This is a genomic window from Phreatobacter stygius, from assembly GCF_005144885.1.
Classification (GTDB): domain Bacteria; phylum Pseudomonadota; class Alphaproteobacteria; order Rhizobiales; family Phreatobacteraceae; genus Phreatobacter; species Phreatobacter stygius.
This window is the reverse complement of the sequence record NZ_CP039690.1, coordinates 1,355,110-1,412,268: the sequence shown is the minus strand read 5'-3', so window position 1 is coordinate 1,412,268 and position 57,159 is coordinate 1,355,110. Positions and strand designations below refer to the sequence as shown.

Below are 57,159 nucleotides of genomic sequence, written 5' to 3'. Positions count from 1 at the left end.
CGGCTTCGATGCCGTAGAGCTCGCGGGCGGCCGCGCTGGTCAATTCGGCCGGCACGCCGTCGAAGACGACCCGGCCCTGGGCCATGCCGACCAGCCGGTCGCAATAGGTCTTGGCCAGGTCGAGCGAGTGAAGATTGCAGATCACCGTGATGCCGTAGTGACGGTTGATCCGCTGCAGCGCGTCCATCACGATGCGGGTGTTGCGCGGGTCGAGGGAGGCGATCGGCTCGTCGGCGAGAATGAATTTCGGTTCCTGGACCAGGGCGCGGGCGATCGCCACGCGCTGCTGCTGGCCGCCCGACAGGCTCTCGGCACGCTGGCTCGCCAGCGACCCGATGTCGAACTGTTCGAGCGCCGACAGGGCGATGGCCTTGTCCTCGGCTGTCCACAGTTTCAACAGGGCGCGAGCCTGGCCGACATGGTTGAGCCGGCCCATCAGCACATTGGTCAGCACATCGAGGCGGCCGACCAGGTTGAACTGCTGGAAGATCATGGCGCAGGACTGGCGCCAGGCGCGCAGATCGGCGCCATGAAGGCCGGTGACGTCGCGCCCGTCGCAGAGGATGCGGCCTTCGGACGGCTCCTGCAGGCGGTTGATCATCCGCAGCAATGTCGATTTTCCGGCACCCGAACGGCCAATCACACCAATGAAGGCGCCGTCGGCGATTTCGAGGGAGACGTCCGACACGGCGGCTTTCGCGCCAAATCGTCGGGTGACCTTGTCGATGGTGAGCATGGGTTGAGCCTTGGACCAAGACAACACGGCACGCGGCGAACAGATGCCGGCTTGTCTCCATGTCTCGGCTCTAGGGCAGGCGAATAACAGTTTTGTGACGATGTTGGTCGTCATGGGCAAAGCAAATGGCAGTCTCGATTACTTTTGGATTGTCATTCAAACGTCATCGATATGTCATTTGCGCCGGCAAGACCGTGGTTTTCCACCCAAGGCACGATCCGCGCAGAAGAAAGACCGCCCATGACCACGCTCGACCTCGCGCCATCGATCCACCCGGATGCGATCGTCCGCAACAGCCGCCTCGGTGCCTATACCGAGGTCGGCGCACGCACGGTGATCTCGGAGACCGGGATGGGCGACTATTCCTACATCGTCCAGGACGGCCAGATCGACATGTCCGAGATCGGCAAGTTCTGCTCGATCGCGTCGCACGTCCGGATCAATCCGGGCAATCACCCGACCGAACGGGCGAGCCAGAGCCACTTCCTGTATCGCGCTTCGCGCTATTTCGACGGCGAAGCGGACGAAGCCGGCTTTTTTGACTGGCGCCGGTCTCATGCCGTGGCCATTGGCCATGATGTCTGGATCGGCCATGGCGGGGTGGTGCTGGCCGGCCGCACGGTCGGCACCGGCGCTGTGGTGGCGGCCGGTGCCATCGTCACCAAGGATGTCGCGCCCTATACGATCGTCGGCGGCAATCCGGCCCGGGTGATCCGTCGCCGCTTCGACGAACCGACGGCCGAACGGCTTCAGGCTCTGGCCTGGTGGGACTGGAGCCATGAGCGGCTGAGGCTTGCCTTGCCGGATTTCCGGGCGCTCGGCATCGAGGCCTTCCTGGACAAATACGAGGGCAGGGACTGATCAGGAACGGATATCCCGCACTCCGACTTGCGCGTCACGGCGCCGCAGGCTTAACGCTGACGATCCGGTTGGCTTGATCCCGCGTCAGCCAGCCTCCAGCATCAGGCCAAGGTCCGGCTTCGCGCCGGGCATGCCGTCCGTCCGGGAGGTCTCATGTCTCTCTACCGGCTCGATCGCTATTTCACGCCGTCATCGGTGGCCATCGTCGGCGCGACCAACCGGCCGCGCTCGATGGGCATGGCGCTGCTGGCCAATATGCGGCGGGCCGGTTATGCCGGTGGCCTGTTTCCGGTCAATCCGCATCACCAGGAGCTCGAAGGGCTTACCTGCTACGCGTCGCTTGGCGCCCTGCCGGCCGTCCCGGATCTGGTCGTGCTGGCGACGCCCGGCCGGACCATTCCGGGGCTGGTCGCCGAGGCGGCAGCCCTCGGCGTGCCGGCGGCGGTGGTCATCTCGGCGCTCGAGCGAGACGGCTATGACAGCGCGGCGAAAAAGATCGCCAAGGCAGCGCGCGACCATGGCCTCAGGATCGTCGGGCCGAACTGCTTCGGCGTCATCGCGCCGCATGGCCAAGTCGATGCGAGCTTCGCCTCGCGTGGCGCCAAGCCCGGCTCGCTCGCCTTCGTGTCGCAATCCGGCGCGATCGCGGCGGCGCTGCTGGAATGGGCGCATATGCGCAATATCGGCTTTTCCGGCGTGGTCACGCTCGGCGACCAGCTGGATGTCGATATCGGCGACTGTCTCGACTATTTCGCCGCCGACTACCGCAGCCGCGCCATCCTGCTCTACATCGAGGCGGTCACCGACGTGCGCAAGTTCATGGCCTCGGCCCGGGCCGCGGCGCGGTCGAAGCCGGTGATCGTGCTCAAATCCGGTCGCCACCGGGCCGCCGCCAACGCGGCCCATTCGCATACCGGCGCGCTCGCCGGCTCCGACGACGTCTATGCCGCCGCCTTCGCCCGCGCCGGCCTGGTACGCGTGGCCGACCTCGACGAGCTGATCGCGGCCGCCGAAACGCTGTCGCGCTTCACCGCGTTCCACGGCGACCGTCTCGGCATCGTCACCAATGGCGGCGGTCTCGGCGTGCTGGCCGTCGACAGCCTGATGGATCGCGGCGGCAAGCTCGCCAACCTCGGCACCGCCACCCTGAACCGGCTCGAAGTGTCGATGCCGCCGATCTGGTCGCACGGCAATCCGATCGACATCATCGGCGATGCCGATGCCGCCCGTTACGACGAGGCCATGCAGGCCGCTCTCGACGATCCCAATATCGACGCGGTCCTGGTGATGAATTGCCCGACCGCCCTGCTGCCGAGCCATGAGGCGGCCTCGGCGGTCGCCCATGTCGTGACCTCCAGGCGCGCCAGGGGTGACCGGGTCAAGCCGGTCTTCCCGGTCTGGCTCGGCGACCAGGACGAAGCGACGACGATCTTCGCCGAGGCTGGCTTGCCGAGCTACCCGACCGAGTCGGAGGCCATTCGCGGCTTCATGCATGTGGTGGGTTATACGCGCGGCCAGGCGGCCTTGCTGGAGACGCCGGAGAGCGCCGAGATCGTGCCGCCGGCCGACCTTGCCAAGCTGCGCGCCGCGATATCGGAGACCGTCAGGGCCGGGCGGCGCTGGCTCGATCCGATCCTGGTCGATCGCATCCTGGCCGCCTATGGCATCGCCACCATCCCGATCCGCGCGGCGCGCACGGCTGAGGAGGCCGGCGCCCATGCCGTGGAATTCCTGAGCGAAGGCCATGCCTGCGCGGTGAAGATCCTGTCGCCCGACATCGTGCACAAGTCGGATGTCGGCGGCGTGCAACTGGGGCTTGCGACCCGCGAGGCGGTCGAAGCGGCGGCGGCCGACATGCTGACGCGGATCGCGCGCGACATGCCGAAAGCGACGATCGAGGGTGTCACGGTGCAGCCGATGATCCATCGGCCGGGCGCCATCGAGCTGATCGCCGGTCTCGCGGATGACCGCACCTTCGGTTCGGTCATGCTGTTCGGGCGCGGCGGCAAGGCCGTCGAACTGATCAAGGATCGCGCCCTGGCGCTGCCGCCGCTCGACATGCGGATCGCCCGCGACATGATCGCCCGCACGCGCATCGCCAAGCAGATGGCCGGCTATCGCGACGTCCCGCCGGTCGATGGCGCCAAGGTCGCCGAGGTGCTGGTGCGCCTGTCGCAGCTGGCCGCCGACCTCGCCGCTGTCGCCGAGATCGACATCAACCCGCTGCTGGCCGACGCGCAGGGCGTGCTGGCACTCGACGCGCGCATCGCGGTCGGCGCGCCGAAGGCAGCAAAGCTCGGTGCGGGCGGCCATCCGCGCTTCGCCATCCGGCCCTATCCGAAGGAATGGGAACGCCAGGTCGAGACCGAGAGCGGTTATCGCTTCCGCATCCGGCCGGTGCGGCCGGAGGACGAGGCGATCTTTCGGGATTTCCTCGAACGGGTCGATCCGGACGACCTGCGCCAGCGCTTCTTCGCGCCGATCAAGCAGTTCAGCCACGCCTTCATCGCCAAGCTCGCCCAGATCGACTATGCGCGATCGATGGTGCTGGTGGCGCTGGAAGAGGCGACCGGCGACCTCATCGGCACGGTACGCCTGCATGCCGATCCGGACAATGACAATGCCGAATATGCCGTGTTCATCCGCAGCGACATGCAGGGCAGGGGCCTCGGCATCACCATGATGCGGCTGATCATCGACTATGCGCGCGAACAACGCATCAAACGCATCTACGGTCAGGTGCTGAACGAGAACCACAAGATGCTGGCGCTGGCGCGGGATCTGGGATTCTCGGTCAGCACCGATCCCGACGACAGTTCGTTGCAGCGCGTCGTCCTGGAATTGACCTGAAGGGGGCTTTTCCAAGCCATTTTTGGCGCCCCGGTGCATGGCACCGGGACGCCAGCCCCAGCTCAGCGCGAGATGTGCAGCATCGTGCCGCAATCGGTGAAGCCGATCCGCTGGTAGGTTCGCCAGGCATCGTCGTCCTCGGCTGCCATCAGGAACGGGAAAGCGACGCCCTTGTCCATGGCGCGTCGCGCCAGCAAGGCTGTGACGCCGCCGCCGATGCCCCGTCGCCTGGCGGCCGGACGCACGCCGATCGCCGCGATCTCGGCGACACCGCCATGGGGCGGCGAATAGAGGCCGGAACCCAGAGGTTCGCCGTCGCCGGCCGCACGTGCGAGCGCGACCGCGCCACCCTTGGCGACGACATGACGCAGGCGCTCGACGTCGGCAGCGAGGGTCTCGACGAGGCCATAGGCTTCGTTCTGAACCCGCGCCGCGGCCGCGAGGTCGGCGACGTCGTCGACGATCAGCCAATCGACGCCGGCAAGATCAGGCGGCGGCAGGAGGCTTGTCGGCGAGCAGGTCATCAGGGGCAGGTAGCGCTCGACCCTGAAGCCCGCCGTTTCGAGACAAGGCAGAACGGCCGGCGCCAGGTCCGGGATATATTCGAGCCTGGGCGTGCGGTCTTTCGCCGCGAACAGGGCGACGAGGGCTGCAATGCCATCGGCATTCGGCTCGGCTCCGTCGTCCGGTATCGCGTAGCTGCGGAACGGATCGGCGCTCGCCTCATCGACCATGACGGTGAAGGGCGAGAGGCGAAAGACATTGCTTCCGCAGTTCATGGTGGCGCGAAGACAAGCAGAGACACGGCTCATGGCCGTGCGGTTGTCGATGGTCATGGTGGTTCTCGGCAGACGCCTGTGCGGCGCTTGGACGGGACTCGCAATCCGGCTGGTTCGAGTGCTGGAGGTCGCTGCCGAAATGGCCCAGGGGCGAGATTTCACGTCAGGACGCAAGGGTCCTCAGGACGACGCGACCTGAACGGCCATCGCGGCGGCGATGTACAAGTTGAGGACAATCACAGGCGTCTCCATGCGATGGGCGGCGTGTCATAGCGAAACCCTGAGCCGGCATCAAGCGGGCCAGCGACCATTCAATCCGCCTGTTGCCCGATGCACGTGCTACAGCGGTCAATGACGCGACCGCGCCGATGACGGCGGCCGTTTCGGCCGATGACCGAGCTTTCGCCGGCCGGGCTAGGAGTGCAGGTGTGATGGGACGAGAGACCGGCCACCTGATCGTCCGCCCGATGTCGCGGGCCGCGGCGGATTGCTCATGACCGCGTCCTGGTGGCAATCGGGGGTGATCTACCAGATCTATCCGCGCTCCTTTCAGGACAGCGACGGCGACGGCATCGGTGACCTCAAGGGCATTGCGCAGCGGCTCGGCTATCTCGCGGAGCTCGGCGTCGACGCTCTGTGGATCTCGCCCATCTACCCCTCGCCCATGGCCGATTTCGGTTATGACGTCGCCGACTATTGCGGCATCGACCCACGCTTCGGCACGCTCGCCGATTTCGACGACCTGCTGGCCAAGGCCCATGGGCTGGGGCTCAAGGTCGTGCTCGACTTCGTGCCCAATCATACGTCCGATCAACACCCCTGGTTCGTCGCCAGCCGCAGCTCGCGCACCGATCCGAAACGCGACTGGTACATCTGGCGCGATGCCGCAGCCGCCGGCGGCCCGCCCAACAACTGGATCAGCGATTTCGGCGGTTCGGCCTGGACCTTGGACGAGACCACCGGCCAGTATTATTACCACGCCTTCCTGAAGGAACAGGCCGACCTCAACTGGCGCAATCCGGCGGTCCGGTCGGTGATGGACGAAGCTTTGCGCTTCTGGTTCGACCGCGGCGTCGACGGCTTCCGCATCGACGTGCTGTGGCACATGGTCAAGGCGGCGGACTTCCCGGACAATCCAGTGAATCCCGACTATCGGCCCGGCATGGGCGAGATGCACCGGGTGCTGCAGCTTCATTCCACCGACCAGCCGGAGGTGCATCAGATCGCCGCCGGCATGCGCGCCGTCGCCGATGGTTATGGCGCGGCGGGGCAGGGCGAGCGTGTGCTGATCGGCGAGATCTATCTGCCGGTCGAGCGGCTGATGGATTATTACGGGCAGGACCGGCCGGAGGTGCATCTGCCATTCAATTTCCAGCTCGTCGACGCGCCGTGGCAGGCGCGTTCGCTTGGGGCCCTGATCGCCGGCTACGAGGCGGCGCTGCCGTCGGGCGGCTGGCCGAACTGGGTGCTCGGCAATCACGACCGGCCGCGCGTCGCCACCAGGCGTGGACAGGCCCAGGCGCGCGTCGCGGCCATGTTGCTGCTGACGCTGCGCGGCACGCCGACGCTCTATTATGGCGACGAGCTAGGTCTCAGCGACGTCGCGATCCCGCCGGACCGGGTTCAGGACCCGCGCGAAAAGCGCGAACCCGGGCTCGGCCTCGGCCGTGATCCGGTGCGCACGCCGATGCCATGGGACGCGAGCGCCCAGGCCGGCTTCACGGCGGGAAGGCCCTGGCTGCCGCTCCATGGCGACTGGCCGGCGCGCAATGTCGCCAGGATGATGCCGGAGCCCCAGTCGATCCTGACGCTTTATCGTCAACTGCTGGCGATCAGGCGCGAGCATCCGGCCCTGGCGGTGGGCAGCTTCGCGCTGCTGGAGGCTGACGGCGACGTGCTCGCCTATGTCCGCCAGCTCGGCGCGGAGCGGCTGGTCGTGGCGCTCAATCTCGGAGATCGGCCGCAATGCCTGGAGCTGCCGGCCTGGGCGTGCGACGGCCGGCCGCTGGTGTCCACGCTGGCCGGAGCAGCGCTCCCTCAGGGCGGCGCGCTGTCGTTGCGCGCCGACGAGGGCGTGGTTCTCCGGGTCTGACGACCACCAGGGAAGGGACGAGCCCATGCGGATTGCCATGCTGGCGCCGATCTCCTGGCGCACCCCACCGCGCCACTACGGCCCGTGGGAACTGGTGACCAGCCTGTTGACCGAGGCGCTGGTGGCCCGTGGCGTCGATGTCACCCTGTTCGCCACGATGGACAGCCGGACGGCCGGCAAGCTCGCCGGCGTGGCGCCGGCCGCCTATTCCGAGGATCCCGGCATCGACGCCAAGGTATGGGAGATGCTCCATGTCGCCCATGTCTTCGAGCGCGCCGATGAGTTCGATCTCATTCACAACCAGGCCGATTTCGTGCCGCTGGTGTTCTCGCGGCTGGTCGAGACGCCCGTGATGACGACCATCCACGGCTTCTCCTCGGAGCGCATCCTGCCGGCCTTCAAGGCCTATGACGATCGTGTCCATTATGTCGCGATCAGCGACGCCGATCGCCATCCGGACCTGCGTTATGCCGCAACCATCCATCACGGCATCCCGCTGGCGGATTTTCCCTTCGACCCGCGAGGCAGCGACGAACTCTTGTTCTTCGGACGCATCCATCCGGACAAGGGCGCGGCCGAGGCGATCCAGGCGTCGCGGCGTGCCGGCCGGCGGCTGGTGATGGCCGGCATCATCCAGGATCAGGCCTATCATGATGCCAAGGTCACGCCCGCGCTGGACGGGCAAACGGTGGTCTATCGCGGCGCGCTCGGCGGCGCAGCCCGCACCCAGGCGCTCGGTTCGGCCCGCGCGCTGCTGCACCTGATCAATTTCGACGAGCCGTTCGGGCTGTCGGTGGTCGAGGCGCTCGCCTGCGGCACGCCTGTCATCGCCACCAACCGCGGATCAATGCCCGAGCTGATCGACCATGGCGTGACCGGCTTTCTGGTCGACAGCATGGATGCCGCCGTGGCCGCAATCGGCCGCATCGGCGACATCGACCGCGCCGCCTGCCGGGCGGCGGTCGCCGCGCGTTTCACGGTCGACCACATGGCCGATCGCTATCTGGCCTTGTATCGCTCGCTGCTGGGCTGACTGCCCGCGCCCTAGCCGGTCGCCTTGACCGAACCGGGGACAGGCTTGAGCTCGGTCGAAACCGGCTGCGGCGCGCCGGCGCGCCTGTCGGTGACCACCACCCGGTTCCGGCCCTGGGCCTTGGCCCGGTAGAGCGCGATGTCGGCGGCCGCCAGCAATTCATCGCCGTTTTCGACATGCAGCGGCATGACCGCCAGTCCGATCGAGGCGGTGATGCCATCAAGCGTGCCGCCCGACCAGGTGACGCGCATCCGGCGCACGGCGTCCAGCACCTGGTTGGCGCGCTGCTCGGCGGCGCCGAGACCGACGCCCGGCAGCAGCAGCAGGAACTCCTCGCCGCCGTAGCGGCCGACGATATCGGTCTTGCGGACCGTCTCGTAGAGAATCCTGCCGATGTCGCGCAGCACCGCGTCGCCGGCCTCGTGGCTGTGGCTGTCATTGACACGCTTGAAGTGGTCGATGTCGAGAATGGCGAGCGACAGCGGTTTGCCGCTGCGGCTGCTGCGGCCGATCTCGCGGGTCAGGGCCTCCTGGAGAAAGCGCCGATTGTGCAGGCCGGTCAGCGGGTCGCGGATCGCCTGGCTGCGCAATTGCTCGCGCAGCTCGAGATTGGCGATCGCCAGCGACACCTGCTCGGCGAGCATGGTGGCGAGCTGGTTGGCGGAGGCGCCGGCGGCCGTCGCTCCGGCGGTTTCCGGCATTTCGCGATAAAGCAGGCCGAGCAGGTTGTTTTGCGCAATCAGCGGCTGGCAGACGAAAGCCGACCCCGGTGTCGCGCAACAGGCCGCGGCATGGCTGCAGGTCAGACCCTGGCTGGCCTCCGAGACAGGGAAGGTGCGGCCGCGCCGCAGTGCCCAGCAGGCCTCCGGATGGAAGGCGGCGACGTCGGCTTTCAGCGCGCCCCAATGGGCGCCGCGCTGAACCGCGTCGCGGGCGTCGTTGAACAGATAGAGCGCGCCGGCTTCGGCCGGGAAGAGATGACCGGCATAACTCTGCACCGCCGCGAAGATCTCGTCGAGGCGCTGGCAGGACTGCAGCAGGCTGCTGAGCTCGGTCAAAAGTGCGATCTCGCGGGTGCGGGTCTCGGAGGCATGCAAGGAGGCGGTGAGGCGCTGGTTGGCGTCCTGCAACTCGCGGGCATGGTCACGCCGCTCGGCCTCGACCAGCAGGGCATCGGTCTTGTCCTGGATGACCCACAAGATCTCGCCGGGGCCGTTGCGGCCGCCCGAGGTCAGCGGCTTGCCATAGGCGTCGACCAGGAGCGTCGCGCCGTCCTTGTGGCGGATATGCAATTCGACTTCTGCCGCCATCGCGGTGTCGCGGATCCGGGTCAACGCCGTGCCGAAGGCATCGCCATCGGCGGGGCTTGCGACCAGCGTGGCGATGTCGCTGCCCGGGAGGTCGTCGACGCCGCGGCCGCACAATTCGGCGATGCGCCGGTTGCCGCGCAGGATCCGGTGTCCCCTGGTGAAGAGAATGCCGGCCAGCGGATTGTCGACCAGGGCCCGTTGTTCGGCATTGAGCGCGCTGAGACTGCCGGACAGCCGCCGCGACCGCATGACGATGAGCGACAGCAGGGTGATCAGCAGGCTAATGACCAGGCCGCTGCCGAAGACGAGATTCGGCACTGCGTGATCGAGCTCGTAGGTCGAGCCGGGGCGGGCGGTGAACAGCACGCGCCAGACCCTTTCGCCGACCACCAGCGACCGTTCGGCGGCAATGCCGAGCGGCGACGAGGCGACCGGGGTGACCAGCCTGAGATTGGCTTCCAGGCTGTCATACATCAGGGTCGCCAGACCGCTTTCGTCCTCCGGCTCGCTGGTCATCACGCCTTCCGGCGTCGCCTTGGCATAACCGCGGTCGACGACGCGGATATGCATGTGCTGCAAGGTGCGGACATCCAGCACCCCGCGCATCAGTTCGTTCATGCGATAGACGGTGGCGACGAAGCCACGCAGCGCCGCGGTCCGCTGCAGGGCGGTCTGGGCCGGCTCGCCGACACGATAGATCGGCGCGCGCAGGATGAAACCCTGGCCGCCGGACGTGTCCTGCACCAGCCGGACCGGTGGTGTCGCGACGATCCGGCCAGTCTCTGCGGCCCGGCGCAGCGAGTCCAGCTGGACCGGATTGGCGCCGGCATCGAAACCGAACGCGTTCTCGTTGCCGCGCAGCGGTTCGACGAATTCGACGACGTTATAGCTGGAGCGCTGGCCCGGCGGCTGGACGGTGAAATCCGGCTGGCCGCGCGGATCGACGCTGGTGTCGCTCCTGACCTCGGCCATGAAGGCGTCCAGGTTGTCCGGCGTGACGTAGCGCAGCGACTGCAAGGCCTGGAAACCGGGATAGCGGCGCGCCAGGTCCAGCACGTCGACATAGCGGCGGAACTGGGCGCGATCGATACGGCCGATCGAGGCGTAGAGCCCCTGCATGCTGACCAGCACCTCGGCATGGGTCCGCAGCCGTTCGCCGATCGCCGCGCTGGTGTCGGCCGCATCGGCGGCGAAACGACGCTGCATGTCGGTGGCGATCCAGCGCTCGGCGATCGCCTGGGCGGCGAAGGTCGCGGCCAGACCGGCCAGAAGGATGGCGACTGCCGTCACCGTCATCCGCCGCCCCGGAGGCGCCAGCAGATCCTTCAACCCCATGGCCATGAGCCTCCGGTCCTGGACCCGCCCGCTCCAGGCCAGGTCATGCAAAGCGGCCGCATCATTCCCTGGGGGCATTGATAATGTGTTGCAGCGCGGGATGTCAGTATCGGGGCTCGTTCGGCAGGATGTCCAAATCCTTTACCCGGCGGGTTCGATCGCCGTTCTGAAGTCGGTCCGCAGCGGCTGCCAGGCCGCGACCTCGCGCGGCTCGCGCAAAAGCTCCGGCAAGCCTTGCCAACAGGCGGTGCGATAGGCGCGTCCCATCTGGACCTCCTCGAGATCTCGAGGGTTGGCCCAGGTTTCGTACAGCATGAAACGATCGGGGTCGCCGCCGTCCTGGTGCAGGACGGCGTTGATGAAGGTCGCCTCATGACGCATGGCGTCGAGCACCGGGGTCAGCAGCGCCATGAAGGCGGCCGCCGCGCCGGGCTTGAGCGTGATGACGGTGGTGTAGGTAACGGCCATGAGATTGCTCCGTGGCGGTGAGACGGAGCTTTTCACAGAGTTCATGACGCGAAGCGATGACCTCGGAGGTCATTGCTTTCGCGACCGCCGTGGTTCCCGTCTTGGCGCGGCGGGGAAGGGCCTCAGCGCCGCGGCCGTCGGCCGAGCCGCAAGGCAGCCTCGCGGCCGGCGGCGAGGAAGCGATCCGAGAGACCGGGGTCGGTCACCGCGCGCGCCAATTGCAGGGCGCCGACCATGGTCGAAAAGATCGCCATGGCTGCGGCGTCGGCTGCGTCGCCGGCGAACTCCTCCGGCAATGCGGCCTTGATGATCGTTATGATCGCGGCGACCTGATCGGTCAGGACGAGACGGGTCTCCGCCGGGTGGCGGGCAAGCTCCGCGGCGAGGCTCGCCACCGCGCAGCCGACGTCGGGACGGTCGCGATGAACCGGGCGCAGATAGGTCGCGACGATCGCTTCGAGGCCGTCGCCGCCAGCGGCGCGGGCAGTCTCGACTGCGTTCGTCAGATGGGCGCGGGTGGCGGTCAGGGCGGTCGCGACGGCGTCCTGGACCAGCGCTTCCTTCGAGGCGAAATGGGCATAGAAGCCGCCATGGGTGAGGCCGGCATCGGCCATCAGGCCGGCAACGCCAGCCGCCTCGATGCCGTCCTTGCGGAAGCGCCGGGAGGCCACGTCGAGCACGCGCTGGCGGGTCTCTTCGCGACGTCCCTTGGCATAACGCATGGCGGCTCCCCCGTTCGGCCGGCTCGTCCGGCCTTGATGGAATGAGGGTTATCATATTATATGTCAATGATCATATAAAGAGGAGCCCGACCATGTCCGCTTCAGATCCCGTGGTGATTGTTTCGGCTGTCCGTACTCCGCTCGGCCGGTTTCGCGGCGACCTCGCCGCCGTGCCGGCGCCGCAGCTCGGCGCGCGGGTCATTCAGGCCGCGGTCGAACGGGCGGGCATCGCGTCCGACCAGGTCGGCGAAGTGTTGATGGGCTGCGTGCTGCCCGCCGGCCAGGGCCAGGCTCCGGCCCGCCAGGCGGCGCGGCATGCCGGCCTGCCCGACGCGGTCGGCGCCACAACCATCAACAAGGTCTGCGGTTCCGGCATGAAGGCGCTGATGCTCGGCCGCGACCTGATCACGGCGGGTTCGGCCGACATCGTGGTGGCGGGCGGCATGGAGAGCATGTCGGGCGCGCCCTATCTGCTCGCCAAGGCGCGCGGCGGCTATGGCGCCGGCCATGACCGCCTGATCGATCACATGATGCTGGACGGACTGGAGGACGCCTATGAGGGCGGCCGGGCCATGGGCACTTTCGGTGAGGATACCGCCGAGCGTTATCAGTTCACTCGCGACGCCCAGGACGCCTATGCGATCGAGACCCTCAGGCGGGCCAAGGCGGCGGTCGAGACCGGTGCCTTCGACACGGAAACCGTCGCGGTGACGGTGCCGGGCGGCAAGACCGGCGACACGGTCTTTGCCCGGGACGAACATCCCCGCAAGCTCGACCCGGCGAAGATCCCGACGCTGAAGCCCGCCTTCCGGGCCGGCGGCACGGTGACCGCGGCAAGCTCCAGCGCCAATGCCGACGGGGCGGCGGCGCTCACCTTGATGCGTGCCTCCGAGGCCGAGCGGCGCGGCCTGGCGCCGGTCGCCCGCATTGTCGGCCATGCCACCCATTCGCAGGATCCGGCCTGGTTCACCACCGCGCCGATCGGCGCCATCGGAAAACTCCTGGAACGGATCGGCTGGTCGGGACGCGATGTCGACCTGTTCGAGATCAACGAGGCCTTCGCCGTGGTGGTGATGGCGGCGATGCGCGACCTCGACATCGGCCATGACCGGGTCAATGTGAACGGCGGCGCCTGCGCGCTCGGCCATCCGATCGGCGCTTCCGGCGCGCGCATCGTGGTGACGCTGCTGCATGCGCTGGAGCGCCAGGGCCTGAAGCGCGGCGTTGCCAGCCTGTGCATCGGCGGCGGCGAGGCCACCGCGCTCGCCGTCGAGCGGATGCACTGAGGGCGGCGCAGGGTATACCGGCCACGTCCGCTGTCGCGAAGGCCATGACGGCGGCGGCCCGCGGCGGGGGCAGCCGCTCTCCGCCTGTTCAGGTGAGGGTTTCCAGCGCGCGCGCGCCAACGGCTGTTTCCGGAACACTTTTGGCTTTCGTCTTCCCAGGGCCGGCGGCGATGGTTCGAACGGCGCCCTGGCTCGCGCTGGAAACCGTGGCCGCATAGGCCTCCAATGCACGGGAGACGAGGCGTATGCGCGCCCTGGGTCGCCAGCCCGCATCGCCCAAGTCTTCCATCGCCGCGTGGCGCTTCTCCAAGATCGCCGCGTCGACCTTCAGCGTGATGGAGCGCCCCGGGATGTCGATGGCGATCAGGTCGCCGTCCTCGACCAATCCGATCAGCCCACCACCTGCGGCCTCCGGCGAGACGTGGCCGATCGACAGGCCGCCCGAGCCGCCGGAGAAGCGACCGTCGGTGACCAGCGCGCAATGCCGGTCGAGCCGCATGGACTTGAGGAAGGTCGTCGGATGCAGCATTTCCTGCATGCCCGGCCCGCCACGCGGTCCCTCGTAGCGGATCACCACGACATCGCCGGCCTTGACGCGCCCGCCCAGGATGCCGTCCACCGCCGCCTCCTGGGATTCGAACACCCGGGCGGGACCTTCGAACGCCAGCATTTCCACCGAGACGGCCGCCGTCTTGATCACCGCGCCTTGCGCCGCGAGGTTGCCGTGCAAGACGGCCAGCCCGCCGTCGCGGCTATAGGCATGGGCCCCATCGCGAATGCAGCCACCTGCGCGGTCGCGGTCGAGATCGGCATAACGTTTGTCCTGGCCGAAGGGCACGATCGTCCTGACGCCGCCGGGCGCGGCGCGGTAGAAGTCGGAAACCGGCGCCGCGCTGGCTCCGAGGATGTCCCAGGCATCGATCGCCTCGCCCAGAGAGCTCGTGTGCACGGTCGCCGTGGTCCGGTCGAGCAGGCCGGCGCGGTCGAGTTCGGCAAGGATCGCCATGATGCCGCCAGCCCGGTGGACGTCCTCGATGAAGTAGCGATCGGTCGCCGGGGACACTTTGCAGAGATTGGGTACGCGGCGCGACAGCCGATCGATCGTCGCGAGATCGAAGGCGATGCCGCCCTCCTGCGCTGCGGCCAGCAAATGCAGGATCGTGTTGGTCGAACCACCCATGGCGATGTCCAGTGTCATCGCATTGGCGAAGGCTGCAGCGGTTGCGATGCCGCGCGGCAAGGCACGCTCGTCGTCGTGCTGATACCAGCGTCTGGCCAGAGCGACGATCGTGCGTCCGGCCTCGGTGAACAGGTCACGCCGCAACCTGTGCGTCGCGAGCAAGGTGCCGTTGCCGGGCAGCGCCAGGCCGAGCGCTTCGGTCAGGCAGTTCATCGAATTGGCGGTGAACATGCCGGAGCAGGAGCCGCAGGTCGGGCAGGCGGCGCGCTCGATCGCGGCGAGCGCCGCGTCCGAGGTCTGGGGATCGGCACCGTGTCGGATCGAGGCGATCAGATCGAGCCGCGGCGCCGCCGGCGCGTCGGACGTCCGCCCGGATTCCATCGGGCCGCCCGAGACGAAGATGGTCGGGATGTTCAGCCGCATGGCGGCGAGCAGCATGCCCGGCGTGATCTTGTCGCAGTTCGAGATGCAGACCAGTGCGTCGGCGCAATGGGCATTGACCATATATTCGATGCTGTCCGCGATGATCTCGCGCGACGGCAGGCTGTAGAGCATGCCGCCGTGACCATTGGCGATGCCGTCATCGACCGCGATGGTGTGGAACTCGCGCGGCACGCCGCCGGCGGCCCAGATTTCGGCTGCGACGATGTCGCCGACATCCTTCAGATGGACGTGGCCGGGAACGAACTGGGTGTAAGAATTGGCGATCGCGACGATCGGCTTGCCGAAATCGTCGTCCTTGAGCCCTGTGGCGCGCCACAGGGCGCGCGCCCCGGCGCGCTCGCGGCCCTGCGTGGTGGTATTGGATCTCAAGGGCGGCATCGGATCGGTCCTTTTCGACGGGCCAGGCGTCGCGGCAATGGCTGGCGGCGACGCTAGGGCCGGCCGGGTCCGCCACGAAATCGAAAGTCATCATCACGATCATCCATGGAATCGATCATGGCGCGATCGGGTCTTGACGCTGGGGATCCGGGGCTTGCGGCGCCGCCTGCTTGGCTCGATCCTGGCGGCGGCGCGGCCGCTCGCGGGAGGCGGCCTGCCGTTACGGGCGGGCGACCATGCTGCGCAACATCGATATCGATCTCTTGAGATGTTTTGTCACCATTGCCGAATTGCGCAGCTTCACGCGCGCGGCCGCGGCGCTGTTCAGAACCCAGTCGACGATCAGCACGCAGATCCGGCGGCTCGAGGAGCTGGCCGGGCAGACCTTGCTGCAACGCTCGCCCCATGAGGTGCAGCTGACGCGCATCGGCGAAGACTTCCTGGCCTATGCCCGGCGTATCGTCGCACTCCATGACGAGGCGCTGGACGTGGTCAACGCCAAGCGCGTCAGCGGCACCGTGCGCCTCGCGGTCATGGACGATTACGCGACGATCGTGCTGCCGGACACCTTGGCGCGGTTCGTGCGCTCGCATCCCGAGGTCGAACTGGAAGTGACCACCGGCTTCACCCGCGATCTGCTCAATGATCTCGGCAGCGGCTTCGATCTCGTGCTGGCGACACAGAAGGCCGGCGACGGTCGCGGCGACGTGTTGCGGACCGAACGCACCTCATGGGCCTGTTCCGATCGGCACGACACGCCGACCATCGCGCCGCTGCCGCTCGCCCTGCTCAAGGCTCCGAACATGTATCGGGAATGGGCGCTCGACGCGCTCAACGCCGCCGGCCTGCCCTGGCGCATCCTGTTCAGCAGCTCGAGCATCGGCGCGGTCGAGGCGATGGCCGTCTCGGGCGTGGCCGTGACTGTGGTCAAGGCCGGCACCGCCCGCCCGGGATTGCGCCTGATCGGCCCCGAGGCCGGCCTGCCGTCGCTGCCGGCCTCGGAGATCGCCCTGCATCTGGCCCCCGGCCGGCCGAGCGCCGCCGCGCGTGCGCTCAACGACCATCTGCAGGCGTCCCTGACATCGAACGGGGCGACCGGCGCCGGCATCGACTAGGTCGATGCTGGCTATCGGCCGAATTCATTTCGACGGAGCCAGCCGTCCTCCTACGGTTCTGCCGCGGGCGCCGTGACAGGGTTGGTCCGCCCGCCGGGCAGCCGCGACGATTAGGCAGTTCAACGGGGACGACGATCGGGATAGGTTCCGCCCTTTCGTGGCGGCGCCCGTGCCGGTCCGGCCTGACGGCCGGCAAGGCGCCGGCGCCACCACAAGAATTCGCCAAGAGGAACTCCCATGGACCGCCGCAAATTCATCAAGGCTTCCGGTCTCGCCACCGGTGCCGTCGCAGCCGTCGCGACGCCGGCCATCGCCCAGTCGCTGCCGAAGGTCACCTGGCGCCTGACCTCCAGCTATCCGAAGAGCCTCGACACGCTCTATGGCCTGAGCACGCATCTGGCCAAGCGCGTCGCCGAGGCGACCGACAACCAGTTCCAGATCCAGACCTTCGCGGCCGGCGAAATCGTGCCGGCGCTGCAGGCGCTGGATGCCGTGCAGAACGGCACGGTGGAGTGCAGCCACACGCTGTCGAGCTTCTATATCGGCAAGGACCCGGCCTTTGCCTTCGACACCTCGATGCCTTTTGGCCTGAACACCCGCCAGCAGAATGCCTGGCTGCATCAGGGCGGCGGCCTCGAACTCGTCCGCGACTTCATGAAGTCCTACAATGTGCACGTCATCCCGTCGGGCAATACCGGCGCGCAGATGGGTGGCTGGTTCCGCAAGGAGATCAAGTCGGTCGCCGATCTCCGCGGCTTGAAGTTCCGCATCGCCGGCCTCGGCGGCACCATCCTGGCGCGGCTCGGCGTTGTGCCGCAGCAGATCGGCGGCGGCGACATCTATCCGGCGCTGGAGCGCGGCACGATCGACGCGGCCGAGTTCTCCGGCCCGCATGACGACGAGAAGCTCGGCTTCCAGAAGGTGGCGAAATATTACTATTACCCCGGCTGGTGGGAAGGCTGCGCCAACGTCTCGTTCTTCATCAACATGGAGAAGTGGAACGGGCTGCCGGCGGCCTATAAGGCGGTGCTGGAGGCGGCCTGCGCCGAGACCCTGCTGCTGAGCATCGCCAAATATGACAACCAGAACCCGGACGCGCTGTTCCGGCTGGTCGCCAATGGCGCGGAACTGCGCGGCTTCCCGCAGGACGTGATGCAGGCAGCCTTCAAGGAGGCCCAGGCGCTCTATGGCGAGCTCGCCGCCTCGAACCCGAACTTCAAGAAGTTCTACGATTCCTGGCTGCCCTATTGGAAGAAGGAACAGGTCTGGTTCCGTGTCGCCGAACTGCCGTTCGACGCCTTCGTGTCGCAGCAGGCGCAAAGCCGCTAAGGCCCAGGCGCGATATTGTCCCGGTGGCGCCATTGCCTGGCGCCACCGTTTGCCCTGACGCATGCGATCCGCGCCGGCGTGTGGCGGTTGCACGGCAGGCCGGCATCTCGCGCAAGTTTCAACCCATGGTCGCCGTCGATTTTCCGTGGCAAACTTCTTGTCATCGAGAATGCGGAGAGACCGGCTATGCCCCGCCACGCGCCCGCAACCCACCTGATCACCCATGATGTGACCAATCAGCCACCGGAATTCGGTGGCCGAAACCTGTTCCTGTCGGATCCGGTGCTGCACGAAGCCACCCGCCGCGAGGGCGGCGACTGGGTCGAGCAGCCCTTGTCGGCTCTGGGCGCCGAGATGGGCTCGGAAGAGGTCCTGGCGCTCGGCGAGGAGGCCAATCGCTTTCCGCCCGAACTGACCGTGTTCGACCGTTATGGCCGCCGGCTCGACGAGGTGCGTTTCCATCCGGCCTATCACCGGCTGATGGAGATCGCGATGCGCCACCGCATCCATTCCATCGCCTGGGCCGAGGACCGGCCGGGCAGCCATGTCGCCCATGCCGCGTCGCTCGCACTCTTCACCGAGGCCGAGCAGGGCACGATGTGCCCGATCAGCATGACCTATGCGAGCGTGCCGGCGCTGCGCCACCAGCCCGACGTCACCGGGCCATGGCTGTCGAAGATCATCGACGGCCGCTATGACGCGCCGCTGAAGCCGATCGGCGAGAAGGCCGGCATCACGGTTGGCATGGCGATGACCGAAAAACAGGGCGGCAGCGACGTGCGCGCCAATACCACGCGGGCCAGCCGCGACGGCGAGGCCTATCGGCTGGTCGGCCACAAATGGTTCTGCTCGGCGCCGATGTGTGACGGCTTCCTGACGCTCGCCAATACCGAGCGTGGGCTGTCCTGCTTCCTGGTGCCGCGCATCCTGCCCGACGGCGAGCGCAATTCGCTGCATGTGATGCGGCTGAAGGACAAGCTCGGCAACAAGTCGAACGCGTCGAGCGAGATCGAATATCACGACACCTATGCCATGCTGCTGGGCGAGGAGGGGCGCGGCGTTCCCGTCATCATCGACATGGTGCATCACACCCGGCTGGACACCATGGCCGGCACGCTCGGCATCATGCGCATGGCGCTGGCCCAGGCCCAGCATCATGTCAGCCACCGCCGCGCCTTCCAGAAGACGCTGATCGATCAGCCGGTGATGCGGGCGGTGATCGCCGATCTCGCGCTGGAATATGAAGCAGCGGTGGCGCTGACCATGCGGGTGGCGCGGGCTTTTTCCGGCGAAACCGAGACCGAAAAGGCCTTTGCCCGGCTGGCCGTGGCGGTCGGCAAATATTGGCTGACCAAGCGCAATCCAAACTTCGTCTACGAGTGCATGGAGTGCCATGGCGGGGCCGGTTATGTCGAGGAAAGCCCGTTGCCGCGGCTCTACCGCGAGGCGCCGCTCAATGCGATCTGGGAGGGCTCGGGCAATGTCATCGCGCTCGACATCCTGCGGACGCTGATGAAGGAACCGGCGGCGCGCGAGGCCTATGCCCAGGAACTGGCCTTGTCGCGCGGCGTCGATTCGCGGCTCGACCGTTATGTCGACGAGCTCCAGGCCGGGCTGAAGGGCGTTCCCCAGGAGGCCCAGGCGCGCCACTATGCCGAGCGCATGGCGCTGGCGCTGCAGGCCTCGCTGCTGATGCGACACACACCGCGCGCGGTGGCCGATGCCTTCATCGCCACCCGCATTGCCCATGAGGGTGGGCGTTCCTACGGCATCCTGCCGCAAGGCGCCGACATCGACGCGATCCTGCAGCGGGTAGCGGTGCATTAGCGCCGGGTGCTGGTGCCGCCAAACGCCGCAGCGCTTCAACCATCTGGCGATACCGGCCTTGTATCGTGTATTGACACATCGCTGACATCAGCGCCGCCGACAGTTGAGCCTCGAGCACGGCGTGGGATGAACGGGAGACCAGCGATGACCGACGGCGCCGTGGCATTGAAGTCCGTGAATTTCGAGGTGAACCGCAACGACCTGCGCCAGTCGCGGGTCGAGACGGTGCCGATCGACGCCGCGGCGGCGGTTGCCAGCGGCAAGGCCGTGCTGGCGCTGGATCATTTCGCCCTGACCGCCAACAACATCACCTATGCCGCCTTCGGCGACCAGATGTCCTATTGGGACTTCTTCCCGGCGGCCGAAGGCTTCGGCCGCATTCCGGTCTGGGGTTTCGCCGATGTCGTCGCCTCGGGCGTCGAGGGCCTGGCGGTGGGCGAACGGATCTACGGCTATTTCCCGATGTCGTCACATCTGGTGGTCGAGCCCGGGCGGCTGACGCCCCGCCGCTTCATCGATGTCAGCGAACACCGCAAGGCCCTGCCGGCGGTCTATAACAGCTACGAGCGTGTCGCCGCCGACCCGGCCTATTCGAGGACCGGTGAGAGCGTCCAGATGATCCTCAAGCCGCTGGTCGTCACCTCGTTCCTGATCGCCGATTTCCTCGACGACAACGGCTTTTTCGGTGCGCGCCAGGTGCTGGTGTCGAGCGCCTCGTCGAAGACCTCGCTCGGCCTGGCCTTCTGCCTGAAGCGGCTGGCGGCCGCCGGCGTCACGGTGATCGGCCTGACCTCGCCGGCCAACCGGGCCTTTGTCGAGACGGTCGGCTATTTCGACCGGGTGGTGACCTATGACGCGATCGACGGCCTCGATCCGGCGGTGCCGAGCGTCTATGTCGACATGGCCGGCAGCGCCGCGGTGCTGACCAAGGTGCACCAGCATTTCGGCGAACGGCTGACCTATTCCTGCCGGGTCGGCGGCACCCATTGGGAAGGGCTCGCCAAACGCATGGACCTGCCGGGGGCGCGGCCGAAATTCTTCTTCGCGCCGGAGCAGATCGCCAAGCGCCACGGCGATTGGGGGCCGGGCGGCCTGGAACAACGTTTCGCCGGCGTCTGGGACGAGCTGACGGGGTCGGTCGAGGACTGGCTCGCCATCGAGGACCATCACGGGCCGGCGGCCATCAAGGCAGCTTATCACGACATGCTGGAAGGCCGGGTCTCGCCAGCCACCGGCCTGATAATGTCGCTCAAATCCTGATGACATCGATTGGCGGCAGACCTGCCGCTGCCGCGCGCCAGCTCCGGCCGCTCCGGCTTTGACGGGGGCGCGGCGACGCGCGACACTTCGGACATGGCCATTTTCGCGACGCCACTTGCTCGCCCGGGTCTGCGCGGCATCCTGACCGGCACGTTGGCCGTGTTGACGGCGGCGCTGATCTTCAGCGTCACGGCGGTGGTCGTGTGGACGGCAACCCGCGAGGCACAGCGCTCGATCGGCCGGTCGCTCGCCGACCTCGCCGGCTTCATGCGCGAGGCGCTGGAGAGCGACGTCTATGAGCGCTGGCGCAACACGCGCACGATCGCGACGATACCGGCCTTCGCCGGCCGGGCGAATTCTTATGCCGCGCGGCGCGCCATCCTCGACCGCGTCAAAGCGAATTTCGAAGAGATCGTCTGGATCGGCCTGGCCGATACCAATGGCCGGGTGATCGTCGCCTCCGGCGGCAGCGACGAAGGCTCCGACGTCAGCGAGCGGCTGTGGTTCAAGGCGGCGCGCGATCGCGCCAGCGCAGCCAACGAGAATACCCAGCGGCCGCAATCGCTGACGCCGACCGGCGAGCGTGTCATCGAGATCGGCTCCAATGTCCGCAATGCCGAGGGCGAGGTGATCGGCAGGCTCGGCATGCTGGTCAGTTGGGACTGGCTCGGCCATCTCCGGCGCTCGCTGATCGAGCGTTCGCGCGGCCGCCAGTCGGACCTCGAGGTGATGGTGCTCGACCGCGACGGCCGGGTGATCATCGGCGATCCCGAGCATCTCGACCCGGCCTTGACCCTGACGGTCGCCCGGCGCGCCGACGGCTTCGAGATCGAGAAGATGTCGGATGGCCGCGTGCTGCTGATCGGCACCAGCCGGGCGGCCGGCGGGCGCGGCGTCGACGGGCTCGGCTGGCAGATCGTGGTGACCTCGAGCGCCGAGATCGCCTTCGCGCCGGTCGATACGCTGCGCCGGCAGATCATCGCCGCCGGCGGTTTCGTCGGCCTTCTGGTGCTGATGGCCGGCTGGTGGGTCGCGGGTCGCATCGCAAGTCCGCTGCAGGCGATCGCCGCGCGTGCCGACCGGGTCGGCCTTGCCGATGCGCTCGACGGCGTGGTGATCGAGGTGCCGCAATCCTCGTCGAAGGAGGTGGTGTCGCTGGCCGCCTCGCTGCAGGGCATGATCGATCGCCTGGCCGATAACGAGGAAGCGCTGAGGCATCTGGCCAATACGCTGGAGGTTCGCGTCGCCGACCGCACGGCCGAGCTGGAGACCGCCAACCACGCCCTGAGCGTCGCGCGCGACGATGCGGTTGCCGCGACCGCGGCGAAGTCGCGCTTCCTGGCGGCGGCCAGCCACGACCTGCGCCAGCCGCTGCATGCCCTGTCGCTGTTCGCCAGCGCGCTTGCGCGCCGGGTGACCGGCGACGAGCCGCGCCGGCTGGTCGCCAATATGGAGACGACGCTGTCGTCGCTGCAGGACATGTTCAACGCCCTGCTCGACGTCTCCAGGCTCGATGCCGGCATCGTTGTCGCCGAGCCGCGGGTCTTCGTGATCGGCGATCTCCTGGAACGGATCGCCGCGGGCTTTCGCGCGCAGGCCGCCGCCAACGGGCTCGAGTTCCGGCTGGTGCCATCGCGCCTTGCGGTCACCAGCGACCCGATCCTGATCGAGACGGTGTTGCGCAACCTGGTTGCCAATGCGCTGAAATTCACCGCGTCCGGCGGCGTGCTGGTTGGCGTGCGCCGGCGCGGCGACATGGCGGTGCTGGAGATCCACGATACCGGCACCGGAGTTCCGATCGAGGACCGCGACCGGATCTTCGAGGAGTTCGAGCGGGCCAAGCAGGCGGCGCATGGCCAGAACGACGGGCTGGGGCTGGGTCTTTCGATCGTCCGGCGGCTGTGCAACCTGCTCGGCCATCATGTCAGCGTGGCCAGCCATCGCGGCCGCGGCACGGTGTTCCGGGTCGAAATGCCGATCGCCGCGCAGCCGATACGCGTGGAGGAAGCGCGGCCGAGCGCGCCGTCGGTGTCACTCGCCGGCCGGCATATCCTGATCCTCGACGACGAGCCGATGATCGTCGACGCGCTGGCGCGCACCCTGCGCGACGACGGCGCGACCGTCACCGCGGCCAACAGCGCCGAGGAGGCGACACGGGCGCTGGCGCAGGCCCTGCCGATCGATCTCGCGGTGATCGACCTGCAGCTCGAACAGGGCATAGACGGGCTGGATCTGGTGCGCGGCTGGCAGCAGGGCAGAAGCACCCGGCTGCCGGCGCTGATCGTCACCGGCGCCACCGATCCCCTGACACTGGCACGGCTGCAGTCGAGCGGCATTGCCTGGATGACCAAGCCGGTGGCGGTGCCGGTGCTGCGTGCGACCGTGGCGCGGCTGGTGGCGGCCTGACCTGGCCGCGGCGGGCCGGATGATCAGGCGCGCGGCAGGAGCGCCGCGGCAGCCGCCACGGCGGCGGCGCGGTTGCGTACGCCGAGGTGGCGGAACAGCGCGGCGAGGTGGATCTTGACCGTGCCGTGGCCGAGATCGAGATCGCGGGCGATCTCCTTGTTCGAATGGCCCCGGAGCAGCAAGGCCAGCACATCACGCTGGCGCGGCGTCAGGCGCGACAGGTCCACCGGTTCGGCCGGCCGGTCGGTGGTGTCGGGCGCCTCCGATGCCGGCTGGCGTGGCGGCATGGTGCTGGCGAGCGAGGCCGGCACGAAGATGGCGCCGGCGACAACGGACCTGAGCGCGGCGACCAGGTCGTCCTCGACAAGGCGCTTCGGCACGAAGCCGTTGACGCCGGCGGCGAGCGCCTCGAGCACATCCTTGCGGTCCTCGGAAGCGCTGACCACGGCTATCGGCAGATCCGGATAACATTCGCGCACCGCCGCGAGGCTGGCGGCACTTGCCATGCCGGGCATGGACAGGTCGAACAGGGCGAGCGCGACATCGCCGATCTCGCCGAGCTTCTCCAGCGCTTCGTCCAGCGAACCCGCCTCTTCGACGTCGTCGAAGCCGAGCCGGTCCTTCAGGGTGAAGGCCAGGCCCATGCGGTAAAGTCCATGGTCGTCGGCAATGACGGCGATGCGGCGAGACATGTCCGACAGGGGTAAGGCTCAGGGCGTCATGCTGTCAACGCAAGACACCGCGATCCGCCCGTGCAGAGGCCTTCGGATACGTTTGGATACGTTTTTCGTCCGTTCGTTGGCCCGAAGCTCGGAATTCTGGTCCGGCGCGGGGGCCGCGGGCGACCGGCAAGGGTCGCCCGGGGAGACGTCGCCAGATGGCGCCAAGGGCCGGCTGCCGGCTTTACTCCGCCGGCGTGCCGTGCGGAACCGGAGCAGCGGCAACCGCCTTCTGGCTGCCGCGCCGGCCGAACCAATCGCTGAGGCCGTCGAACATGATGTAGATCACCGGCGTGATGAACAGCGTCAGCAATTGCGACATCATCAGGCCGCCGACAACCGCCAGGCCGAGCGGCTGGCGCAGCTCGGCGCCGGCGCCGGCGCCGATGGCGATCGGCATGGCACCGAGGATGGCGCAGAGCGTGGTCATCATGATCGGCCGGAAGCGCAGCACGGCCGCTTCGACGATGGCCTCCTTCGCCGGTACCCCGTGGTGGCGACGCTCCACCGCGAAGTCGACCATCATGATGGCGTTCTTCTTGACGATGCCGATCAGCATGACGACGCCGATCATGGCGATGACCGACAGGTCGAGGCCGAAGATCTGCAAGGTCAGCAGAGCGCCGATGCCGGCCGAGGGCAGGCCCGACAGGATGGTCAGCGGGTGGATGAAGCTCTCGTAGAGCACACCCAGCACGATGTAGATGACCAGGACCGCGGCGAACAGGAGCAGTCCCTGGTTGGCGACCGCCTGCTGAAACACCTGGGCCGAGCCCTGGAAGCTGGTGGCGATGGTCGCCGGCAGGTTGACCTCGCGGGCCGCGGCCTCGATGCGCTCGACCGCCTGCGACAGGGCGACGCCCGGCGGCAGGTTGAACGAGATGGTCACCGCCGGCAGCTGGGCGAGGTGGCTGACGGTCAGCGCCGTCGGCTGCTCGCGGATGGTGGCGACCGCGTCGAGCGGCACGATGGTGCCGGACGGCGTGCGGACCGTCAGCCGGCGCAGCATGGACGTGGTGTCGTTATATTTGGGATCGGCCTCGAGGATCACCTGATAGGTGTCCTCGGGCGCATAGATGGTCGAGACCTGGCGAACACCGAAGGACGAATAGAGCGCCGAGCGGATCTGGTCGGCGGTCAGGCCGAGACGCGAGGCGGCGTCGCGATTGACGTCGACAATGGTCGACCGCGCCTTCATCTGCAGGTCCGAATTGACGTCGAGGATGCCGGGCAAGGTGCGGATCTTGGCTTCCAGGGTGGTCGCATAGTGGCGCAGGCCCTCGAGGTCGGGCGACTGCAGCGTGTACTGATACTGGCTGCGCGACTGCACGGCGCCGACGGTGATCGACTGGATCGGCTGGAAGAAGGCCTGGATGCCCGGGATCTGGGCGGTGGTCCGGCGCAGGCGCTGGATCACCTCGTTGGCGCTGGTCTTGCGTTCGGGCTTGGCGCGCAGCGTGATGAACATGCGCCCGGAATTCTGGGTGTTGGCGGCATTGCCGCCGCCGACCGTCGAGTTCACCGAAATGACATCCGGGTCCCGGCTGATCGCCGCGGCGAGTTCCTGCTGGCGGGTCACCATGGCGTCGAACGAGGCGTCATCCGGACCGAGCGTCGAGGCGGTGATCAAGCCGTTGTCCTCGACCGGGAAGAAGCCCTTCGGAATGTCGCGGAACAGCATGAAGGTGAAGACGAAGGTCGCAATGGTCACGCCGATCATGATGACCGGCATGTTGACGACCTTGCGCAAAGCCCAGCCGTAACCGCGGGTCAGGCCGGTGAAGAAGGTCTCGAACAGGCGCAGCGGCAGGATCGGCTTCGCTTCGTGGTCGATCGGCTTCAGGAGCCGCGAGCAGAGCATCGGCGTCAGCGTCAGCGATACGACGCCCGAGATCAGGATGGCCATGGAAATGACCAGGCCGAACTCGGTGAACATGCGTCCGACCACGCCGCCCATGAACAGCACGGGGATGAACACCGCGACCAGCGAGATGGTCATCGAGACGATGGTGAAACCGACCTCGCGCGAACCGACCAGCGCCGCCTGGAACGGCTCCATGCCCTCCTCGATATGGCGCATGATGTTTTCGAGCATGACGATCGCGTCGTCGACGACGAAGCCGACGGCGAGCGTCAGGGCCAGCAGCGAGATGTTGTCGATGGAATGGCCGAGCACATACATGCCGGCGAAGGTGCCGATCAGCGAGATCGGCAGTGCCACCGCGGGAATGATGGTGGCGCGGACGCTTTTCAGGAAGAACCAGATCACCAGCACGACCAGGCCGCCGGCCAGCAGCAGCGAGAACTCGACGTCCTCGATCGAGGCACGGATCGACTCGGAACGGTCGTTGAGCACCTTGATTTCATAAGAGGCCGGCGCCTCGCCCTGGATCTGCGGCAGCAGCGCGCGGATGCGATCGACCACCTCGACCGTATTGGCGTCCGGCTGGCGCTGGACGGCGAGCACCAGCGAGCGCTTGCCGTCGAGCCAGGAGGCGACGCGGTCGTTCTCGACGCCGTCGACCGGGGTCGCGACATCCGAGACGCGCACCGGCGCGCCGTTCTGCCAGGCGACGATCACCGGCCCGTAGTCGGCGGCGCGGTTGACCGGACCGGTCGCATCGAGGATCGCCGAGCGGGCGCCCTCGTTGACCGAGCCGACCGGGCGGTTGGAATTGGCGTTGACCAGGGCATTCTGGAGATCGGCGAGACTGAGCCCGCGGGCGGCGAGCTGGTCGAGATCGGCGCGGATGCGCACGGCATATTTCTGGCTGCCGAAGACCAACACCTGGGCGACGCCCGGCAAGGTCGAAATGCGCGGCATGATGGCCGAATTGGAGAAGCGATCGAGATCGGACAGCTTGGCGATATCCGAGGCGATCGACAGGAAAACGATCGCCTGGTCGGCCGGGTTGACCTTCCTGAAGCTCGGCGGCGTCGGCATGTCGACCGGCAGGCGGCGCATGGCGGCCGAGATCTGCGATTGAACGTCGAGAGCAGCGCCGTCGATGTTGCGGTTGAGGTCGAACTGCAAGACGATCGAGGTATTGCCGAGCGACGAGGTCGAGGTCATCGACGAGATGCCGGCGATCGTCGAGAACTGCTTCTCGAGGATCAGGGCGACCGAGGATGCCATGGTTTCCGGGCTGGCGCCGGGCAGCTGGGCCTGGACCTGGATGGTCGGAAAGTCGACCCGCGGCAGCGCCGCGACCGGCAATTGCTTGTAGCCGAACATGCCGGCGGCGATGAACGAGACCATCAGCAGGATGGTCATGACCGGTCGGCGGATGCAGAGCTCGGAAAGCATGGTCCTGACCTCCCTCAGCTCTGCTTGCCGGGAACCGGTGTTTCGGTCGCCGCGGCATTCGGCCGGGCGACCACCGGAATGCCCGCGACGAGGCGGAGCTGGCCCGAGGTGATCACGTCTTCGCCGCCGTTGAGGCCCTTGGAAATGATCGCGACATCACCCGCCGAGCGGGCGACCGTGACATTGACGATGGCCGCGCGGCCGTCGCGGACGGCAAAGACATAGGGCCCGTTCTGGCCGACCTGCAGGGCGGCCGAGGGGATCACCACGGCATCGTTCTCGACGCCGAGCGTCACCTTGACCGGCACGAAGGCCCCGGGCCAGAGCTGCTCCGCGCCGTTCTCCATGCGCGCCTTGGCGATCACCGTGCCGGTGGTCTGATCGATGGTGTTCTCGATGAAGGCGATGGCGCCGCGCGAGGTCCGGCCGCCGATGGTGGCCTCGACGATGATCTGGCTCCCGGTGGCGGTGGCGCCCAGGACCGCGCGCATTTCGTAGAAGGTGTTCTGCGGCACGGCGAAGGCGATATAGATCGGGTCGATCTGGTTGACGGTGGCGAGCGGCGCGGTATCGGCCGAGCGGACGAAGGCGCCGGGCTTGGCGAGGATCGAGCCGATCCGGCCGGAGACCGGCGCGGTGATCTGGGTATAGGTCAGCTGGGCGACCAGGGCCTCGCGGTTCGCCTCGTTGGCGGTCAGCTGGGCCTGCAAGGACTTCAGCGCGGTAATGGCATTGTCGCGCGCGACCTCCGACCCGACGCGCCGGTTGGCGAGATCGGTGGCGCGGTCGCGGTCGCGGGTGGCCTGTTCGATCTGCGCCTTGTCCCTGACGATCTGGGCTTCCATCTGGCCGATCTGGGCGCGCAGGATGCGGTCGTCGAGGCTGAACAGCAATTCGCCTTGCTTGACCTGGGCGCCCTCGGCGACATGCACGGCGACGACCTGGGTGTCGAGCCGCGGCTTGATCTGGATCGAGGCGATCGGCTGCACCGTGCCGATGGCGTCGACGGTGATCGGCATCGGCCGGCGCTCGGCGCGGGCAAGCGTCACCGGCACGGCGGCCGGGCCGGTGGCGCGGCGGGTGGCAGCCTCGGCGGCCGGGGTGTCGCGCTTCAGCAGTCCTTGCGCCTTGACATAGGCCTGTTCGGCAAGGTCGGGACGCCAGGTCGCGATGCCTCCGGCAATGGCGAGCAATCCGAAAACGATGACAACCCTGAGCATGCGACCATTCCTTCGAGAACGCGTGGGGTCGCCTCACGTCGCAGGCGATCACGCAGACCTGGTTTCCCAAGGGTCACCATAGGCCTTGTCTGATCCAGAGGACATTCGGCCCGATGGCCTAGACCATGTCCTGCGGCTGATCTCGCGGCCGGGGCGCCCCGGCGATTGCGCTTGCCGGCGCATCGCGCTAGCGCTCAGTCCATGGAAACGCACGCATCGGATATGGCGGAGGCGGCCGAAGCACTCAGGCGCCGCTTCCTGGCGAACCGGCCGGTGCGCACCGCATCGCTGATCGTCACCCTGTTCGGCGACGCCATCGTGCCGCGCGGCGGCGAATTGTCGATCCGCGCCCTGATCGACCTGATGGGGGGCCTCGGCATCGAGGCAGGCGCGGTCCGCACCGCCATGTCGCGGCTCGGCGCCGACGGCCTGTTCGTCAAGCGCAGCGTCGGCAAGCGGCCGCGCTATCGCCTGTCGGGGTCGGCCGAGCGAACCTTCGCGGGTGCCTTCCGGCGCGTCTATGCGGGCGAGCGGCCGGCGGCTGGCGGCGGCTTCAGGATCGCCATCGTTCCGGCGCAGGCTAAAAAGGCGCTGGATGTCGAAGACCTCGCTGCCGCCGGTTACCGGTCCTTCGTGCCCGGGGTTTTCGTCGCTCCGGCATCGGTGAGCCCAGCCAGGCTGCCGGCCGGCGCTTTCCTGCTCGACGCCTCGGCCGACGACGAGACGACGCGGCGCATCGCCACCGACATTCTCGGAATGGCCGGCATCACCGAGGCTTACCGGCGCTTCGTCGGCGACCACGTCGCGCTGGCCGGCGCGATCGGTGGTGGTGCCGGCCTGAGGCCGGCCGATGCCTTCGCATTGCGGATCCTCAGCGTCCACGCGTTCCGGCGGATCGTCATCCGCGATCCCGGCCTGCCGGAAGACCTGCTGCCACCGGATCGGCCCGACCGCCAGGCCCGCGGCCTCGTCGCGGCGCTTTATGCAGCCCTGGCCGAGGCGTCCGAGGTCCATCTCGACCAGGTCGCCGCTGCCGATGCCGAGCCGCTGACGCCGTCCGTCATTGATCTCGCCAGCCGTTTCAGGGGTCTCTGACGCCGCGGTCTCGCTGCGCCGCAGCAATGCTTTTTGATGTCGTGTTACGAAAAATATTGACTTATAGAATTTTTGTAACATAGTGGCACGAACCCTCCGGAGGTGCGCCATGTACACGCAGGCCCTGAACGTTAGGGATGACGGACCGGTCCCGGTCGACGAGGTCAGGGACGGCCGTTTCCAGGCACGCATCGACCGCGACGAGAAGATCGAGCCGAATGATTGGATGCCGGAGAAATACCGGCGCACCCTGATCCGGCAGATCTCGCAGCACGCCCATTCGGAAATCATCGGCATGCTGCCGGAAGGCAATTGGATCACCCGCGCGCCGAGCCTGAAGCGCAAGGCGGCGCTGCTCGCCAAGGTCCAGGACGAAGGCGGCCACGGGCTCTATCTCTATTCGGCCGCCGAGACGCTCGGCATCAGCCGCGAGGAGATGAACGAGCAGCTGAATACCGGCAAGGCGCGCTATTCCTCGATCTTCAACTATCCGACCCTGACCTGGGCCGATATCGGCATGGTCGGCTGGCTGGTCGACGGCGCGGCGATCATGAACCAGATCCCGCTGTGCCGGACGAGCTACGGCCCCTATGCCCGCGCCATGGTGCGGATCTGCAAGGAGGAGAGCTTCCACCAGCGCCAGGGCTACGAGATCGTCATGACGCTGGCGCGCGGCACGGCGGACCAGAAGGCCATGGCGCAGGATGCGCTGAACCGGTGGTGGTGGCCGGCCTTGATGATGTTCGGCCCGCCGGACGCCGAAAGCCTGCACACCGATCAGAACATGGCCTGGCGGATCAAGCGCTTCTCCAATGACGAGCTGCGCCAGAAATTCATCGATGCGACCGTGCCGCAGGGCCATTTCCTCGGCCTCGAATTTCCCGACAAGGACCTCGCCTTCGATGAGGCGACCGGCCACTGGCGCTTCGGCGCCATCGACTGGGACGAGTTCAAGCGCGTGCTGGCCGGCGAGGGCCCGTGCAACCGCCAGCGGCTGGCCCAGCGCAACCGATCGCACGAGGCTGGCGCCTGGGTGCGCGAGGCGGCGCTGGCGCATGCCAAGAAGCGCGCCGCGCGTCGTCTCGCCCAGGCTGCCGAGTGAACCCGCGGAGCAATCATGATGACCACGCAAAACTGGCCGCTCTGGGAAGTCTTCATCCGCTCGCGCAACGGCATGGCGCATCGCCATGTCGGCTCGCTGCACGCGGTCGATGCGCCAATGGCGCTGCAGGCGGCGCGCGACACCTATACTCGGCGCGGCGAGGGGCTTTCGATCTGGGTCGTGCCGTCGCAGGCGATCACCGCCTCGGATCCGGCCGACAAGGACATGCTGTTCGAGCCGACGGCGTCGAAGATCTACCGGCATCCGACCTTCTATGAAGTGCCTGACGATGTCGGACACATGTGAGGACGTGAGGTCATGACCGACGGTCCGCTGTTTCTCGCTACCCTCAGGCTCGCCGACGACGCCCTGGTGCTCGGCCATCGCCTGTCGGAATGGTGCGGCCATGCGCCGGTGCTGGAAGAGGACCTGGCGCTCGCCAATCTCGGCCTCGACCTGATCGGCCAGGCACGGTCGCTCTACAGCTATGCCGGGACCGTCGAGGGCCGAGGCCGCGACGAGGACCAGCTCGCCTATCTCCGGCGCGAGGGTGAATACCGCAACCTCTTGCTGGTCGAGCAGCCCAACGGCGATTTCGCCGTCACCATGACACGGCAATTGCTGTTCTCGGCCTTCATGCATCCGTTCCACGTGGCGATGAAGGCCTCGAGCGATCCGACGCTGGCGGCGATCGCCGCCAAGGCCGAGAAGGAAATGGCCTATCACGTGCGCCATACCGGCGAGTGGCTGATCCGGCTCGGCGACGGCACCGCGGAAAGCCACCGGCGGGCTCAAGCCGCGCTCGACGAGCTCTGGCCCTATTCGGGGGAGCTGTTCGAGGTCGACGAGGCGATGCGGGCGGCGATCGAGGCGGGCTTCGTGCCGGATCCGGAAGCGATCCGGCCGCGTTTCGATGAAACCATCGACCATGTGCTGGCGGAAGCGACACTGAACAAGCCCAAGGTTGGGGCTTTCCAGGCCGGCGGCCGGGCCGGGCGGCATAGTGAGCATATGGGTTTCCTGCTCGCCGACCTCCAATACATGCAGCGCACCTATCCGAACGCCACCTGGTGAGGTCGATATGGGCGCGGTCCTAACTTTCGATCAGGCGCGGCAACCGGCCGACAAGTCTCGGGCTGATGCTTGGGCTGATGCTTGGGCGGTCGCGGCCGCGGTCTGCGATCCGGAAGTGCCGGTGCTGACCATCGAGGATCTCGGCGTGCTGCGCGAGGTCAGGATCGAGAACGGCCGGGTCGAGGCCTTCATCACGCCGACCTATTCCGGTTGTCCGGCGATGAACCTGATCGCGCTCAATGTCGAAGTGGCGCTGGAAGAGGCCGGCTTCACCAACGTCAAGGTGACCAGCGTGCTGTCGCCGGCCTGGACCACCGACTGGATGAGCGAGGCCGGCAAGGCCAAGCTCGCCGCTTACGGCATCGCTCCGCCCAAGGGCAAGGCCGGCAGGCGCGCCTTGTTCGGCGAAGAGGTCGTGGCCTGTCCGCGCTGCGGTTCGGCCGATACGGCCAAGGTTTCGGAATTCGGCTCGACCGCCTGCAAGGCGCATTGGCGCTGCCGCGCCTGCGCCGAGCCTTTCGACTATTTCAAATGCATCTGAGGGCGCCGACGATGACCCCTGCCCATGCCCCCCATTTCCATCGCCTTGTGGTCAGCGATATCCGGCGCGAGACCCAGGACACGGTGTCGATCGCCTTCGCCGTGCCCGACGACCTGAAGCCGGCTTATCATTTCGAGCACGGCCAATATCTGACGCTGAAGACGGCCATCGAGGGCGAGGAGTTGCGCCGGTCTTATTCGATCTGCACCGGCATCGACGACGACGATCTGCGCGTGGCGGTGAAGCGGGTCGACGGCGGCCGCTTCTCGACCTTCGCCAACGAGATGCTGAGGGTCGGCGACCCGATCGAGGTGATGACCCCGATGGGCCGGTTCACCACGCCGCTCGATCCCCTGGAGCCGCGGGTCTATCTGGCGATCGCCTGCGGTTCGGGCATCACGCCGGTCATGTCGATCATCCGCACCGTGCTGACGCGCGAACCGGCGAGCCGCCTCGTGCTGATCTACGGCAATCGCAGCGCCGCATCGATCATCTTCAAGACCGCGCTGGAAGACCTGAAGGACAGCTTCCTCGGCCGCTTCTCGGTGCACCATGTGCTGTCCCGCGAGGCCTCCGACTTCCCGGTGAGCCATGGCCGGATCGATGCCGCCAAGATCCGGACTTTCGTGCTGCACGGATTGCACGGCGGCACCGTCGATCAGGCCTTCCTGTGCGGGCCGCAGGCGATGATCCAGGAGGCGCGCGAGACGCTGGAAGCGCTCGGCATCGCGCATGACCATATCCATTCCGAACTGTTCGCCACCGCGGGCAGCCGGCAGGCCCCGACAGTGGTGCGCAAGCCCGATCTTTCCAACGGCCTGCCCCTGTCGATCCGGCTCGACGGTGCATTGCACAGCATCGCCATGGATCCGACCGAGACGGTGGTCGAGGCGGCGATCCGCCATGGGCTCGACCTGCCTTACTCCTGCAAGGGCGGCATGTGCTGCACCTGCCGCGCCAAGCTGGTCGAAGGCGCGGTGGCGATGGACCAGAACTTCTCGCTGGAACCCTGGGAAATCGAAGCGGGTTTCGTGCTCACCTGCCAGAGCCGGGCGACATCCGGCACGTCAGCCGTCAGCGTCGATTTCGACTATGCCTGAGGGCTGCCGCCGCGGCCCGGGCTCGGATCTCGGGTCACGCGCGAATGCAGCGAATAGCGTGGGTCGGTAAAAAACTCCCAGAGCAGCCGCGTCCAGGACTGGTGGCTGACCAGGGTCAGGTAGAATTCCGGCGCGATGCGGGTGATCTCGGGCAGCCGGTTCCAGGGCACCGACGGAAAGTCGTGGTGTTCGTTGTGATAGCCGATATTCATCGAGACCCGGTTCAGGCCACCATAATAGCTGCCGGTCTCCTGTTCGGGATCGAGGGTGTAATGTTCCTGGATCCAGCGGCCGCCCAGCGGATGCAGGCCAATGGCGAACCAGAATGAGGCGATGAGATAGACCAGCGCATTGGCGCCGGCGAACCAGCCCATGGTGACGACGAAGACCACGGTCGCGGCCATATTGGCAAGCGCCCAGCCGTCGCGCGGCGCAAGCCTCGACACGCGCAGCGCGTGGGCGCCCTGGAACAGCGGAAACAGGAACAGCCAAAGTACCTTGCCGAAGACCGAATGACCGACCAGACGGGCCTCCCACGCGGAGGGCAGGTCGGCATCGCGCTCCATGTCGCCCTGGAAGGCATGGTGCTGAAGGTGGAAGGCGCGAAAATTCATTGCCGTGGGCAAGCAATTGGGCAGGTCCGCGATGATGGCGATCAGCTTGTTGGCGTTGCGCGAGCGCAACACCAGATTGTGGGTCGCCTCGTGAATGACGATGAATAGGTTGTGGTTCATGAAGGCGCCGAACAGCCAGCCCACGCCGAGCGCCGCCCACCACCAGTCGAGGCCTAGATGGCCAAAGCCGATGGCAACGAGAATCTGCGCCGCGACATGGCTGACCATGACCGCGGCGGTCCAGGGATTGCGGCCGATCAGCGCCCGGATTTCCGGATGAGCCTTCAGGATCGCCTTGGTGCGGCTGGCGTGGGGTTCCGCGGAGATCGAATGATAGAAGCCAGACTGTTTCGGTTTGCCGGTCGTCAGCGTCGTGCCGTGCATGCTTGCCCCGCGGATTGCCGCATGGGCGGCTAATCCGTCTTTGCTGCGGAGCCGGTGTCCGCTCCCGACCCGATCATCTGTCAGTCCGAGCAGGCTAGCTGTTTAGTCCCGGCATTTGATGGAGTGGATCGAGCCTGAATCGTTGAGGCTCTGTTGTCCAGAGTTTGCAGATGAATTCGTAGGGTGTGAGGCCCTTGAGGGTCTTCAGCCTCCGCCCGAAATTGTAGGCGCTGACGAAGTCGGCGAGATGCGCTTCGAACTGCCGGTGGCTGTCGTAGTGGTAACGCTTGACGGTGGCTTCTTTGATGGTGCGGTTCATGCGCTCGACCTGGCCGTTCGTCCAAGGGTGCTTCACCTTGGTGAGGCGGTGCTCGATGCCGTTCTCCTGGCAGCGCATGCCGAACATGTGCGTCACGTAGCGCGCCGTCGGACCATCGGCATACCGTGGCGGGAAGGTGAACTGGATGCCGTTGTCGGTGAGAACGGTATGGATCTTGTAGGGGACGGCCTCGATCAAGGCCGAGAGGAAGGCTGACGCGGAGGTCCGCCCCGTCTTCCTGACGATCTGTACGACGGCGAATTTGCTCGTGCGATCGATGGCGACATAGAGGTACAGCTTGCCCTCAGCGGTCTGCACCTCGGCGATATCGATGTGGAAGAAGCCGATCGGATAGGATTTGAACTTCGTCTTCGCCGGCTTCTCGCCTTCGACCTCGGGCAGGCGGCTGATCCCGTGACGCTGCAGGCAGCGGTGCAGGGATGACCGCGTCAGCGTCGGGATCGTCGGCTGTAGCGCATAGAGGCAGTCGTCGAGCGGCAGCAAAGTATGCTTCCGGAAGGCGACGATCACGGCCTCTTCCTCAATCGTCAGCACTGTCGAAGTCGGGTTCTTCGGCCCGGTCGGCACATCGGTCACCGAGGTCCGCTTCTTCCACTTCGCGACCGTCTTCTGGTTAATCCCGTAGCGCTTAGACAGAGCCCTCAGGCTCTCTTGACTATGTTGTATCGCTCGACGGACCGCCTCAGTCGTCGTGGCGCTCCCGTGGAGAACCTGGCCCATAGCGCGTCCCTCGATTCCTGCATCGAGATTGCACCATCAAAGCCCGGGATCAAACAGCTAGCCCGGATTCCCCGCGGGCGATATGGCTCGCCTCACGGTTGCGGCGGATGGCCGCGCGCCCCGCAACCCTGCGGGCCGAGCCGAGCAATGCCGGCTTGGGTGGTCACCTGGCCGAAGCAACGGGCAGGATGCCCTGAGCGGCTCACTCGGCGGCGGCCAGCTGGCCGCGCTCGGCGACCGTCCGGGCGCCGGCCAGGATCAGCTGGGTGACGAGGTCGGCATAGGCCTCGCGGGTCATCGGGCCATCGGGCCGGAACCACATGTAATGCCAGTTGAGCATGCCGAAGAGCGACATGGTCACGGGTTTCAGCAGTGCGCTCCGCCCGGCGAGCGGTGGCACCGCCTGGGCCAGCGCCTCGGAGAACAGCACGACCAGAGCGCGCTCGACCGCCTTCAGCTCGTCCTGATGGGCCGGCGGCAGCCGCGACAGCTCGCTGACCTGGATCTTGTGCAGGGTATCGGCGTCGCGATAGGCCTCGAGCAAGGCACCAATGATGGCACGCAGCCGCTCGTCGCCCGGCGGCGCCGAGCGGGCAGCTTGCCCGACCGTCTCCAGAAGGTTGGCCAGGTGGCGCCGGATGATGTCGACGAGCAATTGCTCCTTGTTCGGATAATAGTGATAGATCAAGGCCTTGGATACGCCGCACGCACCCGCGATGTCGTTGATCGAGGTCCGGTCATAGCCTTGGCGCGAGAACAGCTCGGCCGATGCGTGCAGGATATGGGCGCGTTTGTCGTCGTAATCGGCGGCGCGGGGACGGGCCATCGGTCAAGCCCTGGGACGTTTGTCGAGCACGCGCTGGGCCTTGCCGAGCGAGCGCTCGAGCGTGCCGGGCGCCACCACCGTGACGGTCGAGGAGATGCCAATGGTTTCCTTGATCGCGTGGGCGAGGCGCTCGCCGGCACGTTGGCGATCCTCCGGGCCGATCGCCTCGGGCCGCGCCTCGACCTGAATGTCCATCTCGTCCAGGCGGTCTTGGCGGGTCAGCACCACGAGATAATGGGCCGACAGTTCCGGCACGGTCAGGATCTTCTCCTCGATCTGGCTCGGGAAGACGTTGACGCCGCGCACGATCATCATGTCGTCGGAGCGGCCGGTGATCTTTTCCATCCGTCGCATCGAGCGCGCCGTGCCGGGCAAGAGCCGGGTCAGGTCGCGGGTGCGGTAGCGGATGATCGGCATGGCTTCCTTGGTCAGCGAGGTGAAGACCAACTCGCCCTTCTCGCCGTCGGGCAGCACCTGGCCGGTCACCCGGTCGATCACTTCCGGGTAAAAATGATCCTCCCAGATATGCAAGCCGTCCTTGGTCTCGACGCATTCATTGGCGACGCCCGGACCCATCACCTCGGACAGCCCGTAAATGTCGACCGCGTCCATGGCGAAGGCATCCTCGATCTCGCTGCGCATGGAATTGGTCCAGGGTTCGGCACCAAAGATGCCGATGTTCAGCGAGGTCTGCCTGGGGTCGGCGCCGATGCGCTTGAACTCGTCGAGGATCGCCAGCATGTAGCTCGGCGTGACCATGATGATATCGGGCTTGAAGTCCTGGATCAGCTGGACCTGGCGCTCGGTCATGCCACCCGACACCGGGATCACCATGCAGCCGAGCTTTTCGGCGCCGTAATGGGCGCCGAGCCCGCCGGTGAACAGGCCATAGCCGTAGGCGACATGGATCTTCATGCCGGGCCGGCCGCCGGCCGCGCGGATCGAGCGGGCGACTACGTCGGACCAGGTGTTCACGTCGTTCCGGGTATAACCGACCACCGTCGGCTTGCCGGTCGTCCCCGACGAGGCGTGGACGCGGACGACCTTGTCCTGCGGTACCGCGAACATGCCGAAGGGATAATTGTCGCGCAGGTCGGCCTTGGTGGTGAACGGGAACTTGGCGAGGTCTTCCAGCCGCCCGAAATCGTCGGGGTGGACGCCGGCCTCGTCGAACTTGCGCCGATAGGCCCCGACATTGTCATAGGCGTGTCGCAGCGACCATTTCAGCCGCTCGGTCTGCAGGGCGGCGATCTCGTCACGCGAGGCGCGTTCGATCGGATCGACGAGCGGCTGGTAGCGGGTCTTGTCCAGCATGGCTTGCCTCACAGGGCCGGATGGTCGGGCGCGATTGCGCCGCCGAGGGTGCGGGAATGGCCGCGGAAGATGGCGATGACGCCGCCGGCCTGGTCGGTGACGGTCGCGTCGCAGATGCCGGAGCGGCCGGTGCGCGAGATCTCGCGGGCGGTGGCCGTCAGCAGGTCGCCAAGCTTGGCCGAGGCCACGAAGGTCACGGCGCAGTGGTGTGCGACGGTGCGGGTATTGTGGCTGTTGCAGGCGAAGGCGAAGGCACTGTCGGCAAGCGTGAAGATGTAGCCGCCATGGCACATGCCATGGCCATTGGTCATGACCTCGGTCACCGCCATGGTCAGCGTGGCGCTGCCCGGACCGGTCTCGACCAGGGTCATGCCGAGCGCGCGGCTGGCCTGGTCATCGACCCACATGGCCTCGGACGCAGCCCTGGCGATGGCGGCTTCGTTGATCGCGTGAGCTTCTTTCATGAGCGACCTCCGAACACCGGTTTGCGCTTCTCCATGAAGGCCTCGACGCCCTCGGCATAGTCGCGGCCCCGGCCGAGCCGGCGTTGCTCGTCGCGTTCATAATCGAGCTGGGAGTCGAGGTCATTGCCGTCGGCAATGTCGAAGGCGCGCTTGATCGCGGCGAGGCTTGCGGGGGATGCGACGGCGAAACGCTGGCAGAACGCCTCGGCCTCGGCCATCAGGATGGGGTCGTCGACAACCTTGTGGACGAGCCCCCAGGTCTCGGCCTGCTCGGCCTTCAGCGTGTCGCCGGTGAGCGCCCAGGCGCGGGCGCGGGCCGGGCCGATCAGGCGCGGCAACAGATAGGTTGCGCCCGAATCCGGCAAGAGCCCGATCTTGACGAAAGCCTGGCCGAAGCTTGCCGAGCGCGCCGCGATGACCACGTCGCTCGCCAGCGCCAGGCTGACGCCGGCGCCGGCGGCGACACCGTTGACCGCGCAGACGACCGGCAGAGGCAGCGCCCTCAGCTTGCGGATCAGCGGGTTGTAATGCTTCTCCAGCGTCTCGCCGAGGTCAGGCATGTCGCCGGGCTCGGCGGCGATTTCGGGGTCGGCCAGATCCTGGCCGGCACAGAAGCCGCGGCCGGCGCCTGTTATCAGCAGGGCCTTGCAGCTCTTGTCGGCCTCGGCATCGTCGAGCGCCGCCCGCAACGCCCGGTGCATGACACCGGTAAAGGAATTGAGCTTGTCCGGCCGGTTCAGCGTCAGCACGCGATAGCCCAGCCTGATATCGACGAGCACGGTTGCCTCGTCCATGGTCCTCTCCCGGTGTTTCCTCGTCCGCGCGCCCCGTCGCATCATGCCGGGCACGTCGATCCTTGTTCGTCCGTTGGTCCGGGCGATTCGCTTTCAGGCGACTTGCCACTTGACTGACCGGGCGGTTGGTCAATTAAATACGCGGACAGCGTGAGGTGTCAACGCGGGTCGGACGAAACGAACCCGCAGCACCTCATCAAGGAAACCAAACCAGGGAGGACTGCCATGGCGGGTTGGACCCGACGGATATTCACGAGCATCGCCGCGGCGACGCTCGTCACGCTCGCAGCCGGTGCGGCTCAAGCCCAGATCAAGATCGGCGCGGTGCTGTCGGCGACCGGACCGGCCTCGTTCCTCGGCGATCCGTCGAAGCGGACGCTGGAAATGTATGTCGAGCGGCTCAACGCAGCGGGCGGCATCAACGGCCAGCGCATCCAGCTGATCATCTATGACGACGGCGGCGACGCCAACCAGGCGCGCACCTTCGCCACCCGCCTGGTCGAGGACGACAAGATCGTCGCCATGGTCGGCGGGTCGACCACCGGCACCACCATGGCGATGATCCCGATCTTCGAGGAAGCGCGCATCCCCTTCATCTCGCTCGGCGGCGCGATCCAGATCATCGATCCGGTGCGCCCTTACGTGTTCAAGACGCCGCATACCGACAAGATGGCCTGCGAGAAGATCTTCCAGGATATCCAGCGGCGCCGGCTGACCACCATTGCGATGATCTCGGGCACGGACGGGTTCGGGGCCTCGATGCATGACCAGTGCGTGGCTGTGGCGCCGCGCTTCGGCATCACCATTGCCCATAGCGAACGCTATGGGCCGCGCGATTCCGACATGACGCCGCAGCTCACCAATATTCGCAACCGCGCCGGCGTGCAGGCGGTGGTCAATGCCGGTTTCGGCCAGGGCCCGGCGATCGTGACGCGCAATTATCGCCAGCTCGCCGTGCCGTTCCCGCTCTACCAGAGCCATGGCGTCGCCTCGAAACAGTTCATCGAACTGGCCGGCGAGGCGGCGAACGGCGTGCGCCTGCCGGCGGCGGCGCTGCTGGTCGCCGCCAAGCTGCCCGACTCCGATCCGCAAAAGGCGGTGGTGGTCGGCTACAGCACGACCTACGAGCAGCGCTCGGGCCAACCGGTCTCGACCTTCGGCGGCCATGCCTATGACGGGCTGATGCTGCTGGTCGAAGCGATCAAGAAGGCCAATTCCAGCGATCCGAAAAAGATCCGCGATGCGCTGGAGCAGATCCGCGGCTTCATGGGAACGGCCGGTGTCGTCAACATGAGCCCGACCGATCATATGGGCCTCGACCTGACCGCCTTCCGGATGCTGGAGATCCGCAACGGCGACTGGACCATCGTGCCGGAAGGCGGCAGCTGACATTGCGTGCCGAATGTCGGGCGGCGTCGCCGCCCGACGAATGCACGCTATGTCATTCCCGGCGAGGCGCGCCAGCGCCGAGGGAAGGGGATCCAGGGCCGCAGGGCAGTGTGCCTTGGCTCCTGGACCCCCTTCCCCTCGCCCCCGCAGAAGCAAGAGCTTCTGCTCGGGCTCGGCCGGGGGTGACGTCGATGCATGTCCTGCCCGCTCGTCTTTGATGGCTGACGGAATTGTCATGGCCGAATTTCTGCAGTTCGCCTTTTCCGGGCTCACGGTCGGCGCCGTCTATGCGCTGGTCGCGCTGGGTTTCACGCTGATCTACAACGCCTCCGACGTGGTCAATTTCGCCCAGGGCGAATTCGTCATGCTGGGCGGCATGGCCACCGTGTTCCTGACGCTGGCCGGCCTGCCGGTGCCGCTGGCGGCATTGGTCGCCATCCTGGCGACCACGGTCGTCGGTATCGGCCTGCACAAGCTCGCCATCGAACCGGCGCGTGGCGCCTCGCCGGTGACGCTGATCATCATCACCATCGGCGCGTCGATCTTCCTGCGCGGCGCCGCCGCGATCGTCTTCGACAAACGCTTCCACCAACTGCCGCCCTGGTTCGGTGCCGAACCGATCCGGGTCGGCGGCGCCTCGGTGCTGCCGCAGAGCCTGGTGGTGCTGGCCGGTGCTGCGGTGATCGTGGTGGTGCTCTGGGCTTTCTTCGAGCGCACGCTGTTCGGCAAGGCGGTGCTGGCGACCGCCGCGAACCGGGTGGCCGCCAAGCTCGCGGGCATCGATACCGGCTTCGTCATCGGCTTCTCCTTCGCCGTCTCGGCGGCCATCGGCGCGGTCGCCGGCGTGCTGGTCACGCCGATCACGCTGACCAGCTACGACGTCGGCACGCTGATGGCGCTGAAGGGTTTTGCCGCCGCCATGCTCGGCGGCATGGGCAATCCGATCGGCGCGGTCGTCGGCGGCCTGGGCGTCGGCCTGCTGGAGGCCTTCGGCGCCGGTTACATCTCCTCGCAATACAAGGATGCCGTCGGCTTCATCGTCATCCTGGTCGTGCTGTTCGTCATGCCCAACGGACTGTTCGGCCGCAGCAAGATCGAGCGGGTCTGAGACCATGGCCAATCCCGCCGCCCCAACCCATCCGCTGAGCCGCATCCTGGCCGTGGCGACCGGCGACAAGATCGGCACGCTGGTCGTGCTGGCGCTGCTGGTGGTGTTGCCGCCGCTGGTCTTCCCGTCATCCTTTTACTACCGGGTCGGCGCCATCGTCTGGATCCTGGCGATCGCCTCGATCGGGCTCAACCTGTTGATGGGATATGCTGGCCAGGTCAGCCTCGGCCATGCCGGTTTCATTGGCATCGGCGCTTATGCCGTGGCGATCCTGCCGCAACGTTTCGGCCTCCATGGGCTTGCCGCCATGGCTGCCGGCGCGGCCGTCTCGGCGCTGCTGGCCTATTTCGCGGGTCGGCCGATCCTCAGGTTGCGCGGGCACTATCTGGCGGTTGCCACGCTTGGCTTCGGCATCCTCATCGCCATGGTCTTCACCAACGAGGCGGCCTGGACCGGCGGGCCCGATGGCATGCGCGTGCCCCGGCTCGTGCTGTTCGGCTGGCCGGTGCGCGGCTCCGACACCTGGTACTGGATCGGCGGCGCCACCATGATCCTGTCCGCCTGGCTGGCGCTCAACCTGGTCGACAGCCCGACCGGCCGGGCGCTGCGGGCAATCCACGATTCGGAAGTTGCGGCCAAGGTCGTCGGTGTCGACGTGGCGCGCTACAAGCTGACCGTCTTCGTCATCTCGGCGGTCTATGCCTCGATCGCCGGCAGCTTCCTCGCGCTGTTCGACGGCCATATCACGCCGGATGCCGCGGGCTTCCTGCGCTCGGTCGAACTGGTCACCATGGTGGTCATCGGCGGCATGGGCTCGATCGTCGGTTCGGTCGTCGGCACGGCGGTCATCGTCGTGCTGCCGCAGACGCTGACCTTCCTGTCCGACTACAAGCACCTGATGATCGGCGCCTTCATCATGCTGTTCATGATCTTCCTGCGCTCGGGCATCGTGCCGGCCCTGCGCGAAAAACTGTTCCGGAGGGCTGCATGAGCGTCGTTCTCGAAGCCGACGGCCTCGGCATCGCCTTCGGCGGCGTCAAGGCGGTGGACGGCGTGTCGTTCAAGGCCAGGGCCGGCGAGATTCTGGCGATCATCGGCCCGAACGGCGCCGGCAAGACGACGCTGTTCAACATGGTCTCCGGCGTCTACCTGCCGAAGAGCGGCCGTGTGCTGATGGACGGCGTTGATGTCACCGGCCTCGAGCCGCATCTCCTGGCGGCGCGCGGCCTGTCGCGCACCTTCCAGAACCTGCAGATCTTCTTCCGGATGAGCGCGGTCGAGAACGTCATGGTCGGCTGCCACCTGCGCGAGAAGCGCGGGGTCCTGGCCCATCTCGTCGCCTGGCCCTCGGTTGGCCGCCAGAACCGCGAGACGCGCGCCAAGGCACTGGCCCTGCTCGATCTCGTCGGCCTGAAGCCGCTGGCCGATCTGTCGGCCGGTTCGTTGCCCTACGGCGCGCTGAAGCGGCTCGAAATCGCCCGTGCGCTGGCCGTCGAGCCGAAGCTCGTGCTGCTCGACGAGCCGGCGGCAGGCTGCAATCCGGTCGAGACCGAGGAGATCGACCGGGTCATCCACGGTATCGCCGCACGCGGCATCGGCGTGGTGCTGGTCGAGCATGACATGAAGCTGGTCATGAAGATCTCCAACCGGATCCTGGTGCTCGATCACGGCAAGCCGCTCGCCGAGGGCAGCCCTCGGGAGGTGCGCGCCAATCCGGATGTCATCCGGGCCTATCTCGGCGGGCTCGGAGCACGGGAGGCCGCCCATGCTCAGGGTTGACGACCTGCGCTCCTGTTATGGCCGCATCGAAGCGCTGCACGGCGTCTCGCTCGAGGTGAAGGCTGGCGAGATCGTCACGCTGGTCGGCGGCAATGGCGCCGGCAAGACGACCTTGCTGCGCGCCATTTCCGGCGTGCAGCCGGTCACCGGCGGGGCCATCCGATTCAAGGGCGAAGTGATCGACCGGATCGACGCGCATCGGCGGGTCGGCCTCGGCATTGCCCAAGTGCCGGAGGGCCGGCAGGTCTTCGCGCCGCTGACGGTCGAGGACAATCTCAGGCTCGGCGCCTGGTCGCGCAAGGACGACGGCATCGCCGCCGATCTCGACGGGGTCTATGCGAGCTTTCCGGTGCTGGCCGAGAAGCGGGCGCTGCAGGCGGGCGGCCTGTCCGGCGGCCAGCAGCAGATGCTCGCCATTGGCCGGGCGCTGATGGCCAAGCCCGAACTGATCCTGCTCGACGAGCCGTCGATGGGGCTGGCACCGATCCTGGTCGAACAGATCTTCGAGGCGATCCTGGCTCTGAAGGCGCGTGGCATCACGGTCCTGCTGGTCGAGCAGAACGCCTTCTCGGCGCTGTCGATCGCCGATCGCGGTTATGTTCTGGAGACCGGGACGATCACGCTTTCCGGCGAGGGCCGCGCGCTCCTGGATGATCCCAAGGTGCGCGGCGCCTATCTCGGCCTTTGAACTGCGCGCGCTTCAGCGCGTGAACAGCACCAGGGCCTGGGTCATGCCAAAGGCGCGCATGCCCTTCGGTTTGTCCCAGAAGAACATTTCCAGGACCGGGATATCGACGTGCTCGAGCGCGACCAGCGCGACGGCGATATTGGCCAAGGTCTTCACGCGTCGCCCAAATTGCCCCCCAAAGAACCAGCCGATCATCCCGGCCGGCTGACGTTGCGCAAGGCAAGCTCCGCATTGGGTCCGGCTTAGAACCGCACGGTGGCGAACAGCCTGACGTTGCGGCCGGGCATCAGCACCTCGTCCTTGCGGAACGACACGGCGTTGCGAATGGTCTCGTCGAGCAGATTGGTGCCGACCAGGCCAAGCGTCACGTCCTTGAAGGGCGAGCTCTTCAGCGCCATGCGATAGCTGATCTCGGCGTTGAGCAGGTTATAGCCCGGGGTCGAGGTCTCGTGCGACGCGGTGTCGTTCTGCGCGAAAGCATGCAGCAAGGTCATGCGGGCGAACCAGTTGTCGTTGCGCCAATAGACGCCACCGCCGAGGCGATGCGGCGGAATGCGCGGCACATTGGTGTTGTCGGCAAAACGCGCCCGGACGAAGTCATATTGGGCCTCGACACCGATCGTGCCGTTGCCGAGCGCGCCGATATCGAGCTGGCCGCGCAGCTCGGCGCCGTAAAAGGTCGCGTCCTGCTGGCTGAACACGACCTGCTGGAGTTCGCCGCCGCCGGCGCCGCAGGAGGCGAAGTCCTCGTCGCAGCGCGCGCCGGTCAGGCGCTTGTAGATGAAGCCGGAATAGCGGGTGTAATAAGCGGTCGCGTCGAAGCGCCAGGGGCCCTGGGCGCGGCGCAGGCCTGCCTCGATGGTGGTCGCGGCCTCCTTGCGCAGGTTCGGGTCGCCGATCTCGAAGGTGCCGGAGGCCTCGTGCGGCCCCTTGGAGAACAATTCCTGGGCGCGCGGCGCGCGCTCGACATATTGACCGGTCAGGCTGCCGACGAAACCGAAGGGCAGGTCCTGCAACAGGCCCAGGCTGACGCTCATCGGGGTGAAATTGCGCACCTGCGCCTGTTCGACCGGCGCTCCGGACGAGCCGAGATAGTCGGGCGGGAACAGCGCCTCGGTGCCGCCGACACGGGCGCTCTCGATGCGGAAGGCCGCCTGCATGCGGGTCGACGGCGTGAAGGCGAGTTCGTTGAACAGGAAGGCCGCGGCGGTGCGGGTATTGGCCGGTGCCAGCAGGCCGCCGGCCTCGCCTGATGTGCCGAGGCTGGAGGCGCCGAACTGCAGGCCGAACACCGAATTCAAGGTGCCGATCGGGGTCGCGAGCGGCCGGAACTGGCTCTCGACCCGGCCCTCGATCTCCTTCTGCCGGAAGGTCGCGGCGGTCTCGAAACCGGCGGCGCCGAGGAAGTCTTCATTGTGCCGGTAGAGCGAACCGCCGAGCCAGAAGCGCACGGTGTCGATGACCGGGCTGTCGAAGCGGAATTCGCCCCTGGAGGTGATCCGGGTCTGGATCAGGTCGATGCGGGTGCGGTTGGCCGCCGGCTCGACGCCGGGAATGCCGTAAAGGCTGCGGAACTGCGAGATCGCCGCGCCGACATAACCGCTATCGAAGAAATAGGAGGCGCCGAACGAGCCGCCGAAGGCATTGGCGAAACTGTTGGCCTGGCGGCCGCCCGGAATGGCGTAGTCGCCGGAGTTGCGGCCATAGATATCGGCCGAATAGGCCCAGTTGCCCGAGCGGCCGCGCACCTGCGCGGCGCCATCGAGGCCGTTGTCGGCAGACGACAGCGAGCCGCGCACCATGCCCGAGACCCCTTCGGGCCCGAGCCGGGTCGGAATGCGCTCATTGGTGACATTGACCACGCCGCCAATCGCCGCCGAACCAAAACGCAGCGCCGCCGGGCCGCGGATCACCTCGATGCGCTCGGCCGCCAGCGGGTCGATCGGCACCGCATGGTCTTCCGACAGGTCGGAGACATCCTGGGCGCCGATGCCGTTTTCCTGGATGCGCACACGGGCATTGTCGAGGCCGCGAATGACCGGGCGGTTGGCCGCACCCGGCGCGAAACTGTTGCCGGTGATGCCGGGCAGGGTGAACAACTGGTCGCCCAGCGTCGCGCCGCCATTGCGCTGGATGTCGCCCTGGTTGACCACCGTGACCGGCACGAAAGCCCGATCGATGACGGTCAGCTGGCCCTCGGTCAGGCCGGTGGCATTGGCCTCGGGTGCGGCCCGCGGCGCCTCGATCAGGATCTCGGGCAGCGCCATCTGGGCCTGGGCACCAACGGACAGGATCGACAAGGCGAGAAGGCCGAGCGACGAGGACTTGAAGGCATTGGGCAAAGGCATGCGTGGCTGCTCCGGGCCGCCTGGGGTAGGGGCTTCGTTATGTAATAACGTTACATACAAGGCTCGCCAATCTGTCAAGCATGGCTGTCCCAGGACGATGGGGATTGCGCCACTCCCGGATCGCCGGGGAAGGCTGGGCCTCGGCTGTCGAAACATGGCCACGCGGGCGAGCCGTCCAACTGAAATATCGGTGCGCGAAACCCCGCCCTCACACGCGGCGTGGATGCCGCTTCACGCCCAAGATGTCAGCGCCAATCCACCGGAGATCTCGTCATGGCCCTCTCGTCCCCGATTGCCCGCCGTACCCTGATGGCCGGCAGCCTCGCAGCCCTGATGTCGGGTCTCGCCGGCAGCGCGGCCTCGGCGGTCGGCACCGCTCCGGCCGCGAGCGGCATCACCCTGTTCAAGGTGATCGGGCCGCGCGACGAGATCTTCATCGGCGTGCCGGATGCCGAACTGGCAGGGCTTGGCGCCGGCGCCCAGGCCGAACTGATTTCCCGCAAGATCGCCGCCGAGGGGCAGGTGTCGCTCTGGCGCTATGCGGTGCAGCGCCGGGTCGACGGCGCATTGGTCATGGCGCCGATGGCCAAGGTCGGCGTCTTCGCCGCCGGCATCGTCCGCATCGAGCCGTTCACCTCGGTCTATCCGGTGGTCGCGCCGCAGCCTTGAACGGCGCGCCGACCGGCCGGCGACGTTACCGATCGGCGACTTGAAATCCGGCCCAATAGGGATCGCGATCGTCAATGGTGATCGTGCTGGTGCCGGTCACCCGCGCCCAGCCCTCGATCGAGGGAATGATCGCTTCGACATGGCCGACCCGGGTCTGGCCTTCGATCCGGCCGGTGAACTTCGAGCCGATGATCGATTCATGGATGAAATCGTCACCCGCGGCGAGCCGGCCGGTGGCGGCGAGCTGGGCCATGCGGGCCGACGTGCCGGTGCCGCAGGGCGAGCGGTCGATCGCCTTGTCGCCATAGAACACCGCGTTGCGGGCGGTGCCGCCGTGCATGGGCCGACCGGTCCACAGGACATGGGTGAGGTGATCGAGCGCCGGATTGGCCGGATGCACGATTCTGTGGCGCGCATTGAAGGCGCGACGCAGCGCCGGGCTGAACCGCAGCACGTCGGAGGGTTGCAGGTCCTCGAGATCGCGGTAGCCCGGCTGCGGCTCGACGATGGCGTAGAAATTGCCGCCATAAGCGACATCGACGACAAGCGTGCCGAGCCCCTCGACATCGACCTCGTAGCCGCGCCCGAGCAGGAACGAGGGCACATTGGTCAGCCGGACGCTGTCGACAAAGGGGCCGTTCTGGACGTAGCGCGCCTCGACCAGGCCGGCCGGCGTATCGAGCTTCAGGAGGCCCGGCGTCTTCGGCGTGACGAGGCCGTGCTCGATGATGGTGGTCACCGTGCCGATGGTGCCGTGGCCACACATGGGCAGGCAGCCGGAGGTTTCGATGAAGAGGATGCCGACGTCGCAATCCGCGCGCGTTGGCGGATAGAGGATCGAGCCCGACATCATGTCGTGGCCGCGCGGCTCGAACATCAGGCCGGTGCGGATCCAGTCGAACTCCCGGAGGAAATGCTGGCGCCGCTCGAACATGGTGTCGCCCGCAAGTTGCGGGATCGAGCCGCCGGTGACGACACGCACCGGATTGCCGCAGGTATGGCCGTCGATGCAGAAGAAGGTGGTGCGTGACATGGCTTGGCCTGCTTCACATTGCGCCGCCGGTATGCGGCGGCCCGCGCCGGCATGCAACCGGTGACGATCCATGGCACCGATCAGGCCGCCGAGCGGACGGCCAGGGCGGGGCCGGCGAGCCTATCACGGTCGCGCGGCGGCGCGTTCCGAAGCAGGTTTGCGGCGCCCGCATTGGCGGTTGCCAGGGCGCAGCGGCATTTGCCGAGCGACTTTGCGTCATAAAGGGCGGCATCGGCAGCGGCCAGCAGGGTCGCGACATCGCTGCCATGGTCGGGCGCGCAGGCTATGCCGACGCTGACGCCGACCAAGGCCTCGGCGCCGTCGCCGAGATCATAGCTGCCGGCGATCGCCTCGATCAGCCGTGCGCCGAAGCGGAGCGCCGTATCCGGATCGATCATGTCGGCCAGCACGACGAATTCGTCGCCGCCGAGCCGGGCGGTGACGTCGCCAATGCGCACCAGTCCGTCGAACCTGTCGGCGACCAGCTGCAGCACCCGGTCGCCGGCGGCGTGGCCATAGGTATCGTTGACCGTCTTGAAGCCGTCGAGGTCGAGGTAGAACAGGGCGAGGTGGCTGGGGGCATCGGCGCGGCCGGCCAGCCGGTCGCTCAACGCGCTGGTCAGGCCGGCGCGGTTGGACAGGCCGGTCAGCGCGTCATGGCGCGCGCGATGGGCGTTGTCCTGCTCGGCCTTCATGGTCGTCACCACCATCCGGTTCAGCCTGAAGGCCGCGGCGCTCATGCTGTAGAGATAGAAGGGGATCTGCAGGAACACGACCAGCAGCAGCGGCTCGCCGGTGAACAGGGTGCCGAGGCACAAAGGGCCGAGGCTCAGCACGATCATGGCGGCGGCCATGCGCGGCGCGCCGAAATTGCGGAAGCATATGCCGCCGACCATGGCGGCGGCGGAGAGGCAGGTGAGCGTCGCGATCACCCCGTCGCCGCAGGTCAGGCCGAGAAATGTGCCGAGGCCGACGCTGAAGCCCCAGCAGACGGCGAGCACGATCGAGATATCGGTCGGCGTCTTGCGTCCGGCGGCCGCGGCGCGCTGCGCAACGACCAGCACGACGAAACGGCTGATGCACAGGGCCACTTCGAAACAGAGCCAGGCGATGAACAGCGGCTGCGGCTGGCGGATGACCACCGCGGTCGCGACCAGGATGGTGTTGGCGACCCCGCCAAAGAAGATCGGCAAGGTGCCGAACAGGCTGGCGATCAGCGCGTGGCGGATATTGTCGGGAACATCCGCGCCCGGCTCCACCAACCAGCGCGTGACGCGCCAGGTCGGCAGGCTGAATGTCATGTCGGTCCTGTCCATCGAACACCCCTGTCCCCCAGGGCAAAGGAGCCGATCCCGCTCAACGGCAGGTTAAGCCCGGGGAAGCCTCTCCGCATTGTGCTTAACGCTCGGCAAATGCGGAGAAGGGCCAGGTGACGTGCCACGTCAGGCGGCGATCTTCAGGCCGACATCGGGGAGGGCGGGGCGAACCTTCAAGGCGGCGGCCATCATGGCCTCGACCTCGGCTTTCTCGTGCGGCAGCAGGGCCAGCCGCGGCGGGCGGGTGAGCCAGGTGCCGCGGCCCATGATGTGCTCGCAGAGCTTGATGCACTGGACGAGGTCCGGGCGGGCATCGAGATGCAGGAGCGGCATGAACCATTCGTAGAGCGGCATGGCTTCGGCGAAGCGGCCCTGCTTGGCGAGCCGGAACAGCGTCTCGCCCTCGCGCGGGAACGCGTTGGACATGCCGGAGACCCAGCCGGCGGCGCCCATGGCGACGCTCTCGACGATGACGTCGTCGAGACCGGCGAACAGCACGAAGCGATCGCCGACCTTGTTGCGGGTATCGATGAAGCGGCGGGTGTCGCCGGAGGAGTCCTTGAAGCAGACGACCGTCTCGACATCGGCGAGCGAGACGAGGATATCCGGCGTCACGTCGTTCTTATAGATCGGCGGGTTGTTGTAGAGCATGACCGGCAGGTCGGTGGCGCAGGCGACCGCGCGGAAATGCGCGGCGGTCTCGTGCGGCTTCGACGAATAGACCAGCGCCGGCATGACCATGATGCCGTCGATGCCGACACGGGACGCTTCCTTGGCGGTCTCGACCGCGAAGGCGGTGGTGAATTCGGCGATGCCGCAGAGAACCGGCACGCGGCCGGCGGCGACCGATTTCGCCGCTTCCATGATGGCGATCTTCTCCTTGCGCTCGAGCGAGGTGTTCTCGCCGACCGAACCACAGATGATCAGGCCCGAGACGCCGTCGCGGATCAGGCGGTCCATGACGCCGGCGGTGGCGTCGATGTCGAGCGACAGGTCGTCGCGGAACTGGGTGGTCACGGCCGGGAAGACGCCTTCCCAGGAAATGCGCGGGCTCATTGGTAATCTCCAAAGGGGAGGGGCGGGCACTCGGGCCGCGCCCCCCGGACAGGTGGTCGAATGGGCTCAGAGGCTGGCGCCGGCCTTGCGCAGGTCGGCGAGAACCGGCGCTTTCGGCAGCCAGATCTTGTCGAAGTCCTGGATGACAGCCTGGGCGTCGGCCACGTTCGCCGTGCGGATGGTGATGGGGGCCGCCCGGAACTGCTCGATCAGCTTCGGTTCGTTCAGCGCGAGCTCGTCGATCTGGGCGTCGAGCGCGGTCTTGACGGTCTTGGTGATCAGTTCGCGATCGCCGGCCGGCACGGTCTGCCAGACCCGGCCGGAGACCAGCGCGATCATCGGCATGAACACGGCATTCATCTGCAGGATGACCTTCGACACCTTGTCGAAGCGCTGGTTCCAGGAGAATTCGAGATCGGCCTCCAGGCCGTCGACCTGGCCGTTGGTCATGGCGTCGAACACGGCCGGCGTCGGGATCGGTGTCGGGGCGGCGCCGAGCGCCTGGTAGAAGTCGCGATAGACCGGTGTCGCGTTGATGCGCAGCTTCATGCCGCGGATATCGGCGAGGCTCGAAATGTCGCGCGCCGAGAAGATCGCGCGCATGCCGGTGATGCCCCAGGCAAGGCCGACCGTGCCGGTCTCGCGCGGCAGCACGTCGAACAGTTTCATCGCCACGGGATGGCGCACCAGCTTGGCGATCTTCGGCGTCGAATCGACGACATAGGGCGCGGTGATCGCGGCAATGGCCGGCACCCGCGAGCCGAGCTCGGCCGCCATGATCCAGCCCATGTCGAGGGCGCCGGACTGCATCTGCTGCAGCATGGCGGCCTCGTTGCCGAGCTGGCCGGAATGGAACACGGTCAGCGACAGGCGGCCATTGGTCTCGGCCTTCAGCATGTCGCCGACCTTGAGCGCGGCCTTGTTCCAGGGATGGCCGTTGGGCGTGAGGATGCCCAAGCGGAATTCACGCGCCTGGGCGAGCGCCAGCGAGGGCGCGGCGAGCGGCAGGACAACACCAGCGGCGGCGGCCGTGATGAGATGACGACGGGACAGGGTCATGGATCACTCCGTGGGTTTTGAGGGGCGGCTGCGGTTATTTCAGCAAGGCAAGCGACAGGAAGGGGTAGAGCGAGAGCAGGACGAGCAGGACGCAGGAGATGCCGAAGAACGGCAGGGTGACGAGGAACATCTTGCCGGGCTTGGCGCCGGTGACGGCGGCGGCGACGAAGAAGCAAAGGCCGACGGGGGGCGACAGCAGCCCGAGCACCAGGTTGACCACGACCACCACGCCGAACTGCCTGGGGTCGATGCCATAGACCTCGGTGGCGATGGGCAGCAGGATCGGCACGGTCATGATCAGGCCGGGAATGCCGTCGATGACGGTGCCGATCACCAGCAAGATCACATTGACCAGCAGCATGAAGCTGACCGGATCCTTGGCGACCGACTGGATCCAGGCGGCGGCCTCCTGCGGCACCTTGCCGAAGATCAGCACCCAGGAGAACACCGCGGCGGCGGCGACCAGGAACAACACGACGGCCGAATAGATGCCGGCGCGCAGCATCATTTCGGGCAGCCGCGAGAACGAGAATTCCTTGGTCCAGTAACGGCCGATCAGAGCCGCTGCAACGGTACCGACCGCCGCCGATTCGGTGGCATTGGCGAGGCCGCCGAGGATCGAGCCGACAATGACGATCGGGATCAGCAAGGTCGGGCAGGCGCCGAGGATGGTGCTGATCCGCTGGCGCACGGTCATCGGCTCGGCGCGCGGGTAATTGTAGACATAACCCATCAGCGCGATGACGACGCAGAACATCACGGTGAGGACCACGCCCGGCACGATGCCGGCGATCAGCATGTCGCTGACCGAGACCTGGGCCAGCACGCTGTAGACGACGAACATCACCGAGGGCGGGATGATCGGGCCGAGCATGCCGCCATAGGCCGTCAACCCCGCCGCGAAGGTCTTGTCGTAACCCTTCTTCTCCATCTCCGGGACCATGATCTGCGCCATGATCGCGACCTGGGCGGTCGCCGAGCCCAGGATCGAGGAGACGAACATGTTGGCGAGAATGTTGACATAGGCGAGCCCGCCGCGGAGCTGGCCGACAAAGGCCATGGCCATGTCGACGATACGCCGGGTGATGCCGCCACCATTCATGATCTCGCCGATCAGGATGAACAGCGGAATGGCGATCAGGCCGTAGCTGTCGACGCCGCCGAAGAGCTGCAGCGGGAAACTCTGGAACAGGAGCGGATTGCCCGAGGCCATGATGTAGACCATGCCGGCGATGCACAGGCAGAGCCCGATCGGCACGCCGACCAGCATGATGATCATGAAGGCGGTGGTGGTGATCATCGTCAGTTCACCGCATCGATGTCGGAGAGCCTGAAGCCGGGCAGCGCGGCCTTCGGCACGAGCTCCAGGTCCTCCAGGATGTTGGCGGCGCCGTGGATGGTCATCGACACGGCGAAGATCGGCAGGATCAGGTAGAGCACCCAGGTCGGCCAGTTCAGCGTCTGGGTCCGCTCGGTGTAGAGGAAGTTGAAGCTGTCGCCGGCGAATTCGCGGGCGTCGAAACCGGCCCGCGCGATGCCGACCGGGTCCATCCACAGCCAGCACATGGCGGCGAGCGCCAGGCCGAAGGCGACGACGGCGCCGGTTGATATGACCTTGGCGATCTTCATCGGCCCTGGCGGCAGCCGCTCGGTCAGCATGGTCACCGAGAAATCGAGACGCAGGCGGGTCATCGCCGAGGCGCCGATGAAGGTCAGCCAGACCACCGAATAGACCGCCGACTCGTCGATCCAATAGATCGGAAAGCCGGTGTAGCGCGTCACCACATTGACCAGGATCAAGCCGGTCAAAAGGAACATCAGGCCCATGATCGCCAGGCGCTCGACGGCAAGCAGCCGGTTGGACGCGCCGGTTATCACCCGATAGGGCGCGATGACGGGGGCTGATGTGATCGCTTGGTCGATCATCGTTGCGCTCTGGGGCTCGAGAGTGCGTTTTGCTCTGGAATTTTCAGATCGTAGATTTTATACAATCTTCGAGTCAAGCACCGCGAAAGCATTTTTCAGAAGCCCTGCGCCATGCCGCCCCAGACCCCGCAGAAGCGCTTTAACCTCTTGTTCTGTCGCATTTTCTTCTCGCGCCGCGATGCTTGTGTCCTGGCAAAATGCTGTAAGGTGGGTCTCGCATGAACGTTCCGCTGAAACACAAGACCCTGTCGGCCGCGATCGCCGATCAGCTGCGCCAGGCCATTCTCGACGGCTCTCACGTGGCCGGAGCACAGCTGCGCCAGGACGCGCTGGCGGTGACCTATGGGGTCAGCCGCATCCCGGTGCGTGAAGCGCTGTTCCAGCTGGAGGCCGAGGGTCTGGTCCGGATCGCGCCGCACAAGGGGGCGATCGTCTCGGAACTGTCGCTCGACGAGATCAACGATGTGTTCGAGCTCCGCGGCATCCTCGAGCCGCGCATGCTGGCGCAATCGGCACCGCTGTTCGAGGCGGAGGATTTCGTCCGGCTCGACGAGATCCAGGGCCAGTTCGTCGGCGCGATCGCCGCCCATGACGTCAGCCGCTGGGGCGTTCTCAATGCCGACTTTCACATGGCGCTTTATGCCCGGGCCAAACAGCCGCGGACGCAAGCGATCGTCGTGTCGCTGCTACAGACCAGCGACCGCTATACCCGGGTGCAGCTCAGCCGCACCGAAGCGATGGGAACCGCGGAGAAGGAGCATGGCGAGCTGATCGCGCTCTGCCGCGCGGGTCAGGTCGAGGCGGCCTGCGATTTTCTCAAGGGCCATATCGCGGCGGTCCATGCCGACCTCTTGCGTGTGCTCGGACGCGCGCCGTCGCTGCGTTGACGGCCGGTCGTTGTCGCTGGCGTCAGGTGCAGGAAGACCGCCCCTCGGGCGATGGCATGAGAAACCGGCGAGGTCGATAGGAATAGAGCCGCTTCCGCGTGATGATTTGGCATCGAATTGCTGTTGCTTCTTGCGCATGATCCTCTCTCCTTTAAGTGATTTATCCGTATTTGAATTGTTATTTGCCGTTTCCAAGTATATTTAGGTATAAATGATCCGTTAAGCATTTCTGGGCAGTTATCCGTCATCGCATTTCGTTGCATGGGACGGCTGCTTCATGACCAAGGACCGGGATCTCTCCACGCGGCTGGCCTTCGCTCGGATCGACCAGGGCACCGCGGCGGATCTCAAGCCGTTGTGGGCCATGATCGCACCGGCGCTCGGCGGCATCCTGAAGCGCTTCTATGCCCATCTGCAGGTCGAGCCGCAGATGGCGGCGCTGATCGGCAGCCGGCAGGGTGCGTTGGAAAGTGCCCAGGTCCGGCATTGGGAACGATTGTTCAGCGGCAAGTTCGGCTCCGACTATGCCGAGAGCATCGATCGCATCGGCCGCGCGCATCACCACATCGGACTGGAGCCGCGCTGGTATATCGGCGGCTATCAATTCATGCTGTCGGAACTCGCTCGCCTCGTGCTGGCGAAGCACAGGTTCGCGTCCACCAAGGCGGCGCGGCTGATCGAGAGCCTGAACAAGGTGGTGCTGTTCGACCTCGACCTCGCCATCTCGACCTATCAGCAGATCCTGCTGGAAGAGCGGGCGGCCCGGAACCAGCAGGTGAACGCCGCCGTCGAGACCTTCCGGCTGGCGACCGAGGGCGTATTGCAGATCGTCGACGGCAGCGCCCGGCAAATGCAGGCGACATCGCGTTCACTGACCGCGATCGCGGCAAGTGCTTCCGACGAAGCGGTGTCGGCGGCGGCGGCTTCGGAGGAAACATCGGTCAACGTCCAGACGGTCGCTTCGGCGGCCGAGGAACTGACCCATTCGATCCAGGAGATTTCGCGTCAGGTCGGCAATGCGACGACCGTGGTGCGCAGCGCGACGGGCATGACGGAAGCCTCGTCGGCCGACGTGATGCGGCTCTCCGACGCTGCCCAGAAAATCGGCGACGTGGTTGGCCTGATCCAGGCGATCGCCTCGCAGACCAACCTCCTGGCGCTCAACGCGACGATCGAGGCGGCGCGGGCCGGCGAGGCCGGGCGCGGATTCGCCGTCGTCGCGCAGGAGGTCAAGCAGCTCGCGGCCCAGACCTCCAAGGCGACCGACGAGATCGCGCAGCAGATCGCCGGTATCCAGGCGTCGACCGCCAGCGCCGTCGGCACCATCCGCGACGTGGCGCGCACCATGGCCGAAATTCACGCGGTGACCAGTTCGATTGCCGGAGCGATCGAGGAGCAGGATGCGGCCACCCGCGAGATCGCGGCCAGCGCCCAGATGGCGGCGCAGACCACCCGCACATTGTCGTCCAACGTGTCGCAGGTGAATGCCGGCATCGACCAGACCAAGGATGTGGCAAGCGAGGTGTTCACCACATCCAGCGATCTCGGCGAACAATCATCGAGGCTTGCCGAAGAGGTGCGCCATTTCCTGCACGCGCTGACCGGCGAGCCCGAGGCCGCAGCGGCGCCGGGTGGGCGGCGGGCGGCCTGACGCACGCTCGCCTGGGGCCGCTCTCCTTGCGCACCCGGGCGAGCATGCGCCAGGCACCGAAGACATTGGTCTTATCCGGGACGTATGAATCCGCTGGCCTTGCGCGCCGCGGCGCGTGATCGCTCAGGTCGGAGCGGTCATGTGCTGCGCGATCGCCTTCTGCATGCGGTGGTTGGTCAGGAGCTGGCCGCGCAATGCAACCTCCTGTGTCGCGACAAGCTGGAACCCCCGGCTTTCAAAGAATGGACGGGCGGTGATGCTGACTTCGGCCCGGATCCAGGGGATCCTCCGTGTGCCGGCCGTCGCCTCGACGGTTGCAAGCAGGAGGGAGGCAATGCCCATCCTCTGATAAGCGGGATGAACGAACATCATGTCCAGATGGCCGTCCGGCTCGAGATCGGCGAAACCGACAACCACCTGGCCGACAACCGCGACAAAGGTTGTTCGGCTCAGCCGCCTTTGGCCCCATGCCGCTCGATCGACCTGCGCCCAGGCATCGATCTGCGCCGGATCATAGTCCTTCGAGGCGACCTGCCTGATGGCGCCGAGAAAGATCGCGATGACGGCGTCGAGGTCGCTCGCCCGATAGGGCCGCACGGCGAAATCGATGGGCGCAGGCATGGTGGGAGTGCTCCTTGCCGGATCGAGCTACGGCCTCGGTTCGAAAAAGCCGCCGGGGGTCTTGCCGGTGACGCTCCTGAAGGCGGCGCCGAAAGCCGCCGAGGATGAAAAGCCCAGGCTGCGCGCAGCCTCTTTCACGCTCACCCCGCGGCCGAGAACCTGGATCGCCGCCATGATGCGGGCGCGCTGCCGCCAGGCCTTGAAGGTCAGCGCCGTCTCGGCCGGAAACAGCCGCGAGGCGGTGCGCACCGAGGTGCCGGCACGGGCGGCGAGATCGGCCAGATCGGCAGCGCCGGCGGGATCGGCGACGACACTTTCGGCAAGCCGGATCATGGCCGGACTTTTTGGCATCGGCACGAAGGTCGGCGCGGCCTCGGCGCGTGCCACTTCGTCGAGCAGCAGGGCGGTGACGGCCCGCCGCCGCCCGGGCGCGAGCGGCTGGTCGAACTGGGCCAGGATCAGGGCGCGCAGCAGGCCCGAGACGGCAATCACCCGGTCTTGCCCGGGCGCTGCGGCCACCCAGCCGTCATGCGCGGCGCCCGCCGCCACATAGGTCGAGCGCATCTCGACATCGGAGAGCATGTCGATGGCGTGGGCGAAACGG

At 66.9% G+C, this 57,159-nt stretch carries 49 protein-coding genes (2 of these 49 cut by a window edge); 24 read left to right on the top strand and 25 right to left on the bottom strand.

Features of this window, described 5'->3' with window-relative positions; genetic code table 11:
* Nucleotides 1–736 carry the 5' portion of a phosphonate ABC transporter ATP-binding protein gene (gene phnC / locus E8M01_RS06465; RefSeq protein ID WP_136964474.1) on the bottom strand. Its footprint begins 62 nt before the window's first position, so only the first 736 of its 798 coding nucleotides appear in the window; the start codon lies at nt 734–736; its stop codon lies beyond the left edge, outside the window.
* Nucleotides 737–976: 240 nt separating this feature from the next.
* On the opposite strand from phnC, the gene E8M01_RS06460 reads away from it, so the two are divergent.
* Entirely contained in the window at nt 977–1,597 is a 621-nt protein-coding gene (locus E8M01_RS06460) for an LbetaH domain-containing protein (RefSeq protein ID WP_136959378.1), read from the top strand.
* A gap of 153 nt (nt 1,598–1,750) precedes the next feature.
* Nucleotides 1,751–4,447, top strand: coding sequence for a bifunctional acetate--CoA ligase family protein/GNAT family N-acetyltransferase (locus tag E8M01_RS06455; RefSeq protein WP_136959377.1), 2,697 nt, complete (start codon nt 1,751–1,753; stop codon nt 4,445–4,447).
* A gap of 62 nt (nt 4,448–4,509) precedes the next feature.
* Here E8M01_RS06455 and E8M01_RS06450 read toward each other — a convergent pair whose 3' ends face one another.
* Nucleotides 4,510–5,283: a GNAT family N-acetyltransferase gene (locus E8M01_RS06450; RefSeq protein WP_136959376.1), complete on the bottom strand. Its 774-nt coding sequence runs from the start codon at nt 5,281–5,283 to the stop codon at nt 4,510–4,512.
* Between the two features lie 436 nt (nt 5,284–5,719).
* Here E8M01_RS06450 and E8M01_RS06445 point away from each other — a divergent pair, with 436 nt between their 5' ends.
* Together E8M01_RS06445 and E8M01_RS06440 are read left to right on the top strand one after the other, a co-directional pair.
* Nucleotides 5,720–7,318: an alpha-amylase family glycosyl hydrolase gene (locus E8M01_RS06445; RefSeq protein ID WP_136959375.1), complete on the top strand. Its 1,599-nt coding sequence runs from the start codon at nt 5,720–5,722 to the stop codon at nt 7,316–7,318.
* Nucleotides 7,319–7,343: 25 nt separating this feature from the next.
* Nucleotides 7,344–8,351 carry a glycosyltransferase family 4 protein gene (locus tag E8M01_RS06440; RefSeq protein WP_136959374.1) on the top strand — a complete coding sequence of 336 codons (1,008 nt, stop codon included), beginning with the start codon at nt 7,344–7,346 and terminating at the stop codon, nt 8,349–8,351.
* Between the two features lie 11 nt (nt 8,352–8,362).
* Here the strand turns inward: E8M01_RS06440 and E8M01_RS06435 are convergent, their stop codons facing one another.
* From E8M01_RS06435 to E8M01_RS06425, 3 genes are all read right to left on the bottom strand, one after another.
* A complete protein-coding gene (locus E8M01_RS06435; protein ID WP_136959373.1) occupies nt 8,363–10,996 on the bottom strand; it encodes a sensor domain-containing diguanylate cyclase in 2,634 nt (877 codons plus the stop codon).
* A 141-nt stretch (nt 10,997–11,137) separates the two neighbouring features.
* Nucleotides 11,138–11,464 (bottom strand): putative quinol monooxygenase, encoded by a 327-nt coding sequence (locus E8M01_RS06430; RefSeq protein WP_136959372.1) that lies wholly within the window; start codon nt 11,462–11,464, stop codon nt 11,138–11,140.
* A gap of 122 nt (nt 11,465–11,586) precedes the next feature.
* Nucleotides 11,587–12,186: a TetR/AcrR family transcriptional regulator gene (locus tag E8M01_RS06425; protein WP_136959371.1), complete on the bottom strand. Its 600-nt coding sequence runs from the start codon at nt 12,184–12,186 to the stop codon at nt 11,587–11,589.
* A 92-nt stretch (nt 12,187–12,278) separates the two neighbouring features.
* Between E8M01_RS06425 and E8M01_RS06420 the strand changes: the two genes are divergently transcribed.
* Complete coding sequence (locus E8M01_RS06420; protein WP_136959370.1) at nt 12,279–13,472, top strand: acetyl-CoA C-acyltransferase; 1,194 nt, start codon at nt 12,279–12,281, stop codon at nt 13,470–13,472.
* Nucleotides 13,473–13,560: 88 nt separating this feature from the next.
* On the opposite strand, the gene ilvD is transcribed toward E8M01_RS06420, so the two are convergent.
* Nucleotides 13,561–15,474: a dihydroxy-acid dehydratase gene (gene ilvD, locus E8M01_RS06415; RefSeq protein WP_136959369.1), complete on the bottom strand. Its 1,914-nt coding sequence runs from the start codon at nt 15,472–15,474 to the stop codon at nt 13,561–13,563.
* 236 nt (nt 15,475–15,710) lie between these two features.
* On the opposite strand from ilvD, the gene E8M01_RS06410 reads away from it, so the two are divergent.
* The 5 genes from E8M01_RS06410 to E8M01_RS06390 all read left to right on the top strand — a co-directional run bounded on the left by E8M01_RS06410 (nt 15,711) and on the right by E8M01_RS06390 (nt 23,411).
* Nucleotides 15,711–16,589 (top strand): LysR substrate-binding domain-containing protein, encoded by an 879-nt coding sequence (locus tag E8M01_RS06410; RefSeq protein ID WP_136959368.1) that lies wholly within the window; start codon nt 15,711–15,713, stop codon nt 16,587–16,589.
* Between the two features lie 237 nt (nt 16,590–16,826).
* On the top strand, nt 16,827–17,918 hold the full coding sequence (locus tag E8M01_RS06405; RefSeq protein WP_136959367.1) for a TRAP transporter substrate-binding protein: 1,092 nt from the start codon (nt 16,827–16,829) through the stop codon (nt 17,916–17,918).
* 186 nt (nt 17,919–18,104) lie between these two features.
* Nucleotides 18,105–19,745, top strand: a complete 1,641-nt coding sequence (locus tag E8M01_RS06400) for an isovaleryl-CoA dehydrogenase (RefSeq protein ID WP_136959366.1) — start codon at nt 18,105–18,107, stop codon at nt 19,743–19,745.
* A 144-nt stretch (nt 19,746–19,889) separates the two neighbouring features.
* Nucleotides 19,890–21,005 carry a DUF2855 family protein gene (locus E8M01_RS06395; protein ID WP_215908860.1) on the top strand — a complete coding sequence of 372 codons (1,116 nt, stop codon included), beginning with the start codon at nt 19,890–19,892 and terminating at the stop codon, nt 21,003–21,005.
* Between the two features lie 93 nt (nt 21,006–21,098).
* Nucleotides 21,099–23,411 (top strand): hybrid sensor histidine kinase/response regulator, encoded by a 2,313-nt coding sequence (locus tag E8M01_RS06390; RefSeq protein ID WP_136959365.1) that lies wholly within the window; start codon nt 21,099–21,101, stop codon nt 23,409–23,411.
* Between the two features lie 23 nt (nt 23,412–23,434).
* On the opposite strand, the gene E8M01_RS06385 is transcribed toward E8M01_RS06390, so the two are convergent.
* The 3 genes from E8M01_RS06385 to E8M01_RS06375 all read right to left on the bottom strand — a co-directional run bounded on the left by E8M01_RS06385 (nt 23,435) and on the right by E8M01_RS06375 (nt 28,657).
* The gene (locus E8M01_RS06385) at nt 23,435–24,103 is read right to left on the bottom strand and encodes a response regulator (protein WP_136959364.1); all 669 of its coding nucleotides are present in this window, start codon (nt 24,101–24,103) and stop codon (nt 23,435–23,437) included.
* 211 nt (nt 24,104–24,314) lie between these two features.
* On the bottom strand, nt 24,315–27,437 hold the full coding sequence (locus tag E8M01_RS06380; RefSeq protein ID WP_136959363.1) for an efflux RND transporter permease subunit: 3,123 nt from the start codon (nt 27,435–27,437) through the stop codon (nt 24,315–24,317).
* Between the two features lie 14 nt (nt 27,438–27,451).
* Nucleotides 27,452–28,657, bottom strand: coding sequence for an efflux RND transporter periplasmic adaptor subunit (locus E8M01_RS06375; RefSeq protein WP_136959362.1), 1,206 nt, complete (start codon nt 28,655–28,657; stop codon nt 27,452–27,454).
* 201 nt (nt 28,658–28,858) lie between these two features.
* Between E8M01_RS06375 and E8M01_RS06370 the strand changes: the two genes are divergently transcribed.
* The 6 genes from E8M01_RS06370 to paaE all read left to right on the top strand — a co-directional run bounded on the left by E8M01_RS06370 (nt 28,859) and on the right by paaE (nt 33,569).
* Nucleotides 28,859–29,752: a PaaX family transcriptional regulator C-terminal domain-containing protein gene (locus tag E8M01_RS06370; RefSeq protein ID WP_136959361.1), complete on the top strand. Its 894-nt coding sequence runs from the start codon at nt 28,859–28,861 to the stop codon at nt 29,750–29,752.
* Nucleotides 29,753–29,861: 109 nt separating this feature from the next.
* Nucleotides 29,862–30,854, top strand: a complete 993-nt coding sequence (gene paaA, locus E8M01_RS06365) for a 1,2-phenylacetyl-CoA epoxidase subunit PaaA (protein ID WP_136959360.1) — start codon at nt 29,862–29,864, stop codon at nt 30,852–30,854.
* 18 nt (nt 30,855–30,872) lie between these two features.
* The gene (gene paaB / locus E8M01_RS06360; protein ID WP_136964472.1) at nt 30,873–31,160 is read left to right on the top strand and encodes a 1,2-phenylacetyl-CoA epoxidase subunit PaaB; all 288 of its coding nucleotides are present in this window, start codon (nt 30,873–30,875) and stop codon (nt 31,158–31,160) included.
* A 12-nt stretch (nt 31,161–31,172) separates the two neighbouring features.
* Nucleotides 31,173–31,928 carry a 1,2-phenylacetyl-CoA epoxidase subunit PaaC gene (gene paaC, locus E8M01_RS06355; RefSeq protein WP_136959359.1) on the top strand — a complete coding sequence of 252 codons (756 nt, stop codon included), beginning with the start codon at nt 31,173–31,175 and terminating at the stop codon, nt 31,926–31,928.
* A gap of 7 nt (nt 31,929–31,935) precedes the next feature.
* Nucleotides 31,936–32,469: a 1,2-phenylacetyl-CoA epoxidase subunit PaaD gene (gene paaD, locus E8M01_RS06350; RefSeq protein WP_136959358.1), complete on the top strand. Its 534-nt coding sequence runs from the start codon at nt 31,936–31,938 to the stop codon at nt 32,467–32,469.
* A gap of 11 nt (nt 32,470–32,480) precedes the next feature.
* Nucleotides 32,481–33,569, top strand: coding sequence for a 1,2-phenylacetyl-CoA epoxidase subunit PaaE (gene paaE / locus E8M01_RS06345; RefSeq protein ID WP_136959357.1), 1,089 nt, complete (start codon nt 32,481–32,483; stop codon nt 33,567–33,569).
* Here paaE and E8M01_RS06340 read toward each other — a convergent pair.
* From E8M01_RS06340 to paaG, 6 genes are all read right to left on the bottom strand, one after another.
* Complete coding sequence (locus E8M01_RS06340; protein ID WP_136959356.1) at nt 33,560–34,567, bottom strand: fatty acid desaturase; 1,008 nt, start codon at nt 34,565–34,567, stop codon at nt 33,560–33,562. The two genes, paaE and E8M01_RS06340, sit on opposite strands and share 10 nt — an antisense overlap.
* A gap of 94 nt (nt 34,568–34,661) precedes the next feature.
* Entirely contained in the window at nt 34,662–35,627 is a 966-nt protein-coding gene (locus E8M01_RS06335; RefSeq protein WP_136959355.1) for an IS481 family transposase, read from the bottom strand.
* A gap of 202 nt (nt 35,628–35,829) precedes the next feature.
* Nucleotides 35,830–36,453 (bottom strand): TetR/AcrR family transcriptional regulator, encoded by a 624-nt coding sequence (locus E8M01_RS06330; protein ID WP_136959354.1) that lies wholly within the window; start codon nt 36,451–36,453, stop codon nt 35,830–35,832.
* Nucleotides 36,454–36,456: 3 nt separating this feature from the next.
* Complete coding sequence (gene paaK / locus E8M01_RS06325) at nt 36,457–37,767, bottom strand: phenylacetate--CoA ligase PaaK (protein ID WP_136959353.1); 1,311 nt, start codon at nt 37,765–37,767, stop codon at nt 36,457–36,459.
* 8 nt (nt 37,768–37,775) lie between these two features.
* Nucleotides 37,776–38,231, bottom strand: coding sequence for a hydroxyphenylacetyl-CoA thioesterase PaaI (paaI, locus tag E8M01_RS06320; protein WP_136959352.1), 456 nt, complete (start codon nt 38,229–38,231; stop codon nt 37,776–37,778).
* The gene (gene paaG, locus E8M01_RS06315) at nt 38,228–39,025 is read right to left on the bottom strand and encodes a 2-(1,2-epoxy-1,2-dihydrophenyl)acetyl-CoA isomerase PaaG (protein WP_136959351.1); all 798 of its coding nucleotides are present in this window, start codon (nt 39,023–39,025) and stop codon (nt 38,228–38,230) included. The genes paaI and paaG overlap by 4 nt, the downstream gene beginning before the upstream one ends.
* 225 nt (nt 39,026–39,250) lie before the next feature.
* Here paaG and E8M01_RS06310 point away from each other — a divergent pair, with 225 nt between their 5' ends.
* From E8M01_RS06310 to E8M01_RS06290, 5 genes are all read left to right on the top strand, one after another.
* Nucleotides 39,251–40,414, top strand: a complete 1,164-nt coding sequence (locus tag E8M01_RS06310; RefSeq protein WP_136959350.1) for an ABC transporter substrate-binding protein — start codon at nt 39,251–39,253, stop codon at nt 40,412–40,414.
* A 235-nt stretch (nt 40,415–40,649) separates the two neighbouring features.
* Complete coding sequence (locus tag E8M01_RS06305) at nt 40,650–41,522, top strand: branched-chain amino acid ABC transporter permease (protein ID WP_136959349.1); 873 nt, start codon at nt 40,650–40,652, stop codon at nt 41,520–41,522.
* A gap of 4 nt (nt 41,523–41,526) precedes the next feature.
* Entirely contained in the window at nt 41,527–42,513 is a 987-nt protein-coding gene (locus E8M01_RS06300; RefSeq protein WP_136959348.1) for a branched-chain amino acid ABC transporter permease, read from the top strand.
* The gene (locus tag E8M01_RS06295) at nt 42,510–43,301 is read left to right on the top strand and encodes an ABC transporter ATP-binding protein (RefSeq protein WP_136959347.1); all 792 of its coding nucleotides are present in this window, start codon (nt 42,510–42,512) and stop codon (nt 43,299–43,301) included. The genes E8M01_RS06300 and E8M01_RS06295 overlap by 4 nt, the downstream gene beginning before the upstream one ends.
* Entirely contained in the window at nt 43,288–43,989 is a 702-nt protein-coding gene (locus E8M01_RS06290) for an ABC transporter ATP-binding protein (protein ID WP_136959346.1), read from the top strand. The genes E8M01_RS06295 and E8M01_RS06290 overlap by 14 nt, the downstream gene beginning before the upstream one ends.
* 12 nt (nt 43,990–44,001) lie before the next feature.
* Here E8M01_RS06290 and E8M01_RS06285 read toward each other — a convergent pair whose 3' ends face one another.
* Together E8M01_RS06285 and E8M01_RS06280 are read right to left on the bottom strand one after the other, a co-directional pair.
* A complete protein-coding gene (locus E8M01_RS06285; protein ID WP_246088615.1) occupies nt 44,002–44,145 on the bottom strand; it encodes a DUF1304 family protein in 144 nt (47 codons plus the stop codon).
* A gap of 86 nt (nt 44,146–44,231) precedes the next feature.
* Nucleotides 44,232–46,337 carry a TonB-dependent receptor gene (locus tag E8M01_RS06280; protein WP_136959344.1) on the bottom strand — a complete coding sequence of 702 codons (2,106 nt, stop codon included), beginning with the start codon at nt 46,335–46,337 and terminating at the stop codon, nt 44,232–44,234.
* Between the two features lie 273 nt (nt 46,338–46,610).
* Here E8M01_RS06280 and E8M01_RS06275 point away from each other — a divergent pair, with 273 nt between their 5' ends.
* Complete coding sequence (locus E8M01_RS06275; RefSeq protein WP_136959343.1) at nt 46,611–47,006, top strand: hypothetical protein; 396 nt, start codon at nt 46,611–46,613, stop codon at nt 47,004–47,006.
* A gap of 25 nt (nt 47,007–47,031) precedes the next feature.
* Here the strand turns inward: E8M01_RS06275 and E8M01_RS06270 are convergent, their stop codons facing one another.
* From E8M01_RS06270 to E8M01_RS06245, 6 genes are all read right to left on the bottom strand, one after another.
* Nucleotides 47,032–48,039 (bottom strand): 4-hydroxyproline epimerase, encoded by a 1,008-nt coding sequence (locus tag E8M01_RS06270; RefSeq protein ID WP_136959342.1) that lies wholly within the window; start codon nt 48,037–48,039, stop codon nt 47,032–47,034.
* An 80-nt stretch (nt 48,040–48,119) separates the two neighbouring features.
* Complete coding sequence (locus E8M01_RS06265) at nt 48,120–49,340, bottom strand: GGDEF domain-containing protein (protein WP_246088614.1); 1,221 nt, start codon at nt 49,338–49,340, stop codon at nt 48,120–48,122.
* 141 nt (nt 49,341–49,481) lie between these two features.
* A complete protein-coding gene (locus E8M01_RS06260; RefSeq protein ID WP_136959340.1) occupies nt 49,482–50,411 on the bottom strand; it encodes a dihydrodipicolinate synthase family protein in 930 nt (309 codons plus the stop codon).
* A 66-nt stretch (nt 50,412–50,477) separates the two neighbouring features.
* Entirely contained in the window at nt 50,478–51,470 is a 993-nt protein-coding gene (locus tag E8M01_RS06255) for a TRAP transporter substrate-binding protein (RefSeq protein WP_136959339.1), read from the bottom strand.
* A 34-nt stretch (nt 51,471–51,504) separates the two neighbouring features.
* On the bottom strand, nt 51,505–52,770 hold the full coding sequence (locus E8M01_RS06250) for a TRAP transporter large permease (protein WP_136959338.1): 1,266 nt from the start codon (nt 52,768–52,770) through the stop codon (nt 51,505–51,507).
* A 2-nt stretch (nt 52,771–52,772) separates the two neighbouring features.
* Nucleotides 52,773–53,396: a TRAP transporter small permease gene (locus E8M01_RS06245; protein WP_136959337.1), complete on the bottom strand. Its 624-nt coding sequence runs from the start codon at nt 53,394–53,396 to the stop codon at nt 52,773–52,775.
* Between the two features lie 218 nt (nt 53,397–53,614).
* On the opposite strand from E8M01_RS06245, the gene E8M01_RS06240 reads away from it, so the two are divergent.
* On the top strand, nt 53,615–54,283 hold the full coding sequence (locus E8M01_RS06240; RefSeq protein WP_136959336.1) for a GntR family transcriptional regulator: 669 nt from the start codon (nt 53,615–53,617) through the stop codon (nt 54,281–54,283).
* 277 nt (nt 54,284–54,560) lie between these two features.
* Nucleotides 54,561–55,934: a globin-coupled sensor protein gene (locus E8M01_RS06235; RefSeq protein ID WP_136959335.1), complete on the top strand. Its 1,374-nt coding sequence runs from the start codon at nt 54,561–54,563 to the stop codon at nt 55,932–55,934.
* Nucleotides 55,935–56,057: 123 nt separating this feature from the next.
* On the opposite strand, the gene E8M01_RS06230 is transcribed toward E8M01_RS06235, so the two are convergent.
* Both E8M01_RS06230 and E8M01_RS06225 read right to left on the bottom strand, forming a co-directional pair.
* Nucleotides 56,058–56,555, bottom strand: a complete 498-nt coding sequence (locus tag E8M01_RS06230) for a GNAT family N-acetyltransferase (protein WP_136959334.1) — start codon at nt 56,553–56,555, stop codon at nt 56,058–56,060.
* Nucleotides 56,556–56,582: 27 nt separating this feature from the next.
* On the bottom strand, nt 56,583–57,159 hold the 3' portion of the coding sequence (locus E8M01_RS06225) for an AraC family transcriptional regulator (RefSeq protein ID WP_136959333.1). It continues 218 nt past the right edge of the window; only the last 577 of its 795 coding nucleotides appear in the window; its start codon lies off the right edge, out of view; the stop codon is at nt 56,583–56,585.

Coding starts and splice junctions, on each gene's coding strand:
- E8M01_RS06235 (WP_136959335.1), top strand. CDS start 54,561: ATGACCAAGGACCGGGATCTCTCCACGCGGCTGGCCTTCGCTCGGATC.
- E8M01_RS06460 (WP_136959378.1), top strand. CDS start 977: ATGACCACGCTCGACCTCGCGCCATCGATCCACCCGGATGCGATCGTC.
- E8M01_RS06310 (WP_136959350.1), top strand. CDS start 39,251: ATGGCGGGTTGGACCCGACGGATATTCACGAGCATCGCCGCGGCGACG.
- E8M01_RS06370 (WP_136959361.1), top strand. CDS start 28,859: ATGGAAACGCACGCATCGGATATGGCGGAGGCGGCCGAAGCACTCAGG.
- E8M01_RS06445 (WP_136959375.1), top strand. CDS start 5,720: ATGACCGCGTCCTGGTGGCAATCGGGGGTGATCTACCAGATCTATCCG.
- E8M01_RS06330 (WP_136959354.1), bottom strand. CDS start 36,453: ATGGCCCGTCCCCGCGCCGCCGATTACGACGACAAACGCGCCCATATC.
- E8M01_RS06230 (WP_136959334.1), bottom strand. CDS start 56,555: ATGCCTGCGCCCATCGATTTCGCCGTGCGGCCCTATCGGGCGAGCGAC.
- E8M01_RS06240 (WP_136959336.1), top strand. CDS start 53,615: ATGAACGTTCCGCTGAAACACAAGACCCTGTCGGCCGCGATCGCCGAT.
- paaB (WP_136964472.1), top strand. CDS start 30,873: ATGACCACGCAAAACTGGCCGCTCTGGGAAGTCTTCATCCGCTCGCGC.
- E8M01_RS06255 (WP_136959339.1), bottom strand. CDS start 51,470: ATGACCCTGTCCCGTCGTCATCTCATCACGGCCGCCGCCGCTGGTGTT.
- paaC (WP_136959359.1), top strand. CDS start 31,173: ATGACCGACGGTCCGCTGTTTCTCGCTACCCTCAGGCTCGCCGACGAC.
- paaK (WP_136959353.1), bottom strand. CDS start 37,767: ATGCTGGACAAGACCCGCTACCAGCCGCTCGTCGATCCGATCGAACGC.
- E8M01_RS06340 (WP_136959356.1), bottom strand. CDS start 34,567: ATGCACGGCACGACGCTGACGACCGGCAAACCGAAACAGTCTGGCTTC.
- E8M01_RS06270 (WP_136959342.1), bottom strand. CDS start 48,039: ATGTCACGCACCACCTTCTTCTGCATCGACGGCCATACCTGCGGCAAT.
- ilvD (WP_136959369.1), bottom strand. CDS start 15,474: ATGCCGCCCTTGAGATCCAATACCACCACGCAGGGCCGCGAGCGCGCC.
- E8M01_RS06395 (WP_215908860.1), top strand. CDS start 19,890: ATGACCGACGGCGCCGTGGCATTGAAGTCCGTGAATTTCGAGGTGAAC.
- E8M01_RS06440 (WP_136959374.1), top strand. CDS start 7,344: ATGCGGATTGCCATGCTGGCGCCGATCTCCTGGCGCACCCCACCGCGC.
- E8M01_RS06280 (WP_136959344.1), bottom strand. CDS start 46,337: ATGCCTTTGCCCAATGCCTTCAAGTCCTCGTCGCTCGGCCTTCTCGCC.
- E8M01_RS06295 (WP_136959347.1), top strand. CDS start 42,510: ATGAGCGTCGTTCTCGAAGCCGACGGCCTCGGCATCGCCTTCGGCGGC.
- paaA (WP_136959360.1), top strand. CDS start 29,862: ATGTACACGCAGGCCCTGAACGTTAGGGATGACGGACCGGTCCCGGTC.
- E8M01_RS06380 (WP_136959363.1), bottom strand. CDS start 27,437: ATGCTTTCCGAGCTCTGCATCCGCCGACCGGTCATGACCATCCTGCTG.
- E8M01_RS06385 (WP_136959364.1), bottom strand. CDS start 24,103: ATGTCTCGCCGCATCGCCGTCATTGCCGACGACCATGGACTTTACCGC.
- E8M01_RS06260 (WP_136959340.1), bottom strand. CDS start 50,411: ATGAGCCCGCGCATTTCCTGGGAAGGCGTCTTCCCGGCCGTGACCACC.
- E8M01_RS06245 (WP_136959337.1), bottom strand. CDS start 53,396: ATGATCGACCAAGCGATCACATCAGCCCCCGTCATCGCGCCCTATCGG.
- E8M01_RS06425 (WP_136959371.1), bottom strand. CDS start 12,186: ATGCGTTATGCCAAGGGACGTCGCGAAGAGACCCGCCAGCGCGTGCTC.
- E8M01_RS06405 (WP_136959367.1), top strand. CDS start 16,827: ATGGACCGCCGCAAATTCATCAAGGCTTCCGGTCTCGCCACCGGTGCC.
- E8M01_RS06450 (WP_136959376.1), bottom strand. CDS start 5,283: ATGACCATCGACAACCGCACGGCCATGAGCCGTGTCTCTGCTTGTCTT.
- E8M01_RS06250 (WP_136959338.1), bottom strand. CDS start 52,770: ATGATCACCACCACCGCCTTCATGATCATCATGCTGGTCGGCGTGCCG.
- E8M01_RS06300 (WP_136959348.1), top strand. CDS start 41,527: ATGGCCAATCCCGCCGCCCCAACCCATCCGCTGAGCCGCATCCTGGCC.
- E8M01_RS06435 (WP_136959373.1), bottom strand. CDS start 10,996: ATGGGGTTGAAGGATCTGCTGGCGCCTCCGGGGCGGCGGATGACGGTG.
- E8M01_RS06400 (WP_136959366.1), top strand. CDS start 18,105: ATGCCCCGCCACGCGCCCGCAACCCACCTGATCACCCATGATGTGACC.
- E8M01_RS06375 (WP_136959362.1), bottom strand. CDS start 28,657: ATGCTCAGGGTTGTCATCGTTTTCGGATTGCTCGCCATTGCCGGAGGC.
- E8M01_RS06420 (WP_136959370.1), top strand. CDS start 12,279: ATGTCCGCTTCAGATCCCGTGGTGATTGTTTCGGCTGTCCGTACTCCG.
- paaI (WP_136959352.1), bottom strand. CDS start 38,231: ATGAAAGAAGCTCACGCGATCAACGAAGCCGCCATCGCCAGGGCTGCG.
- E8M01_RS06275 (WP_136959343.1), top strand. CDS start 46,611: ATGGCCCTCTCGTCCCCGATTGCCCGCCGTACCCTGATGGCCGGCAGC.
- E8M01_RS06290 (WP_136959346.1), top strand. CDS start 43,288: ATGCTCAGGGTTGACGACCTGCGCTCCTGTTATGGCCGCATCGAAGCG.
- E8M01_RS06265 (WP_246088614.1), bottom strand. CDS start 49,340: ATGACATTCAGCCTGCCGACCTGGCGCGTCACGCGCTGGTTGGTGGAG.
- E8M01_RS06455 (WP_136959377.1), top strand. CDS start 1,751: ATGTCTCTCTACCGGCTCGATCGCTATTTCACGCCGTCATCGGTGGCC.
- E8M01_RS06335 (WP_136959355.1), bottom strand. CDS start 35,627: ATGGGCCAGGTTCTCCACGGGAGCGCCACGACGACTGAGGCGGTCCGT.
- paaG (WP_136959351.1), bottom strand. CDS start 39,025: ATGGACGAGGCAACCGTGCTCGTCGATATCAGGCTGGGCTATCGCGTG.
- E8M01_RS06305 (WP_136959349.1), top strand. CDS start 40,650: ATGGCCGAATTTCTGCAGTTCGCCTTTTCCGGGCTCACGGTCGGCGCC.
- paaD (WP_136959358.1), top strand. CDS start 31,936: ATGGGCGCGGTCCTAACTTTCGATCAGGCGCGGCAACCGGCCGACAAG.
- E8M01_RS06430 (WP_136959372.1), bottom strand. CDS start 11,464: ATGGCCGTTACCTACACCACCGTCATCACGCTCAAGCCCGGCGCGGCG.
- paaE (WP_136959357.1), top strand. CDS start 32,481: ATGACCCCTGCCCATGCCCCCCATTTCCATCGCCTTGTGGTCAGCGAT.
- E8M01_RS06410 (WP_136959368.1), top strand. CDS start 15,711: ATGCTGCGCAACATCGATATCGATCTCTTGAGATGTTTTGTCACCATT.
- E8M01_RS06390 (WP_136959365.1), top strand. CDS start 21,099: ATGGCCATTTTCGCGACGCCACTTGCTCGCCCGGGTCTGCGCGGCATC.